The sequence below is a fragment of the Vibrio sp. Sgm 5 genome, assembly GCF_026241575.1.
Lineage (GTDB): Bacteria > Pseudomonadota > Gammaproteobacteria > Enterobacterales > Vibrionaceae > Vibrio > Vibrio jasicida.
In genome coordinates, this window is the sequence record NZ_JAPHPY010000017.1 from 1 (window position 1) to 57,671 (window position 57,671).

Annotated in this window: 53 protein-coding genes, 1 tRNA gene, 1 rRNA gene and 1 pseudogene (1 of these 56 running past the window's edge); 27 read left to right on the forward strand and 29 right to left on the reverse strand. The window is 45.5% G+C overall.

The features are described from left to right. The 8 genes from OQJ86_RS11370 to OQJ86_RS11405 form a co-directional block, all read right to left on the reverse strand. Positions 1 to 75 (reverse strand): 16S ribosomal RNA (locus OQJ86_RS11370); the annotation flags it as partial. Between the two features lie 550 nt (positions 76 to 625). Beyond that, on the reverse strand, positions 626 to 1,876 hold the full coding sequence (locus OQJ86_RS11375) for an HD-GYP domain-containing protein (RefSeq protein WP_265987796.1): 1,251 nt from the start codon (positions 1,874 to 1,876) through the stop codon (positions 626 to 628). A 153-nt stretch (positions 1,877 to 2,029) separates the two neighbouring features. After that, entirely contained in the window at positions 2,030 to 3,028 is a 999-nt protein-coding gene (locus OQJ86_RS11380) for a LacI family DNA-binding transcriptional regulator (RefSeq protein ID WP_265987797.1), read from the reverse strand. A 106-nt stretch (positions 3,029 to 3,134) separates the two neighbouring features. Then, complete coding sequence (gene chbG / locus OQJ86_RS11385; RefSeq protein ID WP_038879658.1) at positions 3,135 to 3,890, reverse strand: chitin disaccharide deacetylase; 756 nt, start codon at positions 3,888 to 3,890, stop codon at positions 3,135 to 3,137. Positions 3,891 to 3,905: 15 nt separating this feature from the next. Then, positions 3,906 to 5,228 carry a 6-phospho-beta-glucosidase gene (locus OQJ86_RS11390; protein ID WP_038864460.1) on the reverse strand — a complete coding sequence of 441 codons (1,323 nt, stop codon included), beginning with the start codon at positions 5,226 to 5,228 and terminating at the stop codon, positions 3,906 to 3,908. A 10-nt stretch (positions 5,229 to 5,238) separates the two neighbouring features. Beyond that, positions 5,239 to 5,550, reverse strand: coding sequence for a PTS lactose/cellobiose transporter subunit IIA (locus tag OQJ86_RS11395; protein WP_038864462.1), 312 nt, complete (start codon positions 5,548 to 5,550; stop codon positions 5,239 to 5,241). Positions 5,551 to 5,597: 47 nt separating this feature from the next. Further along, positions 5,598 to 6,932, reverse strand: a complete 1,335-nt coding sequence (locus tag OQJ86_RS11400) for a PTS sugar transporter subunit IIC (protein WP_038864463.1) — start codon at positions 6,930 to 6,932, stop codon at positions 5,598 to 5,600. Positions 6,933 to 7,017: 85 nt separating this feature from the next. Continuing rightward, positions 7,018 to 7,323, reverse strand: a complete 306-nt coding sequence (locus OQJ86_RS11405) for a PTS sugar transporter subunit IIB (protein ID WP_081634993.1) — start codon at positions 7,321 to 7,323, stop codon at positions 7,018 to 7,020. 247 nt (positions 7,324 to 7,570) lie between these two features. On the opposite strand from OQJ86_RS11405, the gene cod reads away from it, so the two are divergent. After that, complete coding sequence (gene cod / locus OQJ86_RS11410; protein WP_042601060.1) at positions 7,571 to 8,854, forward strand: chitin oligosaccharide deacetylase; 1,284 nt, start codon at positions 7,571 to 7,573, stop codon at positions 8,852 to 8,854. Positions 8,855 to 8,972: 118 nt separating this feature from the next. Here cod and OQJ86_RS11415 read toward each other — a convergent pair. Next, a tRNA-Leu gene (locus OQJ86_RS11415) sits at positions 8,973 to 9,057 on the reverse strand. A gap of 177 nt (positions 9,058 to 9,234) precedes the next feature. Then, a pseudogene (locus OQJ86_RS11420) lies at positions 9,235 to 9,932 on the reverse strand (SDR family NAD(P)-dependent oxidoreductase). 245 nt (positions 9,933 to 10,177) lie between these two features. Between OQJ86_RS11420 and OQJ86_RS11425 the strand changes: the two are divergent. Beyond that, complete coding sequence (locus OQJ86_RS11425; protein ID WP_039975711.1) at positions 10,178 to 10,657, forward strand: RDD family protein; 480 nt, start codon at positions 10,178 to 10,180, stop codon at positions 10,655 to 10,657. 73 nt (positions 10,658 to 10,730) lie between these two features. On the opposite strand, the gene lptG is transcribed toward OQJ86_RS11425, so the two are convergent. Next, positions 10,731 to 11,801, reverse strand: a complete 1,071-nt coding sequence (lptG, locus tag OQJ86_RS11430) for an LPS export ABC transporter permease LptG (RefSeq protein ID WP_038879670.1) — start codon at positions 11,799 to 11,801, stop codon at positions 10,731 to 10,733. A 3-nt stretch (positions 11,802 to 11,804) separates the two neighbouring features. After that, a complete protein-coding gene (lptF, locus tag OQJ86_RS11435) occupies positions 11,805 to 12,905 on the reverse strand; it encodes an LPS export ABC transporter permease LptF (protein WP_265987798.1) in 1,101 nt (366 codons plus the stop codon). 200 nt (positions 12,906 to 13,105) lie between these two features. Between lptF and pepA the strand changes: the two genes are divergently transcribed. The 5 genes from pepA (at position 13,106) to OQJ86_RS11460 (ending at position 19,781) form a co-directional block, all read left to right on the forward strand. Continuing rightward, on the forward strand, positions 13,106 to 14,614 hold the full coding sequence (gene pepA, locus OQJ86_RS11440; RefSeq protein ID WP_010450385.1) for a leucyl aminopeptidase: 1,509 nt from the start codon (positions 13,106 to 13,108) through the stop codon (positions 14,612 to 14,614). 116 nt (positions 14,615 to 14,730) lie between these two features. After that, on the forward strand, positions 14,731 to 15,180 hold the full coding sequence (locus OQJ86_RS11445; RefSeq protein WP_038864600.1) for a DNA polymerase III subunit chi: 450 nt from the start codon (positions 14,731 to 14,733) through the stop codon (positions 15,178 to 15,180). Between the two features lie 96 nt (positions 15,181 to 15,276). Further along, positions 15,277 to 18,135: a valine--tRNA ligase gene (locus tag OQJ86_RS11450; RefSeq protein WP_265987799.1), complete on the forward strand. Its 2,859-nt coding sequence runs from the start codon at positions 15,277 to 15,279 to the stop codon at positions 18,133 to 18,135. Positions 18,136 to 18,361: 226 nt separating this feature from the next. Continuing rightward, positions 18,362 to 18,760 (forward strand): DUF2061 domain-containing protein, encoded by a 399-nt coding sequence (locus tag OQJ86_RS11455; protein ID WP_042601054.1) that lies wholly within the window; start codon positions 18,362 to 18,364, stop codon positions 18,758 to 18,760. A 115-nt stretch (positions 18,761 to 18,875) separates the two neighbouring features. Further along, a complete protein-coding gene (locus tag OQJ86_RS11460) occupies positions 18,876 to 19,781 on the forward strand; it encodes a bifunctional helix-turn-helix transcriptional regulator/GNAT family N-acetyltransferase (RefSeq protein ID WP_080869679.1) in 906 nt (301 codons plus the stop codon). 16 nt (positions 19,782 to 19,797) lie between these two features. Here OQJ86_RS11460 and OQJ86_RS11465 read toward each other — a convergent pair whose 3' ends face one another. Both OQJ86_RS11465 and rraB read right to left on the reverse strand, forming a co-directional pair. Then, positions 19,798 to 20,598, reverse strand: a complete 801-nt coding sequence (locus OQJ86_RS11465; RefSeq protein WP_038864479.1) for a glycosyl hydrolase 2 galactose-binding domain-containing protein — start codon at positions 20,596 to 20,598, stop codon at positions 19,798 to 19,800. A 172-nt stretch (positions 20,599 to 20,770) separates the two neighbouring features. Beyond that, positions 20,771 to 21,187, reverse strand: a complete 417-nt coding sequence (gene rraB / locus OQJ86_RS11470; protein ID WP_038864481.1) for a ribonuclease E inhibitor RraB — start codon at positions 21,185 to 21,187, stop codon at positions 20,771 to 20,773. A gap of 583 nt (positions 21,188 to 21,770) precedes the next feature. Here rraB and arcA point away from each other — a divergent pair. From arcA to OQJ86_RS11495, 6 genes are all read left to right on the forward strand, one after another. Next, positions 21,771 to 22,991, forward strand: coding sequence for an arginine deiminase (gene arcA / locus OQJ86_RS11475; RefSeq protein WP_038864483.1), 1,221 nt, complete (start codon positions 21,771 to 21,773; stop codon positions 22,989 to 22,991). Between the two features lie 157 nt (positions 22,992 to 23,148). Continuing rightward, positions 23,149 to 24,153 carry an ornithine carbamoyltransferase gene (argF, locus tag OQJ86_RS11480; protein WP_265987800.1) on the forward strand — a complete coding sequence of 335 codons (1,005 nt, stop codon included), beginning with the start codon at positions 23,149 to 23,151 and terminating at the stop codon, positions 24,151 to 24,153. A 69-nt stretch (positions 24,154 to 24,222) separates the two neighbouring features. Further along, complete coding sequence (locus OQJ86_RS26610; RefSeq protein ID WP_082037739.1) at positions 24,223 to 24,348, forward strand: aspartate carbamoyltransferase; 126 nt, start codon at positions 24,223 to 24,225, stop codon at positions 24,346 to 24,348. 89 nt (positions 24,349 to 24,437) lie between these two features. After that, positions 24,438 to 25,367, forward strand: coding sequence for an aspartate carbamoyltransferase (gene pyrB / locus OQJ86_RS11485; RefSeq protein WP_265987801.1), 930 nt, complete (start codon positions 24,438 to 24,440; stop codon positions 25,365 to 25,367). Between the two features lie 17 nt (positions 25,368 to 25,384). Further along, positions 25,385 to 25,846, forward strand: coding sequence for an aspartate carbamoyltransferase regulatory subunit (pyrI, locus tag OQJ86_RS11490; RefSeq protein ID WP_038864489.1), 462 nt, complete (start codon positions 25,385 to 25,387; stop codon positions 25,844 to 25,846). Between the two features lie 165 nt (positions 25,847 to 26,011). After that, positions 26,012 to 26,401 carry a RidA family protein gene (locus OQJ86_RS11495; RefSeq protein ID WP_005432832.1) on the forward strand — a complete coding sequence of 130 codons (390 nt, stop codon included), beginning with the start codon at positions 26,012 to 26,014 and terminating at the stop codon, positions 26,399 to 26,401. Between the two features lie 85 nt (positions 26,402 to 26,486). On the opposite strand, the gene OQJ86_RS11500 is transcribed toward OQJ86_RS11495, so the two are convergent. From OQJ86_RS11500 to mlaF, 8 genes are all read right to left on the reverse strand, one after another. Then, on the reverse strand, positions 26,487 to 27,212 hold the full coding sequence (locus tag OQJ86_RS11500) for a 1-acylglycerol-3-phosphate O-acyltransferase (RefSeq protein WP_038864490.1): 726 nt from the start codon (positions 27,210 to 27,212) through the stop codon (positions 26,487 to 26,489). 147 nt (positions 27,213 to 27,359) lie between these two features. After that, positions 27,360 to 28,625, reverse strand: a complete 1,266-nt coding sequence (gene murA / locus OQJ86_RS11505; protein ID WP_038864493.1) for a UDP-N-acetylglucosamine 1-carboxyvinyltransferase — start codon at positions 28,623 to 28,625, stop codon at positions 27,360 to 27,362. 9 nt (positions 28,626 to 28,634) lie between these two features. Then, a complete protein-coding gene (gene ibaG, locus OQJ86_RS11510; RefSeq protein WP_005432865.1) occupies positions 28,635 to 28,889 on the reverse strand; it encodes a BolA family iron metabolism protein IbaG in 255 nt (84 codons plus the stop codon). A 3-nt stretch (positions 28,890 to 28,892) separates the two neighbouring features. Continuing rightward, positions 28,893 to 29,213, reverse strand: coding sequence for an STAS domain-containing protein (locus OQJ86_RS11515; RefSeq protein ID WP_038864494.1), 321 nt, complete (start codon positions 29,211 to 29,213; stop codon positions 28,893 to 28,895). After that, positions 29,213 to 29,851 (reverse strand): phospholipid-binding protein MlaC, encoded by a 639-nt coding sequence (gene mlaC / locus OQJ86_RS11520; protein WP_038864496.1) that lies wholly within the window; start codon positions 29,849 to 29,851, stop codon positions 29,213 to 29,215. Before mlaC ends, OQJ86_RS11515 begins: the two co-directional genes overlap by 1 nt. A gap of 3 nt (positions 29,852 to 29,854) precedes the next feature. Then, positions 29,855 to 30,352 carry an outer membrane lipid asymmetry maintenance protein MlaD gene (gene mlaD, locus OQJ86_RS11525; protein WP_038879692.1) on the reverse strand — a complete coding sequence of 166 codons (498 nt, stop codon included), beginning with the start codon at positions 30,350 to 30,352 and terminating at the stop codon, positions 29,855 to 29,857. A 2-nt stretch (positions 30,353 to 30,354) separates the two neighbouring features. Then, entirely contained in the window at positions 30,355 to 31,146 is a 792-nt protein-coding gene (gene mlaE, locus OQJ86_RS11530) for a lipid asymmetry maintenance ABC transporter permease subunit MlaE (RefSeq protein ID WP_038879694.1), read from the reverse strand. Then, entirely contained in the window at positions 31,136 to 31,939 is an 804-nt protein-coding gene (gene mlaF / locus OQJ86_RS11535; RefSeq protein ID WP_038879697.1) for a phospholipid ABC transporter ATP-binding protein MlaF, read from the reverse strand. The genes mlaE and mlaF overlap by 11 nt, the downstream gene beginning before the upstream one ends. Before the next feature lie 400 nt (positions 31,940 to 32,339). Between mlaF and OQJ86_RS11540 the strand changes: the two genes are divergently transcribed. From OQJ86_RS11540 to mgtE, 11 genes are all read left to right on the forward strand, one after another. Continuing rightward, on the forward strand, positions 32,340 to 33,305 hold the full coding sequence (locus OQJ86_RS11540; RefSeq protein WP_038864502.1) for a calcium/sodium antiporter: 966 nt from the start codon (positions 32,340 to 32,342) through the stop codon (positions 33,303 to 33,305). A gap of 35 nt (positions 33,306 to 33,340) precedes the next feature. After that, the gene (gene kdsD, locus OQJ86_RS11545; RefSeq protein WP_039975700.1) at positions 33,341 to 34,312 is read left to right on the forward strand and encodes an arabinose-5-phosphate isomerase KdsD; all 972 of its coding nucleotides are present in this window, start codon (positions 33,341 to 33,343) and stop codon (positions 34,310 to 34,312) included. 90 nt (positions 34,313 to 34,402) lie between these two features. After that, complete coding sequence (lptC, locus tag OQJ86_RS11550; protein WP_038864505.1) at positions 34,403 to 34,966, forward strand: LPS export ABC transporter periplasmic protein LptC; 564 nt, start codon at positions 34,403 to 34,405, stop codon at positions 34,964 to 34,966. Continuing rightward, positions 34,947 to 35,441 carry a lipopolysaccharide transport periplasmic protein LptA gene (lptA, locus tag OQJ86_RS11555; protein ID WP_038864506.1) on the forward strand — a complete coding sequence of 165 codons (495 nt, stop codon included), beginning with the start codon at positions 34,947 to 34,949 and terminating at the stop codon, positions 35,439 to 35,441. Before lptC ends, lptA begins: the two co-directional genes overlap by 20 nt. A gap of 1 nt (position 35,442) precedes the next feature. After that, positions 35,443 to 36,168 carry an LPS export ABC transporter ATP-binding protein gene (lptB, locus tag OQJ86_RS11560; RefSeq protein WP_038864508.1) on the forward strand — a complete coding sequence of 242 codons (726 nt, stop codon included), beginning with the start codon at positions 35,443 to 35,445 and terminating at the stop codon, positions 36,166 to 36,168. A 50-nt stretch (positions 36,169 to 36,218) separates the two neighbouring features. Continuing rightward, a complete protein-coding gene (locus OQJ86_RS11565; RefSeq protein ID WP_265987802.1) occupies positions 36,219 to 37,685 on the forward strand; it encodes an RNA polymerase factor sigma-54 in 1,467 nt (488 codons plus the stop codon). Positions 37,686 to 37,709: 24 nt separating this feature from the next. After that, on the forward strand, positions 37,710 to 37,997 hold the full coding sequence (gene hpf / locus OQJ86_RS11570; RefSeq protein WP_038864512.1) for a ribosome hibernation promoting factor: 288 nt from the start codon (positions 37,710 to 37,712) through the stop codon (positions 37,995 to 37,997). A gap of 2 nt (positions 37,998 to 37,999) precedes the next feature. Continuing rightward, on the forward strand, positions 38,000 to 38,446 hold the full coding sequence (gene ptsN / locus OQJ86_RS11575; protein WP_038864515.1) for a PTS IIA-like nitrogen regulatory protein PtsN: 447 nt from the start codon (positions 38,000 to 38,002) through the stop codon (positions 38,444 to 38,446). A 14-nt stretch (positions 38,447 to 38,460) separates the two neighbouring features. Beyond that, positions 38,461 to 39,324 (forward strand): RNase adapter RapZ, encoded by an 864-nt coding sequence (rapZ, locus tag OQJ86_RS11580; protein ID WP_038864517.1) that lies wholly within the window; start codon positions 38,461 to 38,463, stop codon positions 39,322 to 39,324. 2 nt (positions 39,325 to 39,326) lie between these two features. Continuing rightward, the gene (locus tag OQJ86_RS11585) at positions 39,327 to 39,602 is read left to right on the forward strand and encodes an HPr family phosphocarrier protein (protein WP_038879700.1); all 276 of its coding nucleotides are present in this window, start codon (positions 39,327 to 39,329) and stop codon (positions 39,600 to 39,602) included. Between the two features lie 166 nt (positions 39,603 to 39,768). Then, positions 39,769 to 41,124 carry a magnesium transporter gene (gene mgtE / locus OQJ86_RS11590; RefSeq protein ID WP_038864521.1) on the forward strand — a complete coding sequence of 452 codons (1,356 nt, stop codon included), beginning with the start codon at positions 39,769 to 39,771 and terminating at the stop codon, positions 41,122 to 41,124. An 89-nt stretch (positions 41,125 to 41,213) separates the two neighbouring features. Here mgtE and pmbA read toward each other — a convergent pair whose 3' ends face one another. Beyond that, entirely contained in the window at positions 41,214 to 42,557 is a 1,344-nt protein-coding gene (pmbA, locus tag OQJ86_RS11595) for a metalloprotease PmbA (protein WP_038864524.1), read from the reverse strand. Between the two features lie 110 nt (positions 42,558 to 42,667). Between pmbA and yjgA the strand changes: the two genes are divergently transcribed. Then, positions 42,668 to 43,195, forward strand: coding sequence for a ribosome biogenesis factor YjgA (gene yjgA / locus OQJ86_RS11600; RefSeq protein ID WP_038864526.1), 528 nt, complete (start codon positions 42,668 to 42,670; stop codon positions 43,193 to 43,195). A 65-nt stretch (positions 43,196 to 43,260) separates the two neighbouring features. On the opposite strand, the gene OQJ86_RS11605 is transcribed toward yjgA, so the two are convergent. Continuing rightward, positions 43,261 to 44,223, reverse strand: coding sequence for a D-2-hydroxyacid dehydrogenase (locus OQJ86_RS11605; RefSeq protein ID WP_265987803.1), 963 nt, complete (start codon positions 44,221 to 44,223; stop codon positions 43,261 to 43,263). 32 nt (positions 44,224 to 44,255) lie between these two features. Next, positions 44,256 to 45,008: a bifunctional tRNA pseudouridine(32) synthase/23S rRNA pseudouridine(746) synthase RluA gene (rluA, locus tag OQJ86_RS11610; RefSeq protein WP_038879703.1), complete on the reverse strand. Its 753-nt coding sequence runs from the start codon at positions 45,006 to 45,008 to the stop codon at positions 44,256 to 44,258. A 241-nt stretch (positions 45,009 to 45,249) separates the two neighbouring features. Between rluA and OQJ86_RS11615 the strand changes: the two genes are divergently transcribed. Further along, a complete protein-coding gene (locus tag OQJ86_RS11615) occupies positions 45,250 to 46,515 on the forward strand; it encodes an NRAMP family divalent metal transporter (RefSeq protein WP_038864533.1) in 1,266 nt (421 codons plus the stop codon). A gap of 97 nt (positions 46,516 to 46,612) precedes the next feature. On the opposite strand, the gene rapA is transcribed toward OQJ86_RS11615, so the two are convergent. Then, entirely contained in the window at positions 46,613 to 49,522 is a 2,910-nt protein-coding gene (rapA, locus tag OQJ86_RS11620; protein WP_104046289.1) for an RNA polymerase-associated protein RapA, read from the reverse strand. 536 nt (positions 49,523 to 50,058) lie between these two features. Between rapA and OQJ86_RS11625 the strand changes: the two genes are divergently transcribed. Then, entirely contained in the window at positions 50,059 to 51,435 is a 1,377-nt protein-coding gene (locus tag OQJ86_RS11625; RefSeq protein WP_038879704.1) for a PhoH family protein, read from the forward strand. A gap of 70 nt (positions 51,436 to 51,505) precedes the next feature. On the opposite strand, the gene tldD is transcribed toward OQJ86_RS11625, so the two are convergent. The 3 genes in view from tldD to OQJ86_RS11640 are tightly spaced (at most 39 nt apart) and all read right to left on the reverse strand, a layout consistent with a single transcriptional unit that may run on beyond the window. Then, positions 51,506 to 52,951: a metalloprotease TldD gene (gene tldD, locus OQJ86_RS11630; RefSeq protein ID WP_005438159.1), complete on the reverse strand. Its 1,446-nt coding sequence runs from the start codon at positions 52,949 to 52,951 to the stop codon at positions 51,506 to 51,508. Between the two features lie 11 nt (positions 52,952 to 52,962). Next, complete coding sequence (locus tag OQJ86_RS11635; protein WP_265987805.1) at positions 52,963 to 53,784, reverse strand: carbon-nitrogen hydrolase family protein; 822 nt, start codon at positions 53,782 to 53,784, stop codon at positions 52,963 to 52,965. A 39-nt stretch (positions 53,785 to 53,823) separates the two neighbouring features. Next, positions 53,824 to 57,671, reverse strand: the 3' portion of a protein-coding gene (locus OQJ86_RS11640) for a YhdP family protein (protein ID WP_265987806.1). Its footprint extends 31 nt past the window's final position; 3,848 of the gene's 3,879 nt are visible here — the last part of the coding sequence; the start codon falls outside the window, past its right edge; the stop codon is at positions 53,824 to 53,826.

Here is a 57,671-nt window from a genome sequence, read left to right on the forward strand (position 1 = left end):
TCGTTTCCGCTCGACTTGCATGTGTTAGGCCTGCCGCCAGCGTTCAATCTGAGCCATGATCAAACTCTTCAATTTAAGATTTTGTTCGGCTCAACGAATACTGACTTCAAAACTCATCCTTACTCGAAAGTAAGAAGTAATTTTAAAGCTATTATCATTCCAACAGAATGATAATGAATTGACTGTGCCAAGTCCGAAGACTTGATTGGTCACTCAGTTCATTGAAACCTAATTTGAAACCGCTCTTTATTAAGAGAAATTTCTAATTGGATTATCATCAACGAGTGCCCACACAGATTGATAGGTCTATATTGTTAAAGAGCTTGCTTTGCGAGAAGTTTTTCTCTCAAAGCGGAGGTGAATTCTAGCGAGATAATTGAGAGTGTCAAACACTTTTTTCAATTTATTTCCTCAGAAGTTTTTTACCTCCTCGACTCTGCTGAAGCCTTGTGGCGTCTGCCGTGTCGATGGATGCGCATTATAGGGAGAAGATTTTCTTTGGCAAGACTAAAAATGCATTTTTTCTAAAAAAACATACCAAGTGGATACTTTCCATCCAACCAGAAAAATACCCATAAATAACACCCAAGATTTCTACAGATTACCCACAAAAACCTGTGGATAACTACTCATCACTGTCAAAGAAATAGGAAATCCGAGATCTTGGATTTAGGTACTCCCTAATTTTTTCGGGCAGTTTGGATGGATGAATCGCGTTTACGATTTTTAAGTCTTTTGATGCAAGCTCAATAATCGGCGCTTGTGTACGCGGAACTGAAGGGTCATAAACTAAGACATTAGGAAACAACAAGTGTGACGCATTTACTGAGATCACCAACCCCACCATATTATTGGAAAGTTGTACTACCGTTCCCGGTGGAAAAACGCCCATAAACTTGATCAAGATATTAAGGTTTTCTTCTTTATATAGATGTTTGCAATTCTTATATAAATGAGAGAGCGCGGTATAAGGTATCTTTTGTTCGGAAGGGACTGGCGTATGGCACAAATTATCAAAAGCATTCGCCACAATGATCACTTGAGCCAACTCATCGATACCATCCCCTTTTAACCCTTTAGGATAACCCGAGCCATCTCTCATCTCATGATGTTGGGCTATGACTCTTTTCGCGCTTTCAGGAAAGTCATCAATTTGATTCGCCATATCCAAGCCGTACTTGGTGTGCAACTTAAGATAGTTACTTTCTGGTTCAGTGAGCGGCACCTGTTTACGTAAAATAGCCGTTGGGATTTTAATTTTGCCCATATCATGAAAGAGCGCTGCAAAAGAGAGCGCTTTAAGCTGCTCTGCGGAGTATCCTTTTGCACGTCCAATCATCATAGCAATGACAGCAACGTTCAACGAATGGAAGTAGATATCTTCAAATTCATTTTTGCCATTCATTAAATGTAATGTGACATTATCATCGCACATCAACCTCTCAACGATATCGTCAATCAATTGTTTGGCTTCATCAACAGCAGCGGCGGGACGATTACGTATTTTCGTCATCACAGAGCGCATACGGGCGAGGGAACGCTCGAACTCTTTCTCACATTGAATGACTCGACGGCGATAAGCGCTAAGCTTTTCGATGCGCTTTTGCTTCTCTTGCCATAGCTTCTGAGCTTCCAGCTCTAAAGTGTCGTCCTTCTTTACTTCTACTTGCGGCTGATTCGCTGGTAGAGGCGATACTTCGCTCTGTTCTGAGTTAAAATAAACAAACTTAACTCCAAGGTGTCGGATCATCTCAACTTGTTCTTGGTCTTTGATTTTGAAGCTATTTAATAGGAAGGGGTGCTCGTTCCACTTGAGTGGGAGACGGATATGTAAGCCGGGCTGAATACGATCCACTGTAAGTTTAATTGTTGCCACTTTTCCACTACTGACTTAGTTCTTCTTGATAAGCCTTTAATAGTAGTGGATTTTGTAAATGAATTCATCAATAAGGCCGATGTATAAAGCGTCGATGTGCTCACCATCAATAGACAATAACGAGTAGGTTATAGGCCACTCAACCTTTAGCACTTACCATAAAGACCTATCGGCCTTACGTATTTTCAGTTGAGCTTCAAAGATAGGCTTGCTTTCTATTTGTTGATCTTTGACTAGCCCTATAAGAGTTTGCACTGCCACTCTCGCCATGTCACTAATTGGGAAATGAACCGCAGATACCGTAGGGTAGAGACTTTCACATAGGTCGACACTATCAAAGCTTACTAACGAAATTTGTTCTGGGACAGATATCTTATGTTCATGCAGAAATTGCATTGCCCCAACCGTCATCTCCTCACTACAAGAAAAAAGCGCGGTTATTTCAGGATGCCGTCTATATATAGAAGCCATTGCATCATAACCACTTTGACGGCCGTAGTTACCTTCTTCACACCAGCTTTCATCAATTTCGATGCCCGCACTCTTCATTGCATCTACATAACCTAACTTTCTAAGTAAGCTATTATGACGCTGTGAAGGGCCGCTAATACAAGCAATGTGCCTGTGCCCCCCCGAGATAAGGTGCTCTACCGCTATTCGACTCGCATCATGATGATTGAACGTGACACACCGCTCTTCAATACCTTCTACATAACGATCAAGTAATACAAACGGCGTTGGTAACTTTGCTAGTTCACGCAACTCATCATCAGACAAATAACGGCTGTGAAGCACATAACCATCGCAGCGAAGATCATTAAAACGCTCAATAGCCTCTCGCTCTCCTTCTGCGGAATGGTGACCTTGTGCGGTAATCAAAAACTTCTTATGGATGTCTAGTTCCGTTTGAACTTGCTCCATCATCTCCCCGAAAAATCCACCGGTGTAGTACGTCACCAATAAACCAACCATGTTACTTGATGAAGTCGCTAGGGAGCGGGCAATCGCACTTGGGCGATAATTTAATTGCGCCATGGCCGCTTCGACTTTTTTTCTTGTCTCTTCACGGAACTTGCCTTCACCATTAATAATGCGAGAAACGGTGGAACGGTTTACTCCAGCGAGTTCTGCGACATCTTTTATCCTTGCCATATTGCTATTTAATCCAACTGCATGTTTTATTCGAAGAGATAACCTAGATAAAGCGGCCACCAGCAAGTCGTAAGGTGATAATAGGGTTCGACGCCGGCGGCCTAAATCATACACTGGCAACTTTGTGAGAAGAAATAAGCTCAGAGTAATCCGTGACTGCGATACCATGTTGAACAAGTTCTTGCTTAAGTATCGGGGAGGTCAGAACCTGCAGCTCTAATTCTCGTTGCAGCGCGTAACCGCTGCTAAGTATTAGAGGTTGATCGGCCTCTGCGGGATGACACATCACTTCGACAATATCGTACTGAAACTTTAATCTGAGCAAGCCCCTTAGCAACCCATCGAGACTTACACCTTGATCATAAAATTCATCAGTAAAGAAATATCGAACAGGATTCCTGACATGGCATAACCCACTTCCGCGTAAAGGTACACGATATTTTGTAGCAAGTTCTCTTATAACAGGGAGCAATTGAGGGTGAGTGTGCGCATGGTGATGGCTATCTAGATGACTCAATGATAAGCCTAAAGCAAGAAAGTGCTCTATTTGGCTTTGCGCTTCTTCATACACAGCCTTTAAATCGAAATCTTGTTTTTTCCATAACTCGGCATAACTAACAAAGTGCTCCTTACCATTGGTAAGATTAGGGTGCCCCGTAATTGGAGCACCAGCGGTAAAACGAAGGTGTATACCAATTTTCAAGTTAGAATTTTGTTTCGCCAATTCGACGGCATGCTTCTCGGCCCCCATTCCTACCATCATGGTGGTCGACCGAACCACACCTTGCTGGTGTGCTTTGATGATTCCGTTATTCACTCCGGGCGTTAAGCCAAAGTCATCAGCGTTAAAAATCACTTTCATTGGTGATATCCCTTTTTACAGCATTGTCAGTTTAAATTGAGGAAGGTAAGGTGCATTCACTTTCAATATGTCGTCCAAAATGGATTTCGCTCGCCCAATATCAGGCACTAACGGATTATTGGTCAACGCCATAAGTGCTTTGTCATAACTCCCTTCAACCGCAGCTTCAATCGCTAATTGTTCGTAAGCCTTAACTTGGTAAAGTAGTCCTTTTATGTTGGTCGAGAGCTCCCCTACTGCGAGCGGTTTTGCCCCCCAACTACCAATAACTGCACTACATTCAATCACAGCATTGTCAGGTAAACCGTTAATTGCGCCATTGTTTAGTACGTTCACCACATGAATACTATTGCGATTGTTATAAATCGAGTCCACTAGGTTCAATGATGCATCGGAATAGTAAGCTCCTCCCCGCTCTTCTAACTCTTTTGGTTTATGAGCCAAGTTAGGATCTTGATACAGCTTAAATAGTGCCGATTCGGTCTCCATAACTTGTTCAGCACGCGTGCCTTGTTCACCCGCGCTCTGTTTTTCTTCCGCTAGCATGGCATCTGTTTGATAGAAATAACGATGATAAGGACAAGGGATCGCCCCTAACGCTTTAAGAAATGCAGGATCCCACGGTTCCTCCCAAATATTCTTCATACTGAAGTTGGCACCATCTCCAACCTTCTCTAGTACCGTTTGAGTAATATCCTCTCCTCTAAGCCATGCTTTATGTACCCACACCAAGTGATTCAAACCTGCGAACTCAAGTTGCAGCTCTTTTGGTTCACAATCCATCATCTCGGCAATCATCATTTCCATCGAAACAGGCACATTACAAAGTCCAATACTCTTCACTTTGGTATATTTACTCACCGCTTCAGAGACTAAACCTGCTGGGTTAGTAAAATTCAACATCCAAGCATTTGGGGCTAATTCTTCAATATCTTTGCAAATATCGAGGATTACAGGAATGGTTCTCAATGCTTTGGCGAAACCACCCGGTCCTGTAGTTTCCTGACCGATAACATCATATTTAATAGGAATACGCTCGTCGTTCGCTCGCGCAGCTAAACCACCAACACGGAATTGCGTCATAACAAAGTCCGCACCTTTGATTGCTTCACGACGATCAAAACCCGCTTTAATTTCAATGTCAGCACCAGCTTTATCGACCATACGTTGCGCTAAACCTGTGATGATCTCTAACTTCTCCGCCCCAGACTCAATATCAACAAAGTGCATCTGTTTAACAGGTAAGAACTCCAAACGTTTAATAACACCCTCAACAAGTTCCGGAGTGTAACTACTGCCGCCACCTATAATGGCGAGCTTGATTGCATTTCTCGGCATCGTGGCTTCCTTACCTTTCAGAAATTTGCTTGTTCAATGCGACGATTTCTACCGCCATTTCCTGCGCTAAGATGGTCGTCATTAAATGATCTTGAGCATGCACCATAACCAAGGTCATTGGCACTTTGCCCTCTCCTTGGTCCTCTTCAATCAATTGCGTTTGAATCAGGTGCGCTTTGTTAATGCACTCTTTCGCTTGAAAAAGCTTTTCTTCCGCTGCTGCAAAGTTTCTCTCTCTCGATAGGCGCAATGCCTCATAACTCAAACTTCTGGCTTCACCCGCGTTGCAGATAATTTCCATCACGACTAATTCTTGTTCCATGTCTTCTCTCCGAAAGGGAGGGCTATCGAATGACAGCCCAATCATCTTTATGCTGTTACGCCTTCACCGGATGGTTGTTCCGCGTCTTTTGTTTCTTTGCTTGTTGGAAGCTCTTGCTCTAATACTTGCTTTTCAAACATCTTGAAGAACGGCAAGTAGATAAACAGGTCAAGAATCAGTAGCCCTATCACGAGCAACACAGGTGAGAATGTCCAACCGCTACCCCATGATGCACCGATAATAGCTGGTGTAGTCCAAGGTGTTGTTGCTACCCCCATGCCAACAAAACCAAGGTGCACAGCAAAATACGCAATGGTGGCATTCAAGATAGGTGCGAATACGAATGGAATAAATAGAATAGGGTTCATCACCACAGGGCTACCAAAAATAACCGGTTCGTTAATTTGGAAGAAACCAGGCACTGCACTCATACGTCCAATACTTTTGAGGTGAGCTGAACGACTGAAGGACATAAGCATTACCAGCGCTAATGTTGCACCCGAACCACCAATAAAGATGTAGAAGTCCCAGAATGGCTGAGTGAATACATTTGGAATAGGTTGGCCAGCAACAAACGCGTCGATGTTAGCACTGATATTAGTAAGGAAGATGGGAGACAGAAGACCAACGACAATCGCCGCTCCATGGATGCCCGCAAACCACAATAACTGACAAACAAGCAAGGCGCCAATGATCGCTGGTAACGTATTTGAAGCACTGATCAATGGTTTGAACATTGCCATCACCGCATCAGGAATCAACATATCGTATTGCATTTGAACAAAAATACTCAGAGGGTAAAGCGTAACGAAAATCGCTAAGACGGGTAGCAATACCTCAAAGGATCGTGCAATAGCCGGAGGCACCTGCTCTGGCATGCGAATCGTAATGTTATGCTTTTTCATAAAGCGGTACAGCTCGACAGAAAAGAAAGCACTCATTACCGCAGTAAAAATCCCCGTTCCTCCCATATGATTCATTGCCAAAGCGCCGTCTTTAGCAGGAGCTGCAATTAATAAGAAACTCATAAGCGACAAAACAGCACTGGTTATCCCATCCATTTTGTACGCTTTCGCCAAGCTATAGGCGACCCCTAGCGAGACGAATATCGTCATGATTCCCATCGACATATTGAACGGCATCATAATGGTATCGAAATGCGTCGTCGCAAAGTCCAACCATATTTGACCTAGAGTAAACGAAGTCCCTTCTTCAAATGGTGGAAAAGCAAATATTAAGATAAAGCTACCTACAATAATAAACGGCATTGCCACGATAAATCCGTCTCTCATTGCTCTAACATGAGGTTGATTACCCACTTTTGCTGCAATTGGGGCTATATGCTTTTCGACTATTCCTATAATCGCATCATAAAGCTTCATAGAGTCCATCCTTATTTTTAGACAAAAGAACCCCACATCAAATATCAATATTTGATGATTGTTCTTTTTATTTTAAACTATTGAATTAGTTAATAAGTTCTAATGCTTGCTTTAATACTTCTTCCCCTTTCATCATTCCATAAGCCTGTGGGGAAATTGCTTCTATATTTTTACCGTGCTCTTGAGCTGTTTTTCGCAACTCTTCTAATTGGAATCGAACTTGAGGTCCAAGCAAGCAAACATCGTACTCTTTGATTGCTTCATCAAACGCGTTCACAGACAACGCATCAATCTTACATGCAATACCTTGCTTTTCAGCAGCTTGCTCCATCTTTCTAACCAACATACTGGTCGACATCCCAGCGCTACAGCATAAAAGGATCTTTTTCATAGCCTTACTCCCGTTGTGTAATTTTCAACCTACAAAAACTGTAGCAAAAATAACCAACGCAAAAAAGCGCAACCGGTTGCATTGTTCGTGAACTAAATCTCACTTTAGAAAATACGCTCTATTTTTTATTAATTATTTAGGTCTAGGATAAAAGCCAACAGAATAATAAAACACAAAATTTATATTTATAACTATCAATATATTACTACTGACAACGTCATAATTAACTTCTTAAAAGGAATAAAGAATGAAATTAAATAAACTGGCTATGGTTACACTCTTAGGCACTGCTCTATCTCAATATTCGTTTGCCCAAGCAGACCCAAAAGGCACGATATATTTAACTTTTGATGACGGCCCTATTAATGCGTCAATCGATGTGATTAATGTGCTTAATGAACAAGGGGTTAAAGGCACTTTTTACTTTAATGCTTGGCACCTAGATGGGATTGGTGATGAAAATGAGGACCGCGCTTTAGAAGCTTTGAAACTGGCTCTCGATACAGGGCATATCGTAGCGAACCACAGTTATGCCCATATGATCCATAACTGCGTGGAAGAATTTGGCCCTAACAGTGGTGCAGAATGTAATGCGACGGGCGATCATCAAATTAACTCTTACCAAGATCCTGTCTACGACGCTCTAACATTTGACGAAAACTTAGCAGTACTCGAGCGATACCTACCAAATATTTCCAGTTACCCAAACTATCGCGGTGAAGAGTTTGCTCGATTGCCATATACCAACGGCTGGCGTGTAACAAAAAACTTTAAAGCAGATGGCTTATGTGCAACCTCTGATGACTTAAAACCTTGGGAACCTGGCTACGTCTGTGACACTAACAACCCGTCAAACAGCGTTAAGGCCTCGATTGAAGTTCAAAATATCTTAGCGAATAAGGGATATCAAACCCATGGTTGGGATCTCGACTGGGCACCGGAGAACTGGGGCATTGCAATGCCAGCAAATAGTTTGACGGAAGCAGAACCGTTTCTAGGTTATGTTGATGCGGCCCTAAACAGTTGTGCGCCAACGACGATCAACCCTATCAACTCCAAAACACAAGAATTCCCTTGTGGTACTCCGCTACACGCAGACAAAGTTATCGTGTTAACACATGAGTTCTTATTCGAAGATGGCAAACGCGGCATGGGAGCAACCAAAAACTTACCTAAGCTGGCTAAGTTTATCCAAATCGCAAAAGAAGCAGGATACGTTTTCGATAGCATGGATAACTACACACCAGTTTGGCAAGTTGGTCAGGCATACGTTGCTGGTGATTACGTAACACATTCAGGTACTGTTTATAAAGCGGTTACAACGCACGTCGCACAACAGGATTGGGCACCGTCTTCAACGTCTAGCCTTTGGACAAATGCCGATCCTGCAACTAACTGGACACTAAACGTTGCTTATGAAGCAGATGATGTCGTGACTTACCAAGGTCTTCGCTACCTCGTAAACATTCCGCATGTATCACAGTCGGATTGGACTCCTAATACACAGAACACCTTGTTCACAGCTCTATAGGCTGTTCCTACTATCACCATGTAGTAGTTTGCGCGAGGCATACCCCTCGCGCTTTTTTTATTTTGGATAACCAGAAACAACAAAGCCCCGACTTTCGTCGAGGCTCTGTCTTGGAATATGGTACCGGTGGGCGGACTTGAACCGCCACGCCCGAAGGCAACGGATTTTGAATCCGTCGTGTATACCAATTTCACCACACCGGCATCTCGGGGCTATTGCCCTTTGATGGTTGGCATTATACGTAAGCTTTTGACCTGCGCAAGCAGAAAAACCTTAAATAACTATCGTTTGCTGATAATTTCGCCACAAAGTGTGACAAAGAAGATCTCATCACAGTTCAGTCTGCCATATCACCTGATAACAAGACCTCCCTCTCAGCCCTATAAACGGTTAACTGTAATATCCGAAACGTAACCATTACCAATATTAGAAAGCGCACCATGAATCATCCGCGCTGCATCACCTGCACTCATAAAGCTACTGGTGTCTAAAGTCTTACCGCTCGTCTCCCAAAATTCCGTCGCCATACCTCCGGGATACACAGCGATAATTTTCATTGGTTTGCCTTTTAACTCCATACGAACGGATTCAATCAAACCTTTGACAGCCCACTTCACCGCACAATAGGTCCTTTGACAGCCCACTTCACCGCACAATAGGTCGATTCTTGTGCCTTAGCTTGCAGTGCTGCTGTCGACATCACCATCACAACATTTACTGGCTGCTCTTGATAACGTTTGACCAACTCTCGAAGAATATTAATCGCCGAAGTGAGGTTATTTTCAATCAGCTTTTGAATCTCTTGCGGGTCTTGCTCAGCTAATAAACCAAAATACCCACTTCCAGCACAGTGAATCAGAGTAGAAGGCGCTTTAGGCAGCTCATTAAACAAATTCTCGACTTGGGATGTATCCACCAAATCACAACTACGCACTTGAGCTTTATTAGATAGGTGTTGAGAAAGAGTCGCTAACTTCTCTTCACTGCGTCCAGTTAACAGTGTTTCTTCGCCTTGAGCATCATACAACTTAGCTAGTTGCGCACCTAGTCCACTGCTCGCGCCGGTAATCACGATCATCTTGTACCTCTATCACGTCATTCGTAATCTCATGTTCTAAGCAAGGTACCGTATGTTTGACGATTTCACAGGTTAGGTGACGCGAAGTTTGAACTGGATAGCTTTGTTAAGTTAGACGATGGATATAAAGTGTCTTCTGCTATGGTGATTTCTTCGTAATTAGAGACTCTGTGCGTTAGCTCTCTTTTCACCGACAAGCGGAATCTATATCCTGACGCACAATTTTAAAGGTAAGTGATGGAACTATGACGACTTCTACAACTCTTCCACCAGCGGGCTTATTTCGCCGATTAGCGGCGTTGTTCTACGATATGCTGATTATCTTAGCAATTGAAATGATGGCCGCCGGCGTAGTGATGGCAATCGTCTTTGCGTTAAATGCAGCAGGATTATTGAGCTATGGAGAATATGCAGATGCAGCGGATATGCTAGGAAAGCACCCTGTATTAAGCCCGCTATTTACCCTTTACTTGGCGACAGTCTGGGTATATTTCTTTGTCTTCTTCTGGACACGAGCAGGTCAAACACTAGGCATGCGAGCTTGGAAAATGCAGATCCGAAACAGTAAAGATGGCTCAGCTATTTCTGTAACTCAGGCATTGATTCGCCTAGCAACCTCTGGTTTCGGCTTAGCTAACCTCACTGTACCCATTGACCCACAGAAACGTGGTTTCCATGATATTTGGGCAAAAACTGAAGTCGTGGTATTACCGAAAGCTAAATAGTTAAATGGCAGAAGCAAAATAGAAAAAGGAAGGCATGGCGCCTTCCTTTTTTATGTTTACTGTCTTTGGGAATCTATAGCTTTCTTCTGAGCAGAGATACCGCAATAGCTAAGAATACGAGACTTGGAGCCAGTGCACCGAATACTGGCGGGATGCCATATACCAAGGTTAGAGGACCAAAGAATTCACTGGATATGTAGAAAGTAAAGCCAGCAACCACCCCCGAAAGCACCCTTGCCCCCATGGTCACACTACGTAATGGACCGAATACAAATGACAGTGCCATCAACATCATTACCGCGATAGAAAGCGGTTGAGATAGCTTGCGCCAAAATGCCAGTTCATAACGTGAAGCATCTTGCTCTGATGCTTTCAGGTATGTCACATAGTCATACAAGCCACTTAGTGACAGCTCTTCTGGTTTTACCGTCACGACTGCCAGTTTGTCTGGTGCTAATGAGGTGTGCCACTCCATTTGTTCCAAATCACGCTTGGTAATGACGTTTTCATTCTCCATGTCAGTAACTTGCACGTAGCGCATCAGCCAATTGTTGTCTTGTTGGTAATCAACCTCTTCAGCAAAAATGACTTTCTGTAGGTTTTTATCATCATCAAAACGCCACATGTTCAAACCATAGAGTTTGTCGTCTTCAACTTTGCCGATAAAGATAAAATCATTGGCATCACGAGCCCAAACACCAGCCCGAACAGAAACGATACTACCGCCAGACAAAGCAAACGCTCGTAGATCACGTGCCATTTTTTGTGCTTCAGGTGCGCCCCATTGGCCAAGCGTCATGACGATTAGCATTAATGGAACCGCGGTTTTAAGCACTGATAAACCGATATCCAACTTAGAAAAGCCGGCTGCTTGCATTACTACGAGCTCGGAGCTGGAAGCCAACATACCAAGGCCAATTAATGCCCCCAACAACGCAGCCATCGGGAAAAACATTTCTACATCGCGAGGGATACTTAGTAACACAAAGTAGAGGGCATGCATTAAGTCGTATGCACCACGGCCGACTTTACGCAGCTGCTCTACGTATTTGATGATGCCAGACAAACCAACAAAGGTCGCTAACACCAAAGCCGTGGTAGAGATTATCGTTCTACCGATGTAAAGGTCTAAGAGTTTGAACACAGCTTACGCGAGCCTCTTCTTACAGAATTTTTCTTTCATTCGACGAGCAGGAACACTGTCCATCATGTTCGCCAGGATAGCGACTAAAAGCAGCATCGCATTAATAGGCCACATGCCAATAGCAGCAGGTATAGCACCATCCTCTAACGCAGATTTCGTTGCACTAATTGCAAGGAAGTACGCCAAGTAAATCAAGATGGCAGGGCCCATTTTAGCGAAACGTCCCTGACGTGGGTTGACCGCGGAAAGCGGAATAACCAACATCGTCAACAGCGGAATACACACAAACAATGAAATTCGCCATTGCAGTTCTGCTTGCGCTTCTGGATCGGGATGACCGATCAAATCTGCGGTTGGGTAAGCTTCCCAATCACGACCTTTTTGCTTCACTTCGCGCTGGCCAATCAAGCCTTCATATTCGTCAAACTTGGTGATCATGTATTCCACGCGAGTCGGCACACCTTCATAGCGCGTGCCCTCATGCATCGTAATGATCTGACGGCCATCCGACAGTTCTTTTACATCGCCTGAAGAAGAGAACATCACGCTTGGTAGAATGGAATCGCGAGGGCGCATCTGTGCAACAAACACGTTGCTTAACGTGCTGTTTTTGATGTCGTCAATAAACACGACTGACGAACCATCTGGCGTTCCTTGGAATTGGCCTTTCTTTAGCAGGTCAACGCTGTTTTCTGCCGCGACTTGCTCGTACAGCTGCTCGACACGGTCCTGAGACCAAGGCGATAACCACAACGCATTAAACGCAGCAACACCTGATGTAATCAGAGCTAAGTACAATGCCGCCTGTACCAAGAATTTATTCCCGATACCGGTGGCATTCATTACCACGATCTCACTTTCCGCATACAAGCGACCAAAGGTGATCAATATGCCGATGTACAAACTTAATGGCAGCATCAATAAACCCATGGCTGGCATGTTTAAACCAACCACTGAGAAAATTAATCCAGCAGGAATATCCCCGTCCGAAGCATCAGCAAGAACACTGATAAACTTCTGGCTCACAAACACCAAAAAAAGTACGAAGAAAATCGCAAATTGGCTCTTGAGTGTTTCGCGGATCAAATATCTAACAATAATCACGCTGAAATTACCTATACAAAACTTGTTTTTTTGGTCGAATCACTATAGTTTCCCGTTGAACCATTTATTTTTTTAAAAATTATAAACTAGATGTTAGCGCTTAAATCAGCTCTGTTGGTAAGACCTGAGCTTAAATTCAACAAGTAAGCGATCATTATCTAACATTTAGAGCAATTTGTCTTCAGGATGTAGGAGTACGCATGGAGTTCAGTGTTAAAAGTGGCAGTCCAGAGAAACAACGTAGCGCATGTATCGTTGTTGGTGTGTTTGAACCACGTCGCCTTTCTCCAGTAGCCGAACAACTTGATAAAATCAGTGACGGTTACATCAGTTCACTACTTCGCCGTGGTGATCTAGAGGGTAAACCTGGTCAGATGCTACTACTGCATCAAGTACCAGGTGTTTTGTCAGAGCGCGTTCTACTTGTAGGTTGTGGTAAAGAACGTGAACTCGGCGAGCGCCAGTACAAGGAAATCATTCAAAAGACGATCAGCACACTTAACGAAACCGGTTCAATGGAAGCAGTATGTTTTCTAACTGAACTACACGTTAAAGGTCGCGATACGTACTGGAAAGTACGTCAAGCGGTTGAAGCGACTAAAGATGGTCTTTACACATTTAACCAGTTCAAGAGCGTTAAGCCAGAAACTCGTCGTCCACTGCGTAAGCTAGTGTTCAACGTACCAACGCGTCGTGAACTGAACCTAGGTGAAAAAGCAATCACCCATGGTCTAGCTATTTCTTCTGGTGTGAAAGCATCAAAAGATCTTGGCAACATGCCACCAAACGTAGCAAACCCAGCTTACTTAGCCTCTCAAGCTCGTCGCCTTGCTGACGATTACGAAACCGTAACCACCAAGATCATTGGTGAGCAAGAGATGGAAAAACTGGGCATGACATCTTACCTAGCAGTAGGTCGTGGTTCGAAGAACGAATCTATGATGTCGATTATCGAATACAAGGGTAACCCAGAGTCAGAAGCAAAACCTATCGTTCTCGTCGGTAAAGGTCTGACGTTCGATTCAGGCGGTATCTCTCTAAAACCTGGTGAAGGTATGGATGAGATGAAGTACGACATGTGTGGTGCTGCGTCTGTATTCGGAACAATGAAAGCGCTAGCGAAGCTAAACCTACCAATCAACGTTATTGGTGTTCTAGCAGGCTGTGAAAACATGCCAGGCAGCAACGCTTACCGTCCAGGAGACATCCTAACAACCATGTCTGGTCAAACTGTAGAAGTTCTGAACACTGATGCGGAAGGTCGTCTTGTTCTTTGTGACGCACTGACTTACGTAGAGCGTTTCGAACCAGACTGCGTAGTAGACGTTGCAACGCTAACGGGAGCTTGTGTTATCGCACTAGGCCACCACATCAGCGGCGTAATCTCTAACCACAACCCACTTTCTCATGAGCTAGTAAACGCTTCTGAGCAAGCAAGTGACCGTGCATGGCGTCTGCCAATGGCAGACGAGTACCATGAGCAGCTGAAGAGTCCATTTGCTGATATGGCAAACATTGGTGGTCGTCCTGCTGGCACTATCACTGCAGGTTGCTTCCTGTCTAAGTTTGCTAAGAAGTACAACTGGGCACACGTCGATATCGCGGGTACAGCTTGGAAGTCAGGCGCAGCGAAAGGCTCAACGGGCCGTCCTGTCTCAATGCTTGTCCAATTCCTTTTGAACCGCAGCGGCCAAGAGACAGAAGAGTAATTTCTGAACACTATCTAAAAGGGCCGCAAGGCCCTTTTTTATTACCCCGATTTTCTTGAGAGAGAATAGGAATGTAAAATGGTCTAAGGATGAGACCAATGGCAAGTGAGAGAATGATGCAAACTGCAACCTTCTACATCATTAAAGAAGAGAGCCCTCAAGCTACAAAGACGGGCTTTGAACAATACATCGTATTCTTGGCTCAGCACTTTGCTCGCCAAGGAGCTAAAGTGTATTTGAACTGCCAAGACAAGTCGCACGCCGAACAACTGGCCGAGGCTTTTTGGCAAATTGATGCAGATAAGTTCATGGCTCATAATCTCGTAGGTGAAGGACCGAAATACGCCACCAATATTGAGATCGGCCATGAAGGCGTAAAACCTAATTGGAATCGTCAATTGGTAATTAATTTGGCGGAAAATGAGACAACCTTTGCGAACAAGTTTGCTCAAGTGGTAGACTTCGTGCCTTGCGAAGAAAAAGCTAAACAGGTCGCAAGAGAAAGGTATAAAATTTACCGTCAAGCAGGTTATCAACTGCAAACGATCGAAATTCAATATCCTTAACGGTCAATCCTTATAGTTAAGGCGATCTTGTTAAGATCCCTCACTTATAAAGATTGACTTAGATTCAACCATCAACGTATCCATTAAAAGAGCGCTATGGAAAAGACATACAACCCAACTTCAATCGAACAAGCTCTGTATCAGACTTGGGAAGAGAAAGGCTACTTTAAGCCACACGGTGACACTACTAAAGAATCATACAGCATCATGATCCCGCCACCGAACGTCACTGGTAGCCTACACATGGGCCACGCGTTCCAAGATACGATCATGGATACGCTTATCCGTTGTGAGCGCATGAAGGGTAAAAACACTCTTTGGCAAGTAGGTACGGACCACGCAGGTATCGCAACTCAGATGGTTGTTGAGCGTAAGATCGCTGCAGAAGAAGGCAAAACAAAACACGATTACGGTCGTGAAGCTTTCATCGACAAAATCTGGGAATGGAAAGGCGAATCTGGCGGTACTATCACTAAGCAGCTTCGTCGCCTTGGCGCATCTGTAGACTGGGACCGAGAGCGTTTTACGATGGACGATGGTCTATCTAACGCCGTTCAAGAAGTGTTCGTACGTCTATACGAAGACGATCTAATCTACCGCGGTAAGCGTCTAGTTAACTGGGATCCAAAGCTACACACAGCGATTTCAGATCTAGAAGTAGAGAACAAAGACACTAAAGGCAACATGTGGCACTTCCGCTACCCACTAGCAGATGGCGTTAAAACAGCGGATGGCAAAGACTACATCGTTGTGGCTACGACTCGTCCAGAGACCATGCTAGGCGATACTGGTGTTGCGGTTAACCCAGAAGATCCACGTTACAAAGATCTTATCGGTAAAGACATCATCCTTCCTATCGTTGAACGTCGCATTCCAATCGTGGGCGATGAGCACGCAGATATGGAAAAAGGTACTGGCTGTGTGAAAATCACACCTGCGCACGACTTCAACGACTACGAAGTTGGTAAGCGCCACCAGCTACCAATGATCAACATTCTGACTTTCGACGCGAACATCCGTGACGCTTCTGAAGTATTCAACACCAACGGCGAAGCAAGCGACGCTTACAGCACTGAGCTACCAGCTAAGTACCAAGGTATGGAGCGTTTTGCAGCTCGTAAAGCTATCGTTGCTGAATTCGACGAGCTAGGTCTACTTGAAGAAGTGAAAGATCACGATCTACAAGTTCCTTACGGCGACCGTGGTGGTGTGGTTATCGAACCAATGCTAACTGACCAGTGGTACGTACGTACTGCACCTCTAGCGAAAACAGCGGTTGAAGCAGTTGAAAACGGCGACATCCAATTCGTTCCTAAGCAATACGAAAACATGTACTTCTCTTGGATGCGTGACGTTCAAGACTGGTGTATCTCTCGTCAGCTATGGTGGGGTCACCGCATCCCAGCTTGGTACGACAACCAAGGTAATGTTTACGTAGGTCGTGACGAAGAAGAAGTTCGTAAGAACAACAACCTAGAGTCAGTTATTGAACTGCACCAAGACGAAGACGTACTGGATACATGGTTCTCTTCTGCACTATGGACGTTCGGTACTCAAGGTTGGCCAGAGCAAACTGACGATCTGAAAGTATTCCACCCTTCAGACGTACTAGTAACTGGTTTCGACATCATCTTCTTCTGGGTTGCGCGCATGATCATGATGACCATGCACTTCGTGAAAGACGAAAACGGCAAACCACAAGTACCGTTTAAAACAGTTTACGTTACTGGTCTAATCCGTGACGAAAACGGCGACAAGATGTCTAAGTCGAAAGGTAACGTACTTGACCCAATCGACATGATCGATGGTATCGACCTAGAGTCTCTAGTAGAGAAGCGTTGTGGCAACATGATGCAGCCTCAACTAGCGAAGAAAATCGAGAAGAACACTCGTAAGACGTTTGAAAACGGTATCGAAGCATACGGCACAGACGCACTACGTTTCACTCTTGCAGCAATGGCATCAACAGGTCGCGATATCAACTGGGATATGAAGCGTCTTGAGGGTTACCGTAACTTCTGTAACAAACTATGGAACGCAAGCCGTTACGTAATGATGAACACAGAAGAGCAAGATTGTGGCTTCAACGGTGGTGAGATTGAATACTCACTAGCGGACAAGTGGATCGAGTCTCAGTTTGAACTTGCAGCGAAAGCGTTCAACAACCATATCGACAACTTCCGTCTAGATATGGCGTCTAACACGCTTTACGAATTCATCTGGAACCAATTCTGTGACTGGTACCTTGAGCTTACTAAGCCAGTTCTATGGAAAGGTACTGAAGCGCAACAACGTGGTACTCGCCGTACACTAATCACGGTTCTTGAGAAGACTCTACGTCTAGCTCACCCAGTGATTCCTTACATCACTGAAACTATCTGGCAAAGCATCAAGCCACTAGTTGAAGGTGTAGAAGGTGAGACAATCATGCTGCAAGCACTGCCTCAATTCGACGAAGCAAACTTCAACCAAGAAGCGCTAGACGATATTGAATGGGTGAAAGCGTTCATTACCAGCATCCGTAACCTACGTGCTGAATACGACATCAACCCAGGTAAGCCGCTTGACGTTATGTTGAAAGCAGCAAACGCAGAAGACGCAGCGCGTCTAGAAGCAAACAAACAAGTTCTGATGTCTCTAGCGAAACTAGAATCTGTACGCGTACTTGCTGCTGACGAAGAAACGCCAGCGTGTGCAACAGCACTGGTTGCTAAGTCTGAGCTTATGATCCCAATGGCGGGTCTGATCGACAAAGACGCTGAGCTTGCTCGTCTAGATGGCGAAATCAAGAAAACTCACGGCGAAATCAAGCGTATCGAAGGCAAACTAGGTAACGAAGGCTTCGTAGCGAAAGCTCCTGAAGCGGTTGTTGCTAAAGAGCGTGAGAAGCTTGAAGGTTACAAAGAGACACTAGCTAAGCTAGAAGAGCAGAAGACAACGATCGCTGCACTTTAATCGCTAAAAGCTAGAATAAAAGAATCAAAGGGTTGGTGTGAAAGCATCAACCCTTTTTGCATTTTATTGCTCGGAAAGCTTTCAAAGATATTCACTACTCTCTCCTACTCTGCCTCATATTTAATAGTTTTTACCTATCAAACTAATCTTAACTGCCCATTAGATTTAATGATAATAATTCTCAATAATAGACCTATCGAAACAACACAACAATTGAGTAATTATCATGAAAAAGACACTAACCTTTGCAGCACTCCATTTTACTATCGCGTTTAGTGTCGCTTACGTGCTTACTGGCGACATTCTAATTGGTAGTTTAATTGCCATGATTGAGCCTTCAGTGAACACCGTCGCTTTCTACTTTCATGAAAAAGCATGGGCAAAAGTCCCTGCGCTTAAAGCTCGTCAGTGGATGACCAAAATAAAAACCGCAAGCTTTGCCACTATCCACTTCAGTGTTGCCTTTACCGTAGTTTACTTACTAACAGGTGATGCGTTTGTCGGCGGTATCATGGCAATGCTAGAGCCAAGCTTGAATACAGTAGCGTACTACTTCCACGAGAAAGTATGGATGCGTAGATCAGATAACCAAGCACCACAGTTCTGTCTGCACCAACACGCTTAAACATGGAGGCTCAATACGCCTCCTAACGAGCAAAATGACATTTACCATTGACAAAGTTGCGCACCGCAATTAATTTAATTGCGGTGCGCAACTTTATTTTTAGAGGTAAGTGATAATGAATGCTCGTCAACTCCGACACTATTCCCGTCAAGCCGTCCGATTACTTGGTATGCTCGATAAGCAATGTGGCGACGTCGCTCTCACTCCAGTGCAAGCGCACGCGTTAGGTGAGATCAAACTGCAGCCGTTGACCATCAATCAACTAGCACAACAGCTCAATGTCGACAAGTCCAATGCAAGCCGCACCGTTACCGGTTTGATTAAATTAGGTTTAGTTGAGAGTATCGAAAACCCGAAAGACAAACGCAGTCAACTTGTGGCGCTTACAGAGCAAGGTCAACAGGCGTTATCGCAACTAGACCAACAGCAAAACAGCTTCTTTGAACAACTGCTTACCCAACTGGATGACAGCGAGCAAGAGCAAATCAAACTTGGTTTAGAGACTTACCTAAAAGGGCTAACAAAAGTGTGTCAGGCAGAGGAATACGTTCTTCGACCTCTTACCAAAGCAGATAACTCGCAAGTTGCAAACGTGATTCGCGCAGTCTCCGCAGAATACGGTTTAACCGCAGACAAAGGTTATGGTGTGGCCGATCCAACGCTTGATGACATGTACTCGGTTTACGACCAACAAGGCGCAGCCTACTGGGTAGTCGAATACCAAGGCGAGATTGTGGGTGGCGGCGGCTTTGCACCTTTAGCTGGTGAGCCAAATGTGTGTGAGCTGCAAAAGATGTACTTCTTACCTCAAACACGAGGGCACGGCTTAGCTAAACGCATCGTCGCATTGAGCTTACAGCTAGCGAAACAGTTTGGGTATCAGCAGTGCTATTTAGAAACGACAGAATGTCTAAGAGAAGCGGTAGGCTTGTATGAAAAGCTAGGCTTTGAGCATCTCGATGCCCCGCTAGGACAAACAGGGCATGATGCATGTGAAGTCGTGATGCTTAAGACGTTATAGCGTTTTATCCCCAAACTTAAAGTACAAGATGGGTAACACAGAGCTCTTGGCTAAGTGCCACTGTAAATGCTTGGCGCTGCCCATCCAACTCCACTACGAGTTCGTAGAGATCTTTTGGATCGGGATCGTTAAGATCGGCATACTTTGGCGCTTCGATCTGGAATAAAGCACTCGCATGATCCGCTCGGACATCAATAGGAATATGGTAAGTCATGCCATTAAACTTAACCGATGCCGATACTAGACCCGGCGCAAAAGTTTGATAGTACAAGTCGACTTTAAACTCACAACCACCACCGTGGTGCCAAATCTGCTCGGTAGCCACGCGGTCTAAACGAACATTGCGAATGAACTGTAGATACGGTTCTTGCCATACCCCCAAGCGCTCATCACTCTTTTGGTATTCATGATCCGCAAGTGAGCACAACTCCGGTTTATCCTCATCCAGCAGAAGATCTTCTTCTTCCTCGAGGAACAGGATCTCAAAACGGTTGCGCCCCATCTGCATAAATGGACGAATGTCTTTTTTGTATATGCTTTGCGAACCGTCACAGTCGAACAATGCGACTCCGTTCAAACGCACTTCTGCATGGTAATCCACACCACCCAACACCATTTCTACCGCTGGGAATGCCATCATGGATTCGTCCACTTCGATGTCGTGCATCAGGTGCCACTCTTGCTGACGGATCGCTTCTTCAGTCAGTTCAGCAGGCAATACCTGACTCAAAGGAGCAGGGAAAGTAATGTCATCCTGTGGGATAGAAAGGTCCGTCAGTGGAGAGACTTGCCATAAACCGGCGAGTGAGAGTTGCATATACACCTTGAGCTAGATCAATTTTCATGCATTATATACTCAAGTGGCTTAGGGTTATAGGCAGTAAGCCTACAAACTCAATGAGAATTATTTATGCTCACCCTCGGTTATCATTTTTAAGGCACAAAAAAAACCAGCGATAAACGCTGGCTTCTTAGAATGAATGAGTCGATTACTCTTCGTCTTCATCATCTTCGTCTGGGTAAAGCGCATCTTCGCCTTCGTAGTAAGTACCCCAACCGTCGTAAATGATGTCGTATTTTTCTGCAAGGTGAATCAACTTCTCAACCTGTGCATCAATCGCTTCTGCGTTTAGTGCAGATTCCATTGTTGCATCACAGCAAAGCAGTTTGTTACCGTCTTCATCTTCTGTTTCTTCAGCTTCAAGCACTTCAAAGCCCATTTTGAATGCTTCCACAACCGCTTTCTCTAGCGTGTCGAAGTCTTCAGCAAATAGGTGGTGCTCGATTTCGTATAGTGAATCTGGATCGCTGCCGTCTTCTAGCAATGCTGCAATGATATCGCGAGTCTCTTCCTTTTGAATCTCAATTAATTCTTCTACTGATAGATATTCATCTTCGTGAGACATGTTTTGGCTCCAGATTAGTTACTTGATGAAAACACTATACTCAAGACTGAGTATGTTAATGCGGTGAAATATGGCACGGATTGCGATGAAAAGCCACAAACAAACACCAAACGGCTTGGATTCTTAACGAATATTCTTTCTCAAAAATCGAAACCTCGCTCACAGAAACAAAAAATTAACAAAAACAAGAAATCTTTAATATTCAGAAGATCCTAATCAAGTAAATTCGTCGAGATAGGAGAGTGCATTGCGTGTTTATGGCCATGAAGTGAATACACCAACAAGGCAATTAAAAATGCAAGCGAATAAAGAAAGCTTTAAAAATGCATATTTTAGAATAGTTATGCGCGTTTTATGCACTAACAATGTGAGTCTATTGAAAGCGAGTAAAAAGAATAAAAACGCACTTTTTAAATACTATGAACAAAGTTCTAAATATAGAATTTAAAAATGCAAAGCATTAATTTACAAAATATATCGCTAATAAAAGGCAAGATATCGACATATAGAGTAAGTTCTAGGACTTGCATCTTTGCGGCAAGCTTGTCATAACTAATGGCTGGAAAATTTGTAAGGATACAAAATGAGCAAGCTGTACGTTGGATCAGAAGTTGGTCAACTTAGACGAGTGTTATTGAATCGCCCAGAGCGTGCCCTCACCCACCTCACCCCATCAAACTGTCACGAACTATTATTTGACGACGTGCTCGCGGTAGAAGCTGCAGGGGAAGAGCACGATGCATTTGCCCGTACACTACGAGAGCAAGATGTCGAGGTGCTACTGCTACACGATTTGCTCGTAGAGACACTTGCCGTTCCTGAAGCAAAACAATGGTTGTTGAATACTCAAATCTCCGATTTCCGTTACGGCCCAACATTTGCTCGTGATTTGCGTCAATACTTTGCAGAAATGGATGACGAACATCTTGCGACTATCTTTCTTGGTGGTTTGGCCTACTCTGAACTACCAATCAAATCCTCTTCGATGCTACCGAAAATGAAGCGTCCATTGGATTTCGTTATCGAACCTCTTCCGAATCACCTCTTTACCCGTGACACGTCATGCTGGGTATACGGCGGCGTTTCTCTTAATCCAATGATGATGCCTGCGCGACAACGTGAGACCAACCATCTGCGCGCCATTTACCGTTGGCACCCAACTTTCGCAGGTCAAGATTTCATTAATTACTTCGGTGATGAAGACCTTCACTATGACAACGCAAACGTAGAAGGCGGTGATGTACTGGTTATCGGTAAAGGTGCCGTTTTGATTGGTATGTCTGAGCGTACAACCCCACAAGGTGTAGAAAACTTAGCGGCGAGTTTATTTAAATCTGGTCAGGCGAAAGAAGTGATTGCTATCGACCTACCAAAACACCGCTCGTGCATGCACCTTGATACGGTCATGACGCACATGGATGTGGACACTTTCTCGGTATACCCAGAAATCATGCGTAAAGATTTAGACACCTGGCGCCTAACACCTAAAGGCAACGGTGAAATGCATGTCGAAGCATCACACAACTATCTGCATGCCATCGAATCGGCACTTGGCTTAGATCAATTGAAGATCATCACAACGGGTGGTGACAGCTACGAAGCTGAACGAGAGCAATGGAACGATGCCAACAACGTACTGACGGTGAAACCTGGTGTTGTGATTGGTTACGAACGTAACGTCTACACTAACGAGAAGTACGACAAAGCTGGCATTGAAGTCCTGACTATTCCGGGTAACGAGCTTGGTCGCGGTCGTGGTGGTGCACGCTGTATGAGCTGCCCAATCGAACGTGATGATATTTGAGAAACCTCTCCCACCAAATAAAACCAATTGAGACTAAGGTTGATGTGAATGCATCAACCTTTTTTTGCTTTTAATTAAAATAATTATTCACAATAAAAGCATTTATATGTTTTAATGCTTTTATTCTTTATCAACCACACGACCTAAGGGACGAGCTATGGCTTTCAATTTACGTAATCGCAACTTTTTGAAGCTATTGGATTTCTCAACTAAAGAGATCCAGTTCTTGCTCGAACTGTCCGCAGAGCTGAAAAAAACTAAATATGCAGGAACAGAGCAGAAGAAACTTCAAGGTAAAAACATCGCGCTAATCTTTGAGAAATCTTCTACTCGTACCCGATGTGCGTTTGAAGTTGCTGCCTTTGACCAAGGCGCTCAGGTCTCTTACATCGGCCCTTCTGGTTCGCAGATTGGTCATAAGGAATCCATGAAAGACACCGCACGCGTTCTTGGTCGTATGTACGACGGCATCGAGTATCGTGGCTTTGGTCAATCCATTGTTGAAGAGCTCGGTACTTACGCAGGCGTCCCTGTTTGGAATGGTTTGACTGATGAGTTCCACCCTACCCAAATTCTTGCTGACTTCCTGACCATGCAAGAGCACGGGCGCGGCAAACAACTGCATGAGATGACGTTTGCCTACCTTGGTGATGCTCGTAATAACATGGGTAACTCACTCATGGTTGGCGCAGCCAAAATGGGCATGGACATTCGCCTTGTAGCGCCAAAAGCCTTCTGGCCAGAAAAAGCATTAGTCGCAACTTGCCAAGAGATAGCCCAACAAACTGGCGCGAAGATCACGCTGACTGAAAACGTTGAAGAAGGCGTTAAAGGCTGTGACTTCTTATACACCGACGTTTGGGTCTCCATGGGCGAATCTGCTGAAGCTTGGGATGAGCGTGTTGCACTGATGACACCTTACCAAATCAATATGGATGTGATTAAGCAAACGGGTAACCATCATGTGAAGTTCATGCACTGCCTGCCAGCCTTCCACAACGATGAAACGACTGTGGGTAAAGAGGTGGCAGAGAAATACGGCATGAAAGGACTAGAGGTAACGGAAGACGTGTTTGAATCAGAGTACTCCATCGTATTCGACGAAGCCGAAAACCGCATGCACACAATCAAAGCCGTGATGGTAGCAACGTTAGGCAGCTAAACCAAAGCATTAAAAATGGTAACAAAAACCACGATGTAATCGCTTGCGCTCACGAAAGTTAAGCGTATAATGCTCGGCAATTTGTCTGAGGATTATGAAATGACCAAGCCGATTGCTGACGTAAAAACGCGATTTGCTCTAGCTAAGCGACTACGCTTACGCGCTGTTATTTTCGTTAATTCTATTGAATTTTAAAACCTCCCCATTTGGGGAGGTTTTTTTATGTCCGAAATTCCACCAGGGTAATTTTGGGGATAGTCACCACTGTTATAGGGAAGAAGATCATGGCGAACTCGCTTTACCAGAAGCACATCATCTCTATTCCAGAGCTTTCACGTGAAGAACTGGAACTGATTGTAGAAACTGCAGGTCAGCTAAAAAAAGAACCTCGTCCAGAACTGATTAAAAACAAGGTTGTAGCGAGCTGTTTCTTTGAGCCATCCACACGTACTCGTCTGTCATTCGAAACAGCGATTCAACGTATTGGTGGCGATGTTATTGGTTTTGATAACGGTGGTAACACCTCTCTGGCGAAAAAAGGCGAGACACTGTCTGACTCAGTTCAAGTGATCTCTTCTTACGTCGATGCCTTCGTTATGCGCCACCCTCAAGAAGGTGCAGCGCGCTTGGCATCCGAGTTCTCTAACAGCGTTCCTGTGATTAACGCTGGTGACGGTGCCAACCAACACCCAACACAAACGCTACTCGACCTATACACGATTGCAGAAACACAAGGTCGTCTAGACAACCTGAACGTTGCGTTCGTTGGTGACCTAAAATACGGTCGCACCGTGCATTCTTTAACTCAAGCATTGGCGAAGTTCAATAACATTCGCTTCTTCTTTGTGGCACCTGAAGCGCTCGCGATGCCTGATTACCTATGTGAAGAACTCGATGAAGCAGGTATTCAATACAGCCTGCATACAGACATGGAAAGCGTGATTCCTGAACTAGACATTCTGTACATGACACGCGTACAAAAAGAGCGTTTCGATGAATCTGAATACGCGCACATCAAGTCAGCTTACATCCTAACAGCAGCGCTACTAGAAGGTGCACGTGAGAACTTGAAAGTGCTACACCCACTGCCACGCGTGGATGAAATCACCACAGACGTCGACGTAACACCGCACGCTTACTACTTCCAACAAGCAGAAAATGGCGTGTACGCGCGCCAAGCATTGTTGGCATTGGTTCTAAACGAAACACTGTAATCGAGGGAGAAAAAGACATGACTAAAGAAACTCAATTGCAGGTAGAAGCAATCAAAAATGGCACAGTAATCGACCATATTCCAGCCCAAATTGGTATCAAAGTGTTGAAATTGTTCGATATGCACAACTCTTCTCAACGCGTGACGATTGGCCTTAATCTGCCATCATCCGCATTAGGTCATAAAGACTTGTTGAAGATCGAGAACGTGTTCATCAACGAAGAGCAAGCAAGCAAATTGGCACTATACGCACCACACGCTACGGTTAACCAAATCGAAAATTACGAAGTGGTAAAAAAGCTGGCACTAGAGCTTCCTGAACGTATCAACAACGTATTTGAGTGCCCAAACACGAACTGCATTACGCATAACGAACCAGTTGCGAGCAGCTTCCAAGTATTCGAGAAGAAGGAAGAAATCCGTCTGAAGTGTAAATACTGTGAGAAAGTCTTCGCTCGTGAGATCGTCACTGAACGTTAATTTCCCGCTTCGATTCTTGCTAACGATAAATTGACTGATACCCCGCCCGTGCGGGGTATTTTGCTCTTTACGTGCTTCATGTTTAAAGGCACACTGATTCTTCTTAAGAACGCTCAAATTGTTTGAGTACACTCTTTATTCCCCTAAACAGATGGAACAATTCAAATGACGAAAGTACTTCACACTGAGTCTGCACCAGCAGCAATCGGTCCTTACGTTCAAGGCGTAGATCTAGGTAACATGGTTCTAACTTCTGGCCAAATCCCAGTAAACCCAGCAACAGGTGAAGTGTCTGCGGACATCGCAGAGCAAGCACGTCAATCTCTAGAAAACGTGAAAGCAGTGGTTGAAGCTTCAGGCCTTAAAGTCACTGACATCGTAAAAATGACGGTATTCGTTAAAGACCTAAACGACTTCGGTACTGTGAACGAAGTTTACGGCAAGTTCTTCGATGAGCACGAAGTAGCAAACTACCCAGCACGTTCTTGTGTCGAAGTAGCTCGCCTACCAAAAGATGTTGGCATCGAGATTGAAGCAATCGCCGTTCGTAAATAATTGCGCTTGCTAAGAAACATAAAAAAACGGGTAGCTTAGGCTACCCGTTTTTTATTGTCTTTTTGTTGCAGTGTTCTATTTCAATTTAAGCGGCATTACGCTGTTTTACTTCTTCATCCAGCGCTTCTAGCTTCGCTTTCATTTGATCGCGACAGGTGTTTGCAAGTTCACGAACGCCTTCTTTGCCATAGCCTTCAGAGCTGATTGGTGGCAGCATTTCAATGATCACATGACCGTTATTCCAACGGTTCAATTTAATGTGATCAGTTGAACTACACACGATCGGAATGATTGGCACCTCTGCGCCGATAGCAGCATGGAATGCGCCGGTTTTAAATGGCAGTAAGCCACGGCCACGTGAGCGCGTCCCTTCTGGGAACATCCATACTGAAACGTCACTCTGCTTAATGCTATCAACTACTTGATCAATAGTGCCCTTAGCTTTAGAACGGTTACCACGGTCAATTAAAATGTTACCCGTTAGCCAGTAAAGCTGACCAAATAGTGGCATCCACGCTAAGCTTTTTTTACCTACCGTCACGACTTTTGGTGTCACTGCTGAAGATACAGTAAACAAATCCCAGTTGTTTTGGTGGTTCGCGATGTAAACATGCTGACCACGAGAGTAAGCATCTTCAGGAATTCGTAATTCTAATTTGATTCCGAACACACGAGACATCTTGCCGAACAAGCGGCCAAAAGTGAAAACGTGCTTAGGATTTCGAGGACTTAATAGGCAGTAACCACAACCACCAATAAACATCACAATTGCGAAAATTGCGACAGCAAATACACGTAATAGTGCAATCATTGTTGTTCTCCAGGAACCGGCTTTACGCCAGATACAGCTATTGTTGGTTCTTTGGACATAGTCATCAGCTATGAAAGAGAGCGCGACATAAAAAAGCCGAAACCTGAGTTTCGGCTCTCTTTATATCGAAGTCAACTGCGATGCAGTTTAACCCGCCTCACTCACGCGCTCAATATTTGCGCCAAGAGCAGACAGTTTATTTTCGATTTTGTCGTAACCACGATCGATGTGGTAAATACGATCAACGATGGTTTCGCCTTTCGCGATACAACCTGCAATCACCAAACTTGCCGAAGCTCGTAGGTCAGTGGCCATTACTTGCGCACCACTTAGAGAATCTACGTCACCACAGATGACTGTGTTGCCTTCGATTTCCGCTTTTGCGCCCATGCGCATCAGTTCAGGTACGTGCATGAAACGGTTTTCAAAGATCGTTTCAGTAATTACGCCGCCGCCTTTCGCCATCATGTTTAATAGCGTGAATTGTGCTTGCATGTCAGTCGGGAAACCTGGGTGTGGGGCAGTACGAATGCTTACCGCTTTCAGTTCACGGTCCGTCATATCTACAGAAATCCAGTCTTCACCAGTCTCTACTAATGCGCCCGCTTCTTCTAGCTTCGCAAGTACCGCTTCTAACAAGTGACCGTTGGTGTTACGACACACAACTTTGCCGCCAGAAACAGCCGCAGCAACAAGGAACGTACCCGTTTCGATACGGTCAGCCACAACGTTGTGCTTACCGCCACCTAAACGCTCAACACCTTCAATAGTGATGGTGTCTGTGCCCGCGCCTGAAATTTTTGCGCCAAGCTTGTTTAGGAAGTCTGCTGTATCAACGATTTCAGGTTCACGCGCTGCATTATCTAGCGTTGTGGTACCTTCCGCTAACGCTGCCGCACACATGATAGTAATCGTTGCACCAACACTCACTTTGTCCATCACAATGTGAGCGCCTTTTAGACGACCGTCCACTTCTGCTTTTACGTAACCATCTTCTAGTGTAATCGTTGCGCCAAGCTGCTCTAGACCTGTGATATGTAAATCAACAGGACGAGCGCCAATCGCACAGCCACCAGGTAGAGAAACTTGACCTTTACCAAAACGAGCCACCAGCGGACCAAGTGCCCAGATTGATGCACGCATGGTTTTCACCAAGTCGTAAGGTGCGCAGTATTCGTTGATGCTGCTTGGATCGACATGAACAGAACCATTACGGCTTACTTTTGCGCCCAAACGCTTAAGCAGTTCCATAGTAGTATCGATATCACGAAGGTGTGGCACATTCGCCACCTCTACTGGCTCTTCAGCCAAGATAGACGCAAATAAAATCGGCAGTGCTGCGTTTTTTGCACCTGAAATGGTCACTTCACCAACCAGTGGTTTATCTGACCCAATAACTCGAAACTTTTCCATCAATAAACCTTAAAGCGACATTAGCTTTTTATCACGAGCCCACTCTTCTGGAGTGAACGCTTTAATCGATAGCGCGTGAATGTCGTTACGCTGGATGTAATCCATCAGAGGACCGTAAATTAACTGCTGCTTCTTAACGCGGCTCATTCCATCGAAACAAGCATCAACAGCAACCACCTCATAGTGGCTACCTTCACCTTTTACATGCACTTCTTGAAGGTTTAGTGCTTCTTCTAGTAACTGTTGTACTTTTGCGCTATCCACAATTTACCCCTGATAATTCTGTATATGTTTGGCCACTAAAGATTCAACGTTGCTCAGCTGAAACAAAGTGCGCAATTGCGCCGGCACGAAACTGAGCATTATATGACAGTTTTGTTTTTTTGCATGCTCTAATAAGTGGATTAACATCACCATTCCCGCAGAGTCGACGCGCTCAATCTCTTCTAACGAGCATTCTAGCTCGGTTTGAGATGGCTGCCATCGCTGCGCAACGGCCCACAAAGAAGGCACTGTATCTCGATCCAACGCCCCTGTAAGCTTAAGAATATCTGATTGTAAATGCCACTGAGAATGAGACTGCGCCATTACTTTGCTGCCTCGAAACGAATTGGCTGTGCCGCCAATTTTTCAAGATCTTTTGCTACCGCAAGGATACCGTCTTGACGAATCTTTGTATTCCACTCCGATTGCTTGCTTGAAAGTAAGCTAATACCTTCTGCAACCATGTCGAATGCTAACCATTCACCGGTTTTCTTATCTTTACGCAATTTAAACTCAAGTTTGATGTTCGGACGCGGAGCGTCGATGATATCTACTTTAATGCTTGTAATGCGCTTAGATGGGTCTAACTTAGGTTCAGGGCCAAACTCGATTTGCTGGTCTGTGTATTGTGTTAAGACTTGTGCGTAAGACGTCACCAAGTAAGAACGAAATGCCTTAATAAACTCACCAACGTCTTCACGCTTCGCGCCTTTTAAGTTCGGACCAAGCAGTTTTAATGCCGCATAGCGATCGTTGACGTAAGGCATCAGCTCTTCTTCAACGATAGTCTTAAGCAAATTTGGATCTTGCTTAATTTGTGGCTGTTCAGCTTTCAAACGATCAAATGTCACTTCCGCAACTTGTCTCATCATTTGATAAGGCTGAGTTTTATCTACTTCTGCCGCCACTGCACCAAAAGCAGTAAATGCCGCTACGAAAGAAAGTAATAATCTAGAGAACATGGGTTATTCCTTACTTGTGTTGCCAGAATCGCCGGAGCCACCGATGCTGTATAGCACCTGTCCAATTAAGTCTTCTAAAACTAAGGCAGACTTGGTGTCTTCGATGGTATCACCATCAACTAACATTTCTTCATCATCAAAGATGAAACCCGGAACTAAGCCAATGTACTGCTCGCCAATCAATCCAGAAGTCAAAATTTGTAAACTAGAAGTTTCTGGGAATTGATTGTATTGACTGTTAATCGACAAGCTCACAATTGGAAGTAGGCTTTCAGGGTTAAGTGTAATATCACTCACACGACCAACCACAACGCCGCCAACTTTCACTGGTGAACGAACTTTTAAACTACCAATATTATCGAACTCAGCTTTCAGGGTATAAGTATTGCCAGAGCCAATGCTTTTTACGTCAGCAACCTGAAAAATCATCACAAGAATCGCGCAAATTCCTGCCAATACAAAGCTGCCAACCCATAATTCAGTTTTACGTGTTTGTTGCATGATTAATTCCCAAACATCAATGCGGTCAGTACAAAGTCTAGTCCCAGTACTGCTAAAGAAGAATGCACTACCGTGCGCGTCGTTGCTCGGCTGATCCCTTCCGAAGTCGGAATCGCGTCATAGCCATTAAAAAGAGCGATCCAAGTAACGGTAATCGCAAACACGATACATTTGATCATGCTGTTACCAATATCTTGGCCTAATTCTACTGACGACTGCATTGCCGCCCAAAAACTACCGTGGTCAACGCCTTTCCAATCAACGCCAACAATTTGAGCGCCCCAGATACCAATAGCCATGAAGATCATCGCCAACAGTGGCATGGAAATCACACCTGCCCAAAAACGAGGAGCGATAACGCGTTTAAGCGGGTCTACCGCCATCATTTCCATACTCGAAAGCTGCTCAGTGGCTTTCATCAAGCCGATTTCTGCGGTTAATGCAGACCCAGCTCGCCCAGCGAATAACAAGGCGGTTACCACAGGCCCTAGCTCACGCAATAGCGATAGAGAGACCATTTGCCCGAGACTGCCTTCCGCACCGTAGTCCACCAGCACGACATAGCCTTGTAAACTCAACACCATGCCGATAAACAAACCCGATACGACAATGATAGCCAGAGACTGCACACCAACGGAGTAAAGCTGCTTCACTAATAACGGGAAGTTTTTGACCGGTTGTGGTCGGGTTACCAAAGCACCAACCAACATTAGTGTCGCACGGCCAAAGGCTTCACAGATGGCCAACGTGCGTCTTCCTAATGAAGCGACAAATTGAATAAAACTATCGACCATCAAATAAATCCTTTTCGATACTTTGAGCGGGAAATCGGAACGGTACCGGACCATCCGCATCACCCAACAAGAATTGCTGCACGCGTGGATCTGGATTGTCTCTCAGATCTTGTGGCGTGCCAAAAGCAATGATTTTGCCATCGGCCATCAAATAAACCCAATCCGCAATACTCATCACTTCTGGTACATCGTGTGAAACGACAATCGAAGTCAGACCTAGCGCTCGATTCAAATTACTGATCAACTCAACTAATACGCCCATGGTGATCGGATCCTGACCAACAAACGGTTCATCATACATGATAAGGTCGGGATCGAGCGCAATCGCGCGTGCTAAAGCAGCTCGCCTAGCCATACCGCCAGAAAGTTCACTTGGCATCAACTTTGCGGCACCACGTAGACCTACGGCTTCAAGCTTAAGCAGCACCATAGTACGGATAAATTCTTCAGAGAGTTCTGTATGTTCACGTAAAGGAAAGGCAACATTATCGAAAACGTTCAAATCCGTGAACAGAGCGCCTGATTGGAACAACATGCTCATCTTCTTTCGAGCATGGTAAAGCTTCTTACGTGAGAGTGCTGGAATGTTATCGCCATCAAACCAGATCTCACCTTGTTCGGGGTACAACTGACCGCCAATTAAGCGTAACAGTGTCGTTTTACCGATCCCCGATGGCCCCATAATGGCCGTCACTTTCCCTTCTGGCACGTGTAAATCAACGCCATCAAAGATCTTACGTTCGCCTCGTGAAAAAGTGAGATTGTTAACGGTAACTAAATCGTTGTTCGACATACTATCTCTTCTACTGTTTGTGAGTTTGACTCACAGAGTCATCAGCCAACTCAACCCCGATTGTTTTCAAGATATTACGTCGAGAATATCCTAAAGTGACTTCGGTACACTTATTAGGCTGCAATCATAAGCACATTGAACTTGAATTAAAAGCACTGTTCAATTAAATAAAGCCGACCAAATTCAAGCAATTCTTCATAAAATATGACGAAATCAAAGGAAGGTGTTTAAATTCAACTCCAGATAAGCGGTATCAAATACAACACGCGATCGAGCAACAATTAAACACAATTTCGTTACTAACCTTTAATTTATTTGTTGTTTATCTTCCATTTTTGGCTGTGAAAGGTCAAAATTAGCGGTTACTCATTTCACTTATTTTTATTACTTAGGAATCATCATGCTCGAAGCCGTAGCGTTGCTTATCGTCGGTCTTGTTATACTTGTATGGAGTGCAGATAAACTTGTTTTTGGCTCTGCAGCTCTGGCCCGCAACGTCGGTATTTCACCTTTAGTGATCGGCATGACCATTTTGGCGATGGGTTCTTCTGCGCCAGAAATGATGGTTTCTGCAACCGCAGCATGGGACGGTAAAACCGACACAGCTGTCGGTAACGTTCTTGGCTCGAACATCGCCAACATCGCTTTAATTCTTGGTATCACCGCCATCATCAAACCACTTTCCATCAGCTCTGCTGTGGTTCGTCGAGAATTGCCATTGATGATAGCAGTAACCGTGCTGGCTGGTATTTTACTTTGGGATAACCACCTAGGTTTCTACGAAGGCGTATTGCTGTTTGTACTCTTTGCTGCGTTCCTATTTGCCATGTTGCAAATCAGCCGCAAAGAACAAAAAGCGGGTGATGCTTTTGTCGATGAACAAGAATCAGAAGTCCCTGAAGGTGTAAGTAATCCAAAAGCCGTTATGTGGGTTGTGATCGGTCTGATACTTCTACCTTTGGCAGCAAGCATGTTAGTCGACAACGCCGTCATCATTGCAAAACACTTTGGTATGAGTGATCTCGTTATCGGCCTTACTATCATTGCTATCGGCACTAGCCTACCGGAGCTTGCTGCATCTCTAGCAGGCGTTCTAAAGGGCGAAGACGATATGGCTGTGGGTAACATCATCGGTTCAAACGTTTTCAACATTTTGGCGGTAATGGGCCTACCGGGCATCATCAATCCTTCAATGCTAAGTGAATTTGCGATGGGTCGTGACTTTTGGGTTATGCTCGGCGTATCGCTACTGCTTGTGGCAATGTGTCTTGGTAAATCTCGCAGTATCAACCGTTTAGAAGGTTCAATCCTGTTTGTGTGTTTCTTAGGCTACCAAGTGTACCTATTCGCAAACATGGCCGCTTAATAACATAATAAGTAAAGACAAATTGGAGCTCTGATATGTCCACTCAATTTGATTTTCGTGCTGCTGCTAAACAAGTTCTTGATATTGAAGTGACCGCACTTCAACAACTGGACCAGTATTTTGATGCGCAGTTTGAACAAGCTTGCGAATTGATTCTTTCCAATAATGGCAAAGTCGTTGTTATGGGGATGGGCAAATCAGGTCACATTGGCAACAAGATTGCTGCTACCCTTGCAAGTACAGGCACCTCCGCGTTTTTTGTTCACCCTGGTGAAGCTGCGCATGGTGACCTAGGAATGATCAGTGAAGGCGATATCGTCATTGCGATTTCTAACTCTGGTGAGTCTCACGAGATTTTATCTCTATTCCCAGTATTGAAACGTCTGAACATCAAAATTATCAGCATGACAGGCAAGCCTGAGTCGAACATGGCCAAATTGTCGGATATGCATTTGCAAATCACCGTTCCGCAAGAAGCCTGCCCACTTGGTCTTGCACCAACGAGCAGCACAACAGCAACTTTGGTCATGGGCGATGCTCTTGCCGTTGCCCTGCTTCAAGCTCGTGGTTTTTCTGCAGAAGACTTCGCTCTATCACACCCTGGTGGTGCGTTGGGAAGAAAATTGCTGCTCAAGCTGTCTGATATTATGCACTTTGGTAATGCACTACCAAAAGTTGCGCCAGATGCATTGATTCGCGACGCACTTCTTGAGATTTCAGAGAAAGGCTTAGGGATGACCGCGATTGTCGATGAGCACGATGCTATGCTTGGTATATTCACTGATGGTGACTTGCGTCGTACTTTGGATAAACGTATTGATATTCACACCACAGCAATCGGTGAAGTGATGACTCAAAACCCAACAACGGCTCATCCAGAAATGTTAGCTGTCGAGGGTTTGAATCTTATGCAAGATAAAAACATCAATGCTCTGATCTTGTGCGACAACAACAAGATTGTTGGTGCGCTGAATATGCACGATTTGTTGAAAGCGGGTGTGATGTAATCCATCCATCAACAAATGTTTACACAATTTGATTAACAGATTAAGGCAATGGTCAGGGAAGTACTGAGCTAAGATAAAGGCCTTTATTTTATGAGTTTTACTCGCCTTATTTATTTGCTCCTGATCTTCGTTGTCGCATGGTGTGGTTATTATTTGCTGACACCAAAAGGCGATGAAGATATACAGGTTGCACCTAATTTAGAACTGCCTATGTTCAGTGGTACTGGACTAGAAAATATCACTTATGGTGAAAATGGTGTCCGCAGTTACATCATTCGCTCTAACAGCTTGGATCATTACGCCAAGAGTGGAGATACGATTTTTAATAGCCCAACACTGATGGTTTACCGTGAAGGTAGCGTTGTTGAGTGGAAGGTCACTGCAACAAGAGCAGTACTTGATGAAGACCAGATCCTGACGTTATACGACAAAGTTCTCATGCAAAACTTATTGCCTGACGCAAGCTTTGACACCATGGCAACAGACAAGCTGGTCATCAACTTAAGCAATCGTGATTTTAAAGCCGATCAACAAGTAATGTTGGTTGGACCACAATTTGAAACTACCGGAGGCGCAATGCAAGGCAACTTAAAAGCCCACACTGCGACTCTGACAGATGAAGTTCAAGGTCGATATGAAACCGTTACACCTTAGCCTATTGGCATTGGTATTAGCAGCGCCACAAGCGTTGGCACTTAAGTCGGATACGCAACAGCCGGTTTACATTAATTCAGACACCCAGCAGGTGGACATGAAGAGTAACCAGGTGACCTTTAAAGGTGATGTATCTCTTAAGCAAGGTAGCATCAATATCGATGCTGACAGAATTGTTGTAACTCGTGACCCGAAAACGGAAGCGATCAAACAAATTCAAGCATTTGGTAAACCTGCCACTTTCTCTCAATTAATGGACGATGGTAAAACACTCAGTGGTCAAGCTACTGAATTGGATTACCGTATCTCTACTGACGAATTGACCATGAAAGGCCAAGCACAGCTAGCCCAAGACGGTAACACCATCAAGGGCTCATCAATTCGCTACCAAATTGGTCAACAGAAGCTTGTTGCTGACAGCTCGAAGAATGAGCGCGTTACCACCATCCTGCAACCGAACCAAATCGAGAACTAATATGGCAGTACTGAGCGCAAAGAATCTTGCTAAAAGCTACAAGAAACGCAAGGTCGTTACGGACGTGAGCCTCGAAGTCGAGTCTGGTCAAATTGTGGGACTGTTGGGTCCAAACGGCGCAGGTAAAACCACATCGTTTTACATGATTGTCGGCTTGGTACCTCGTGATGAAGGCATCATCACTATCGACGATCAAGACATCAGTATCCTACCGATGCACAGTCGCTCGCGCCTAGGTATCGGCTACTTGCCACAAGAAGCTTCCATATTCCGTAAGTTATCGGTTGAAGACAACATCATGGCCGTCCTAGAAACTCGCCAAGAGTTAACTCGAGAAGAGCGCCAAGATAAGCTTGAAGATTTATTGGAAGAATTCCACATACAGCACATACGCACCAGTGCGGGTATGGCACTATCAGGTGGTGAACGCCGCCGTGTAGAAATCGCTCGTGCATTGGCAGCAAACCCTCAGTTCATTTTGTTGGATGAACCGTTCGCGGGTGTTGACCCAATTTCGGTTAACGACATCAAAAAAATCATTGAACACTTGCGCGATCGTGGTCTTGGTGTGTTAATCACTGACCATAACGTTCGTGAAACCTTGGACGTTTGTGAAAAAGCCTATATCGTAAGTCAAGGACACCTTATTGCTTCAGGAACTCCGGATGAGGTTCTCAATAACGAGCAGGTGAAACAAGTTTATCTCGGTGAACAATTCCGTCTATGATTACATTAGGAACGGTAAGATTCTGAGCATTACAAGGTAAGTAACACTGAATGAAACCTTCATTACAACTCAAGCTAGGTCAACAGTTAGCCATGACGCCGCAGCTACAACAAGCGATTCGTTTGTTGCAATTGTCGACGCTCGACCTTCAACAGGAAATCCAAGAAGCCTTGGACTCCAACCCTTTATTGGAAGTTGAAGAAGGCCAAGAAGAACCTCAAGCAAATGGTGAAGACAAATCAGCACTCGATGCTGCAGACAACAGTGCCAATGAAACTGCCGAGATTGATGTTCCTGATAGCTCAGACGTGATTGAAAAATCTGAAATCAGCTCTGAGCTAGAAATCGACACCACTTGGGACGATGTGTACAGCGCGAACACTGGCAGTACAGGCTTAGCGCTTGATGACGATATGCCGGTCTATCAAGGTGAAACCACTGAATCGCTGCACGATTACCTAATGTGGCAGTTAGACTTAACGCCATTTAGCGAAACCGACCGCACCATCGCGTTAGCCATCATTGATGCGGTTGACGACTACGGTTACCTCACGCTCTCTCCAGAAGAAATTCATGAAAGCTTCGACAACGAAGATGTTGAACTTGATGAAATCGAAGCCGTTCGCAAACGCATTCAGCAATTTGACCCCCTTGGCGTTGCCTCTCGCAACCTTCAAGAATGTCTATTACTGCAATTAGCGACCTTCCCAGAAGATACACCGTGGCTCGCTGAAGCGAAAATGGTGCTGAGCGATCATATCGATAATCTTGGTAATCGCGATTACAAGCTCGTCATCAAAGAGACCAAACTGAAAGAAGCAGACCTACGTGAAGTGTTAAAGCTGATTCAGCAATTGGACCCTCGACCTGGCAGCCGTATTACTCCAGATGATACCGAATACGTTATTCCTGACGTTTCCGTTTTTAAAGATCATGGCAAATGGACGGTTTCTATTAATCCTGACAGCATCCCAAAACTAAAAGTAAATCAACAATATGCGCAACTGGGCAAAGGCAACAGTGCCGATAGCCAGTATATTCGCAGCAATTTGCAAGAGGCAAAATGGCTGATTAAGAGCCTAGAAAGCAGAAACGAGACGCTTCTCAAAGTTGCAAGATGTATTGTTGAACATCAACAAGATTTCTTCGAGTATGGTGAAGAAGCCATGAAACCAATGGTACTTAACGATGTAGCATTGGCAGTGGACATGCATGAATCCACGATTTCTCGTGTAACTACCCAGAAGTTTATGCACACACCACGTGGCATTTTTGAATTGAAGTACTTCTTCTCTAGTCATGTCAGTACAGACAATGGCGGAGAATGTTCGTCCACAGCAATTCGCGCGCTCATCAAAAAGTTGGTCGCAGCGGAAAATACCGCTAAACCATTGAGTGACAGCAAGATTGCTGCTCTTCTGGCTGACCAAGGGATTCAAGTCGCAAGACGTACGATCGCGAAGTATCGTGAATCCTTGGGTATCGCCCCTTCAAGTCAGCGTAAACGCCTACTTTAAGGCACCAACTGAAAAGGAAAGTCTATGCAAATCAATATTCAAGGCCATCACGTTGATCTTACCGATTCAATGCAAGACTATGTTCAATCAAAGTTTCAGAAGCTCGATAGATTCTTCGACCATATAAACCAAATACAAGTTGTACTAAAAGTTGAAAAACTTAACCAAATCGCGGAAGCTACGCTTCACATAAATCAGGGCGAAATCCACGCGTCATCGAATGACGAAAGTATGTATGCAGCAATTGATTCGCTGGTGGATAAATTAGTTCGTCAACTTAACAAGCACAAAGAAAAACTAAACAGTCATTAATCATGCAATTGAGCGAGATACTGTCACTGGACTGCACCAAAAGTGCAGTCCATTGTACAAGTAAGAAACGAGCCCTAGAGATGATCAGCCAAATTGTTGCTGAAAACACGGGCCAAGATTCAACCGAACTGTTTGAGTGTATGCTCAGCAGAGAAAAGATGGGTAGTACGGGTATCGGCAACGGTATTGCTATCCCTCACGCAAGAATGTCATCCAGCGATAAAGCCATTGCCGTATTACTTCAATGTGATGAAGCGATTGAGTTTGATGCGATCGACAACCGACCTGTAGACCTTCTCTTTGCGCTTCTGGTTCCAGAAGAACAGTGCAAAGAACACCTCAAAACACTATCCTCTATGGCTGAACGCTTGAGCGACAAGCAAGTGTTAAAAATGCTGCGCAAAGCTCAGAGCGATGAAGAACTCTACGACATTATGATTCATCAGTAATCGAGGCGATCACCATGCGATTAATTGTTGTTAGCGGGCACTCCGGTGCCGGGAAGAGTGTTGCCCTGCGCGTACTTGAGGACTTAGGGTATTACTGCGTAGACAACCTACCAGTTAACTTGCTTGATGCGTTTGTAAAGTCGGTATCCGACAGTAAACAGAACGTTGCCGTAAGTATCGATATTCGAAATATCCCAAAGAAACTCAAAGAGCTGAACACCACTCTCGAAAAACTCAAAACTGAGTTAGACGTAACGGTGCTGTTCTTAGATGCGAACAAAGAGACCTTACTCAAACGCTACAGCGAAACCAGACGGATCCATCCGCTGTCGCTTGGCGCTCAATCCTTATCTCTTGATCAAGCCATTGAGTTAGAACACGAGATACTGATGCCCTTAAAAGCACACGCGGACTTAGTGCTCAACAGCAGTGGTCAATCCCTGCATGACTTGAGCGAAACCGTACGTATGCGCGTTGAAGGGCGAGATCGAAAAGATCTGGTGATGGTATTCGAATCCTTCGGTTTCAAATATGGACTACCCTCTGATGCCGATTACGTGTTTGATGTGCGCTTCTTGCCAAACCCGCATTGGGAACCAGCATTGCGCCCTCTTACAGGTCTAGATGCCCCGATTGGAGCCTTCCTAGAGCAACATCAATCTGTACTCGATCTTAAGTATCAAATTGAAAGTTTTATCGAGACTTGGCTGCCTCTGCTAGAAAAAAACAATCGCAGTTACTTAACTGTCGCGATTGGTTGTACTGGTGGTAAACATCGCTCAGTGTATCTCACGCAAAAAATTGGTGAGTTCTTCGCTGACAAAGGCCATCAGGTACAAATTCGCCACACTTCATTGGAAAAAAACGTTAAGGAATAACGGTGGAATTAAGTCGTAAGGTATTGATCCAAAACCGCTTAGGGCTTCACGCTCGCGCTGCGGTAAAACTGGTCGAACTGGCACAAAGCTACGATGCGATCATTACGATCGACAACGAAGAAGATAAAACAGCCACCGCTGATAGCGTTATGGGGCTATTAATGCTTGAGTCCGCCCAAGGGCAATACGTGACGATCCACGCCACTGGCGATCAATCAGAGCAAGCCCTTGATGCGGTTTGTCATTTGATTGAAGATAAGTTTGATGAAGGCGAGTGATTCACTCGCTTTTTTATTTTTAACACCCAAATATTCCACATCGCTTCCCCTTCCTACTTAAATTCCGATAAATAATTTTGTCGACTTTCATAAGTTGTTATTAAAAGGTGCCTAGAATTAAGTTATTATTCAAAGCATTGTAAATATCAGGAATTAGGGGGAATGAATGGCAGAGCAAATAGAATTCGACCAAGCTCACCAAGCCCTCCAAGAAGTCACAGAAGCGCTGGAAAACGGCCGCTTTGTCCATGTTCGTCGCCAATTGCAGGACATGGAACCTGAGGATATCGCCCACCTTTTAGAAGCCTCTCCACGTAAAAGTCGTGAAGTACTCTGGCAACTGACTGACCCAGAAGACTACGGTGAGATTCTTGACGAGCTAAACGAAGACGTCAAAGACAGTCTCGTGTCCAAAATGGCCCCAGAAGCGCTTGCAGAAGCGACGGAAGGCATGGACACTGATGATGTGGCTTACGTACTGCGTAGCTTGCCTGACGACGTCTCACGTGAAGTTCTATCCCAGATGGACACCGCTGACCGTCAACGAGTCGAAACGGCGCTATCCTACCCTGAGGATACCGCTGGCGGATTGATGAACACCGACGTAATCACCATTCGTGGTGATGTGGATGTGGACGTTGTCCTGCGCTACTTACGCATGAAAGGCGAACTGCCTGAAGCAACCGATGCATTATACGTCATTGATGATGATAGTAAGCTGATTGGTGAACTGCCGATTACCACACTGATTACCACTCAACCTGATGTCAAAGTCAGTGCTGTGATGGAAGATGCCGACGATGCAATTACCGTAGATACCAGTGACTCTGATGTTGCTAGTCTATTTGAACGTCGTAACTGGGTATCTGCACCTGTAGTTGATGAAAACCAACATCTAGTTGGCCGTATCACCATCGATGACGTGGTCGATGTTATCCGTGAAGATGCCGAACACTCAATGATGAGTATGGCGGGTATGGATGACGATGAAGATACCTTCGCACCTGTCGTAAAATCCGCTCGTAAGCGCAGTATTTGGCTCGGTGCCAATGTACTTGCAGCGCTAGCGGCAGCCTCAGTATCCAACATGTTTGAAGCAACACTAGAGCAAATGGCGGCTATCGCCGTCTTGATGACCATTGTTCCATCGATGGGTGGCGTTGCGGGTAACCAAACGGTCGCTCTGGTGATCCGCGGTTTAGCGCTTGGTCATATTGGTGATTCAAACAAACGAGAACTATTGCTGAAAGAAGCCGCTATCGGCTTACTTAACGGCATCATGTGGGCACTGATCATCGGAGGTATCGTGGTTGCTTGGAAAGGAAACTGGATGCTTGGCGGTATCATCTCTGCGGCCATGTTGACCAACCTTTTTGTAGCAGGTGTTGCCGGCGTAACCATCCCTATTCTACTCAAGAAAATGAACATCGACCCAGCCTTGGCTGGCGGTATGGCACTGACCACGGTCACTGACGTGATTGGTTTGTCAGTCTTCTTAGGCCTCGCGACCCTGCTGATTTAATCTCATGTCATAAACTGCCATGAACAAGCAATAAAAAAGCCTGATGAGTACATCAGGCTTTTTTGCATCTAGCGGTTAGCGGGGTGATATTATTCGCCCGCCACCTTCATGGTATCAAGCAAGATAGAGCCGGTTTGGATTTGAGAACGCGTTTCCACATCGCTACCCACGGCAACAATTTGGTTGAACATGTCTTTTAGGTTACCCGCAATGGTAATTTCTGATACTGGGTATTGGATTTCACCATTTTCTACCCAGAAGCCAGCAGCACCACGAGAGTAATCACCTGTCACGACGTTCACGCCTTGGCCCATGGTTTCAGTTACTAGTAAACCTGTGCCAAGCTCTTTCAGCATTTGCTCGAAACTTTGTCCCGTCGACTTCACGTACCAGTTGTGGATACCACCAGCATGGCCAGTTGGGTCCATTTTCATTTTACGAGCCGCATAACTCGTTAGCAGGTAAGTCGCGAGTACACCATCGGTGATGATTTCACGATCTTGCGTGTACACACCTTCACTATCAAATGGACTAGAAGCTAGGCCACGTAAGACATGTGGACGCTCTGAAATATTGAACCATTCTGGAAGTACTTGCTTGCCGAGGTGATCAAGTAAGAAAGAGGATTTACGGTACAGGTTACCACCGCTGATTGCCATCACTAGGTGGCCAATCAAACCTGTCGCTACATCCGCAGCAAACATGACTGGGTACTTACCCGTTTTCAGCTTTTGAGCGTCTAAGCGACTGATGGTTTTTTCTGCGGCACTGCGGCCAACCACTTCAGGAGCCCAAAGGTCGTCACGATGGCGAGCAACGGTGTAGCTGTAGTCACGCTCCATCTCACCATTTTTGCCTACACCAATCACACAACAGCTGGTGCTGTGGCGACTTGACGCGTAGCTTGCCAACAAGCCATGGCTGTTACCGTACACTTTGACGCCGTAATGACTGTCATAGCTCGCACCATCGCTTTGCTTAATCGCATCGCTGTAGTTAAGTGCTTCTTTTTCAGCGGCAATCGCAACTTGTGCTGCGTAATCTGGATCGGGTGCGTCTGGGTGGAAAAGGTCTAAATCAGGCACCTCTTTCACCATATATTCTTTCGGAGCTGGGCCCGCGAATGGATCTTCTGATGTGTATTGAGCGATGTCTAATGCTGCTAACACCGTTTGCTCGATAGCCGCTTCGCTCAAATCGGATGTGGAAGCACTGCCTTTACGTTGGCCACGGTAAACGGTAATACCCAGTGCGCCGTCGCTGTTGAATTCAACGTTTTCCACGTCACCCATGCGAGTGGAAACACTCAAACCCGTGCTCTTGGTAATTGCGACTTCAGCGGCATCAGACTTCGCCGCAGCGATTTCTAGTGCACGTGAAACGGCTTGTTCTAGCTCGGTACGTTGCTCAGCAACCTGCTGTTTAATATCCATTGTCTTTCACATCATGTATTCGATGTACAATAGAATAACAAGAATTTCGCTTTCTCCCCACGATTCTTGTTAAAATAGTCATAATATTAATCAAAACACAGGCAACTGAAATGGCACGTAAGAATCAAAAAGCGCCATGGGAACCAGAAGAAGAGATCATCTGGGTAAGTAAATCCGAGATGAAGCGCGACATGGAAGAGCTGCAAAAGCTTGGCGAAGAGCTTGTCGGCCTTAAGCCAGCAGCTCTCGAAAAGTTTCCATTGAGCGAAGACCTACGCGAAGCAATTGCTGATGCGCAGCGCTTTAAAAACGAAGCACGCCGTCGTCAACTGCAACGTATTGGTAAGTTAATGCGTTACGAAGATCCAGAGCCAATCCAAGCGGCACTAGACAAAGTTCGCAACAAACACTCGCAAGCAACAGCGGCACTACACAAGCTTGAAGCGCTGCGTGATCGTGTAGTCGAAGAGGGCGACAAAGCAATTGATGACGTTATGGAGCTCTATCCAGAAGCAGACCGTCAACGTCTACGCCAACTTGCTCGCCAAGCAGCGAAAGAGAAGAAGGCCGGTAAACCAGCAAAATCTTACCGTGAAATTTTCCAAATTCTAAAAGCCTTGAACGAAGAAGAAATCTAATTCAATACTTAAGAACGCAAAAAGCAGACCTTTGTGTCTGCTTTTTTTATGTCTATTTTCTAGTATTACGCTAGACGATTGAGGTTCTCACCACGATCAAACGCGTTAATATTCTCAATTAAAATCTCAGCTAAACGCTGTATCGAAGAATCACTTCCCCACGCAACATGCGGCGTTAGTAGCAAGTTAGGCAAATGCATATTGGCAATCAACGGGTTGCTTTCATCAGCGGGTTCTTGGGTAAAGACATCAAACCCAGCCCCAGCAATCTCACCTTGCTTTAACCCATCGACCAAAGCTTGCTCATCCACCAAGCCGCCACGTCCGGTATTAATCAAAATAGACGTTGGCTTCATCTGCTTAAGTTCCGCTTCACCAATCAAATTATGTGTCTCATCATTCAATGGACAATGTAGCGTGATAGCGTCCGCTTGATCCAACATCTCGGTAAAAGAAACATAGCCTTCTCGGCACTCTGTTACACCTTTACGTTCTGCAAACAACACATTCATACCCAATGCTTTTGCCAATTGTGCCGTTGCTTGACCTAATGCGCCGCTGCCAAGCACACCTAAGGTGCTGCCTGCAACATCTCCAATCGGATGCGTAAAGAAACAGAACTGCTTGTTGCGCTGCCATTCGCCAGCAGCGATATCTTGGTGATAACCAAACAAGTTACGACGCAAAGCAAACAGCATCGCGATAACGTGTTCTGGCACAGAGCGGGTCGCATAGCCACGCACGTTGGTAACCGCGATGTTGTGCTCGGCGCAATAGTTTACATCGACGTTATTAAAGCCCGTTGCCGCGACGGCAATCATCTTGAGGTGAGGAAGTTGAATGAGAACACATTGGTCGAGCACCACTTTGTTGCTTATCACGATATCCGCATCAGCAAGACGCTCAACAACTTGCTCTGGAGAAGTCAGATCGTATTCCACCCAATCATGGGCAAAGCTTGGACGAGGTATTTGAATTTGGGCTGGGATGGTCGCTCGGTCGAGGAAGACCACTTTAGGCAGTGACATAACAACTCCTTGTTCACTGCCTAAAGATGAATTTATGGACGTGGCAGTGTTTTGTAATCTGGTAATTTACGCGCTGGGTTGAAATAGTCAAAGATCATCTCTTCCGCTTCTAGGTAAAAATCACAAGGAACAAAAATACTGCGCAACCAATCGGTTTTCGGGTGATAAAAGCTCAGCTCTGCGGCGTGCAACTCTAGACGTTCAGAGAAGGCTTTTGCTTCTTCTGTTGCGTAGAACTCATCACCCACAATTGGGTGACCTAACGCTTGCATATGAACACGCAATTGGTGTGAGCGGCCTGTAATCGGCAATAAACGCACAATCGTCGTCTTTGAACCATCAGGGTGTTCTTCTCGCTTCGCTACTTGGAAGATCGTCCTAGAGGGTTTGCCATCTTCAAAGCATACTTTCTGCAGAGGACGATTCGGCCAATCACAAATCAAAGGCAGATCGATCTCGCCCTCTTCTTGTTCAATATGGCCCCAAACACGTGCGTAGTAGATTTTATGCGTCAATCGGTATTGAAACTGTTTTTTTAACGCACTTTCTGCACGCTTGTTTTTAGCAAGAACCATTAAGCCAGAAGTGCACATATCTAAACGATGCACGACTTGAATGTCTGGATATTGCTCGGTTAAGCGACTCCACATGCTGTCATAGTGCTCAGCAAGACGCCCCGGCACAGAAAGCAAACCAGATGGCTTGTTTACCGCCAAAATTTGCTCATCTTCAAAAACGACATCAATCCAAGGGTCGGTTGGTGGATTGTACTCAAGCATTGCCATGGGCAGGATCTCTACAGAATAAAAACGCGCTGATTATACCCAAGAGATGCAAAGATGCATGCAGAAAAATCGCTTAAATCCTGCCTCTTTTTACCATCGATATAACTTTTAGAAATAACAAAAAACAACCAAGTCAATAAGAAAGAGAAAAATTAAAAAAATCACTTCGTAAATATAAATTGACAAGCTGAGCGGTAATGTTATTTATAAGCACTAGTTGACACAAAAAGGACAATAATAAATGGAATCCGCAGTATCCGATCAACCCCAATCCAAAGTCTCGCAATTCTTCCGCTCTCTTGGCCCTGGTATTCTCATGGCCTCTGCCGCCGTCGGTGGTTCTCACCTTGTTGCATCCACCAAAGCTGGGGCTATCTACGGCTGGCAACTTGCGGCGCTCATCCTGCTGGTAAACCTTTTTAAATACCCATTCTTCCGAGCAGGCGTGCAGTACACCATGGGCACTGGTAAAACGTTGGTTGAAGGCTATGCCAAACTTGGTCGCCCATACTTGTGGTTGTTCTTATTCCTCAGTTCCGTTTCTGCGGTCATCAACACAGCAGCACTGTTGATGTTCAGTGCGAGCTTGTTGGGCTATTTCATTCCATTTTCTTTGTCGATGGCATCACTCAGTGTCATTGTTTTGGTAACATGTTTAGTGATTTTATTCGCCGGCCACTACAAAGCACTGGATACACTTTCAAAAGTCATTATGACGGTCCTAACGATAGCGACGCTACTTGCGGTTGCGATAGCGTTTGGAAACCCTGTAGAGCCTGTTGCGAACTTTGAATCCCCTTCTCCGTGGTCAATTGCAGCAATCGGCTTTATCGTTGTGACCATGGGCTGGATGCCTGCTCCAATCGAGATCTCTTGTTTAACGTCTGCGTGGCTAAAGCGCCAAACTAGCCAACAAGAAGTTACGGCAAAATCTGCCCTGTTTGATTTCAACGTCGGCTACATTGGTACTGCGGTATTGGCTTTGGTGTTTGTATCACTAGGTGCGTTGATGCTGCACGGTTCAGGTATTGAGCTTAAGAGCTCCGGCGTAGGCTTCTCCCATCAGCTTGTTGGCTTGTACGCCTCAACCATTGGTGAATGGTCACGTTACCTGATTGCTGTGATTGCGTTCTTTTGTATCTTCGGCAGCACCATTACGGTAATTGACGGCTACTCGCGTGTGATTTCAGACTCTCAACGGTTGCTGCGTTCACAACCAGAAACCGATCCAAAAGCGACGTCGGCCATCATGCTTATTGTTTCTCTATGTGCTTTAGGTATCGTTGTTTTCTGGGCTTCAGCACTATTACCGATGTTGAACTTTGCCATGGTATTGGCGTTTATGACGACGCCATTCTTCGCGCTTTTAAACTATATTCTAGTGAGTAAAACCGACTTGCCTAAACCATTGGCGCTGGGTCGTAAATTGAAGTGGTTGTCGATTGCTGGTTTGATTTACTTATTCGGCTTCTTAGCGCTATTCATTTGGTGGAAGTGGTTGATGTAATCAGCTGCGAGCAATCAACTGAGCTTATGAGATAAAAAGCTCAGATAAAGAAAAAGGTCTTCAATTGAAGACCTTTTTTCGTTTGTATGGACGCTGATTAGTTGTGGCTGACGACAATTAAACGTAGCGAATCTAGCTGAACCTGAGCTTGGTTGATATAGCCAGTTAGCTCTTTGATTTGTTCTTCAATCACTTCAATTTCTTCGTCACGGATGTTCGGGTTAACCGCTTTCAGTGCTTGTAGGCGCTCAAGCTCTGCATTCAAGCTTTGTTGCATGTCTTGCTGTGCTTGCTTGCGAATCTCTTCCACTTTCTGCTCAACCAATGCGTCACCCGCTTCGATGAGGCTGTGGATGTCTTTCTGTACTGATGTCACTAGCTTGCTGCCTAGGTGACGGTTTACTGGGCTAAGCTGACGGTTGAAACCTTCAAACTCAACCTGAGAAGACAGATCATTACCACGACCGTCCATCATCATGCGGATTGGCGTCTTCGGTAGGAAACGCGTAATACCGCTGCGTTTTGGTGCTTGCGCATCCACCGCGTAAACCAACTCAAGCAAGATAGTGCCCACTGGTAGCGCTTTGTTCTTCAGCAAAGAAACCGCTGACGTACCCACACCTTCGCTCATCAGCAGATCGATACCGCCTTGAATCATTGGGTGTTCCCAACTGATGAAGTGCATGTCTTCGCGAGACAGCGCGGTATCGCGGTCAAACGTGATTGTCGCGCCTTCGTATGGCAAACCTGGGTAGCTTGGCACCATCATGTGCTCAGATGGAGTTACAATCAGAGCGTTTTCACCCTTGTCGTCTTGGTTCAGACCGATGGTATCGAACAGAGACAACGCGAATGTCACTAGGTTTGTATCGCCATCCGTCGATGCGATTTTCTCAACGATTTGCTGCGCTTTATCGCCGCCGTTTGAGTGCATTTCTAGCAGGCGGTCACGACCTTGCTCAAGTTGTGATTTCAGCTCTTTGTTCATCTTCGCTGATTCTTCAATCACTTCATCAAGGCTTGAAACATCACCAGATGCCAGCATTTCAATCAGTGCATCAGAGTACTTATCGTAAACCGCGCGACCTGTTGGACACGTTTCAGCAAACGCGTTCAGACCTTCATCGAACCAACGCGCAAGGATCGCTTGTGAAGTACCTTTTAGGTAAGGTACGTGGATGTCGATATCACGCTTCTGACCGATACGGTCCAGACGGCCAATACGTTGCTCTAACAAGTCTGGGTTGAATGGCAAATCGAACATCACAAGCTGGTTAGCAAACTGGAAGTTACGACCTTCTGAGCCGATTTCGCTACAGATAAGAACCTGCGCACCACCCTCTTCTTGTGCGAAGTAAGCCGCTGCTTTATCACGCTCAAGAATCGACATGCCTTCGTGGAATACGGTTGCACGAATACCTTCACGCTCACGCAATGCTTGCTCAAGTTGCAACGCAGTGCTTGCACGAGAAGCAATAACCAATACTTTATCGCTGCGCTTCTCTTTTACTTTTTCAAGTAACCAGTTCACACGTGAGTCGAACTGCCACCAGCTTGAATCTTCGCCTTCAAATTCTTGGAAGATTTCTTCTGGGTAAAGGTTCTTCACCGCGCGCGCTTCTGGTGTCATCTTGCCACCGATCATGCCTGATACACGCATTGATGTGGTGTACTGCTGCGGAATATCCATTGGCATGAGATGCACGTTACGCTTCGGGAAACCTTTGATTGCAGCACGTGTGTTACGGAACAGCACTCGACCTGTACCGTGACGGTCCATCAGGTTGTCGATCAGTTCTTGGCGTGCTGACGCTTTCGCTTCTTCATCACTGTCGCTTTCGATAATACGGAATAGCGGCTCAACGTCCTGCTCAGAAAGCAGTTCTGTAATTTGGTTTTTCGCTTCGTCTGGCAGTTTCTCACCAGAGAATAGCGACGTGATAGCATCCGCAACAGGTGCGTATTGCTCTTCTTCTTCAACAAACGCTTCATAATCGTAGAAACGATCTGGATCTAGAAGACGTAGACGAGCGAAGTGGCTCTCACGACCTAGCTGCTCTGGCGTTGCGGTAAGCAGTAACACACCCGCTGTGCGTTCTGCCAAGCCTTCTACCACTTGGTATTCGCGGCTTGGTTTGTCTTGGCTCCACTCTAGATGGTGCGCTTCATCGACAACCAATAGATCCCACTCGCCTTCGAGCGCTTGTTCAAAACGCTTACGGCTCTTACGTAGGAAATCCAGTGAACACAGTACGTATTGCTGCGTATCAAATGGGTTTTCTGCTTCTGCAAAAGCTTCAATACAACGTTCTTCATCGAAGATAGAGAAGTGCAGGTTGAAACGACGCATCATCTCAACGAGCCACTGGTGTTGCAGTGTCTCTGGTACCACGATAAGAATACGCTCGGCACGACCCGCCAGTACTTGTTGGTGGATGATCATGCCCGCTTCGATGGTTTTACCAAGACCCACTTCATCCGCTAGCAATACGCGAGGCGCGTGACGGCGACCGACTTCGTGTGCAATGTACAGCTGGTGAGGAATCAAACCTGCACGCATGCCACACAGACCACGCATTGGGCTCTTGTGTTGTTCAAATTGGTTTTGTAGCGCACGGTAGCGAAGTACAAAGTTGTCCATGCGGTCGATTTGACCTGCGTACAACTTGTCTTGCGGTTTGTTAAAACGAATGTGGTTGCTTAGGAAGATTTCACGCAACACGATCGCCGTTTCTTGCGTGTCTTCACGAGTACCGAAATAGGTGTATAAACCTTCATCTTCCAGTACTTCTTCAACTTTTAATGACCAACCTTCTTGGCAATCGATGACATCACCGACGTTGAACGTTACTCGGGTAACTGGTGCATCGTTACGTGCGTAAACTCGGTTTTCCTCTGATGCTGCAAACATCAATGTCACAGTACGAGCATCCATTGCCACTACGGTACCTAAACCTAAATCGCTTTCCGTATCGCTAATCCAGCGCTGCCCCAAAGCAAATGTCATGAATTGACTACCTCGTTGTTGTTTCTTGTTGGTCTCTACCCATCCCGATGGGCATGGATATTAGTTTAGATCTGATTCTGGCTTCTGCTATGCCAATCGTGCTTGTCATGCCACTTTGTGCTGTGCATTTTTAAGCCAGCTGAACATGATAAATCGGACGTAGCCTATACGCAGAAAAAGGTCGCTAATCTTACTTGAAGCTGTGATTTAGGTCACGTCGAAACCGCCCAGAGGGCAAACTTTTTTTCCTGAATTAGGAATGCAATCAAATTGTAAAAAACTCATGACAATTATTAAGTTGTAAGAAGTAAATATTACGTATACTTCTATTGAGGGGCGCTTAGAGTCATCGTGCATGATTTGAGCGCATTAAGTACACGATTAGGATCAACACGGGTTTGCAGTAAGTTGTCTTGCTACTCGGTTGCGCACTAACCGACATTGCCCGACAACCTCTATTGCAAGCAATCAGAGTTAGGAAGTTTGTTCCTTCTTAACTACTAGCCAGCAAAGCCGCGCTGCGGCAAGGAGACGCTATGGGCGATACCGATCGGAAACTATTTGTACTCGATACCAACATTCTTCTTCATGAACCCTTCGCCATCTTCTCTTTCCAAGAACACGATGTCGTCATCCCTATGACTGTGTTGGAAGAACTCGATCGAATCAAAGACAGCAAACGTGATGTTGCTCGAGATGCACGCGTTGCGATTCGCGCTTTGGAGGATTTATTTAGAGAAGCCACGCCAGATGAAATCTCAGAAGGCATTCCCGTTTCTAAAGACAACCCAAGCCAAGGCACCATCTCTATTTTGGCGGACTTCGAATTGCAGGAAACCGTCAAAGCCTTCGCCGACAAAGCCGGTGACAACCGCATACTCAATGCGGTGCTTTATCTGCAAAACAAACGCGCACCACGCGAAGTTGTGCTCGTAACCAAAGACATCAACATGCGTTTGCGAGCCAAAGGCGCTGGCGTACGTTTCGTTGAAGACTATCGTACGGATCAGCTGATTGATGATATCCAATACCTCACCAAAGGCTTTCAACAACGTGAAGGCGAATTTTGGAGTGGTGTGGATGAGGTGGAAAGCTACGCGCTGGGTGGAAAAACGTTCCATAAACTCAGCCGCGAACCGTTCGACCCGACCTTTATTAATCAATACGTGATTGATGAAGAGAGTGATTTTGTAGGTCGAGTAGAAACCATCAATGAGGATAAGCTCACCTTACTCGACCTCAGCCGTGAGCGCATGATGCATCGTCGCGCTTGGGACATTACACCGAAAAATATCTATCAAGGCATGGCGATGGATGCCCTGCTCGATCCAGATATTGACTTGGTGATTCTGACCGGTGCCGCCGGTAGTGGTAAGACACTGCTCGCAATGGCAGCGGCATTGGAACAAACCATTGAAAAAGGCATGTTCGATAAGATTATCGTAACGCGGAACACGCCAGACATTGGTGAGTCGATTGGTTTCTTACCGGGTTCGGAAGAAGAGAAAATGATGCCTTGGTTAGCAGCGGTGACCGATACCTTGGAAGCGCTGCACAAGAACGACCATTGCACCGAAGGTTCGATGAAGTACATCTGTGATAAAGCCAACATTCAGTTTAAGTCGATTAACTTTATGCGTGGCCGCTCGATCCAGAATGCGTTCGTCTTGCTCGATGAGTGTCAGAACTTAACCGCTTCACAAATCAAAACCATCATCACTCGTTGTGGTGAAGGCACTAAGATTGTGTGTTCGGGTAACTTGGCACAGATTGACTCCCATTACCTAACCCCAGTGACGTCTGGTTTGACGTATATGGTTGAACGCTTCAAGAACTTTGAAGGCAGCGCCAATATTCACCTAAATGGTGTGGTGCGCAGCCGCTTGGCTGAATTTGCGGAAGAGAACCTATAGCGAATCCTCTCCCCCTAAAAACAAAAGAGCGCTCAATGAGCGCTCTTTTTAATTCTGCTTCAGATGAAGTTTATTCAGTACCACCAACGGTGATGGAATCGAGCTTCAATGTAGGCTGACCAACGCCAACCGGTACGCTTTGACCCGCCTTACCACACACGCCAACGCCTCTATCGATGCTTAGGTCGTTACCCACCATAGAAACTTGCTGCATTGCCTCGATGCCTGAGCCAATTAGCGTTGCGCCTTTCACTGGACGAGTGATTTTGCCATCTTCAATCAAGTACGCTTCTGACGCTGAGAACACGAACTTGCCTGATGTGATGTCCACCTGACCACCACCGAAGTTTGGTGCGTACAGACCTTTCTTCACCGTAGAGATGATCTCTTCTGGTGTGTGCTCACCCGGTAGCATGTAAGTGTTAGTCATACGTGGCATTGGTAGATGCGCGTAAGACTCACGGCGACCGTTACCTGTAGGGTTTACACCCATTAGACGTGCGTTTAGCTTGTCTTGCATGTAGCCTTTTAGAACGCCATTTTCGATAAGCGTGTTGTACTGACCGTTCACACCTTCATCATCGACGTTCAATGAGCCGCGTAGGTCTTTCAACGTGCCATCATCCACGATAGTACAAAGTGGAGACGTCACTTGCTCACCCATCTTGCCAGAGAACACTGACGACTCTTTACGGTTGAAGTCTCCCTCTAAACCGTGGCCTACCGCTTCGTGCAGCAATACGCCCGGCCAGCCAGAACCAAGTACCACAGGCATCATGCCTGCAGGTGCCGCTTCGGCTTCTAGATTCACTAGCGCCATGCGAATCGCTTCATCAGCGAATTGGAAGGCTTGTTTCACACCGTTTGTTTCAGATAGGAAGAAGTCGTAACCAAAACGACCACCACCACCAGCGCTGCCGCGTTCACGACGATCGCCTTTTTCAGCAAGAACACTGATTGAAAGACGAACAAGCGGGCGAATGTCACCAGCGTAAGTGCCGTCAGTTGCAGCAACCAACATTTGCTCATGGACACCACTGATGCTGATCGACACTTCTTTGATCATTGGCTCTTTGGTACGAATGTACGCATCTAGAGACAACAACAGTTCGGTTTTTTGTTGCTTTTCCCAGCTTGCTAATGGGTTTACCGCATCGTAGTAAGCTTGGTTATCAGAACGTTTGAATGCGTGCACTTTGCCATTTTGGCCTTGCTGCGCAATACCACGCGCGGCAATCGCACTTTGCTTCAAACCGTCTAGTTGAATTTGGTCTGAATAGGCGAAACCGGTTTTCTCGCCTGTGACTGCTCGTACACCGACACCACAGTCAATATTGAAAGAGCCATCTTTAATGATGCTGTCTTCTAGAACCAGAGACTCGTGCCAGCTGGACTGAAAGTAAATGTCCGCATAATCGATCTGGCGCGTCGCAATGCTCGCTAGTGTGTCAGCGATGTCTTGCTCTGTCAGACCGTTTGGGGCAAGGAGTGCCTGTTCTATTTGGTTTATGCTCATAGTTAGCTCTTTTATTTCCGTTTCAATTCATTTTGAAAGCGACTGTGTTGAGTCAGCGGCATATTCTGCCTTACTTGCTGGTTGTGTGACAAATCTATCTCCGCCACCAGCAATCCTACTTGGTCATTCAATTGTTGGTGAACGCCTCCCCAAGGGTCAATCACCATAGAATGCCCCCAAGTTTGGCGACCACATGGATGTGTCCCCGTTTGTCCGCAGGCTAGAATCCAACATTGGGTTTCAATCGCACGCGCTCTTAGCAGTACTTCCCAATGCGCTTGCCCCGTCACCGCGGTAAATGCAGCGGGCACAACAATAACTTGTGCTCCTGCTAAGCGTAGCGCTTTAAACAATTCAGGAAAGCGTACGTCGTAGCAAATACTTAAGCCTACCGTACCAATATTGGTCTCTGCCGTCACGATACGATTACCTGCACTAAAGGTATCCGACTCACGATAGCTGCCATGCCCATCGGCGACATCCACGTCAAACATATGCAGCTTATCGTAATGAGCAATGCACTCGCCTTGCGGTGAGAAAACCAATGTCGTGGTAGTCACACCTTGTTCAGTGCGAATCGGCATACTGCCGACTATTAGAGTTAATTGATTGCGTTGTGCGATCTCAGATAAACACCGCTGAATAGGACCGTCACCCAAAGTTTCTGCATTCTGGTGATACGCCTCTCGACTGGCAAACTGCGTAGCGTTTTCTGGTGTCACAACCAGCTTCACACCTTGCTCAGCTGCCAATGCACATTGCTTGGCAATGAAGTCCAGATTCTCCTCGATATCTGGACCCGATGTCATTTGAATGATGCCAACACGTTCCATGTATTCAATTCCTTGTTCGTCAGAAGACTGACCGCGCAATTACTTCGCTTGCTCACGCAGTTTTTCTGGCAACTTATATTCACCTTTGCTTCGTGAAATCTCTTTTACGGTAGGTGAATCCAGAGGACCTTTCACTTCGTAGTTTACCTGTGTGAAGACTTCCACCACAGGAGAGATAACGGTCGAAATCGCCAGTACGTACAACGCCGTTTGAGGTGCTACTGCAAAGGCGGTCAGCATTGGAATACCCGAAGTGATGTCTGGTGTGAAGTTCACTTCCGCATCTACCAAGCGTGTGTTCATGTCAGCAATACCGCGAATCTTCATCTCTCCAGCTAATGCATCCATCACGATATCGTTGGTGATAAACACGCCATCTTGGATCTTGCCTGTACCCGTGATTGAGTTAAATGCCATCCCCTTATCGAATACGTCAGTAAAGTCGAGCTGCATCTTACGAATGATAGAGTCGAGACTAAAAAGCCCCAGCAATCGCGCTGCACCACTGACTTCAGTGATCACACCTTTACCAAACTCAGTAGACACATCACCTTGCAAGCTTTGTGTCTTCATCGACCAAGGTGCGCCATCCCAATCTAGGTTGGCATTAATTTCAAACGGCGCTTGTTGGATACCGGAAGTAATCCCAAATCGCTCCATCAAGTCACTGTTGTTTTCACCCTTCACTTTCATGGTCAGGTTTGAATGACTTCGCTCTTTCGTCAGTTCCCACCATCCGCTTATGTCGACACGGTTTTGACCACTACTGAAGTTAACATTTTTCCATTCGAGGCGGTTGTTAGCGCGCTCGACGTCCACATTTACCTTACCGACCTTGTAACCTTGCAACCAAAAATCATCAATGCTCAAGGTTAAGTTTGGCATCTCTGTATGGAACTTGCGGTCAAAGTTTGAGATGAGCGGCGCGGCTTGGTCTTCACTGGCAAACAGAGAACTGCGTTCTTTGGTCATCTCATCAAAGCCAGGAATATACAAATGCAAATGATCTAAAGAGACAGATAAGTCAGAAGGTTTGAGGTAATTTGCTTTGCCCTTCACCTCTTGGCTGTCTACTTCTAATTGCCAACTCGAGTTCTTTTTACGTGCATTCAAATCCACATCATGGAACTCAATTCCACCAAGCTCTAAGTTCTGCACATCCATGTTAATGCGCGTCGGCAGTGAAATGGTTGGCGTCTTCATGCTCGATAGTACAGATTGGGTTTTGCTTTGCGGCACATGCATGAGATCAGCCCAACGATCTAAGCTCAGGTCATCCAAACGAATCGAAGCATTGTGCCCAACGACTGGGCTAATTTTAAAACCACCATTACCTAAAACCAGGTGCGTTGCCGTCAATTCCGGCACATCTCCTGAAATATCAATTTCAGTTTGGTATTTCGCATTTGGTATTTCTAAACGAGCAGAGATACTCTCTTGGTTGCCCGATGCTTGTAGTTTAGCTTGTCCTTTTTCGCCCCGCTTTTTCGCTAACGGGTAAGGGTAATCACTCACAAGCTGACTAAGCTGCGCCAAAACGTCTACCTGATACGTAAAGCCTACGTCATTGAGTTGCAAGTCGATGTCCATTTGCCAAGGCGCATGACCAGAAACGAGGCTCAACCAGCGCTCACCAAGATAAGGCTTAAGTGGGCCGACTTCCCAATCACCTAGGGAGTTGATGGTCACGTTGTAGCCTTGTTCGGCATTCTCACCACGAAAATCAAGTGAAATAGGCTGTTTCAACAGTTCGGCCGACAAGCCAGAAGTGGTCACAACGTCGTTATCAAACTTGATACGGCCCGTCGCGTTTTCTAACGTCATCGGCGGCGCATCAATATCAACACGGTTGTTTTTAAGATCGGCGTAACCCCAAGCACGCGCGTCTTTCTCGGAGTCAAATGGGATATTGAGTTGGAACTCTGAATAAACAGGACCACTCACTTGCAATGCCGTCAAAGCCGCACCAACTGAATCGACGAGAGGGGTTGCCATCATGTAATCACGAACTTCATTGCCCGGCGCACTAGCCTTGGCTTCGATTTCGATGTGACCGCCTTCAGCAAGCTCAGGAATACGTCCTGTAATTCGCTTAGCTTTGACACCATTTAACGTCGCAGACTTCGAGTCCAAATACATGGCATCGTTTTCGAACAGCAAATCTAACTGTAGATTGGTGATGGTTGGCCACGCCGTGTCAAAACTGAATTTCGCATTCTTCAATCCAACCCAAGCTTGGAACATACCGTTGTGTTCTTTGTATGGGAAATCACCAAGCTCACCATACCAAAGCAGTTTTGCAGTATTGACCTTACCACCTTGAATTGCGGTAGATAGGTAGTCGGTCAGGTCTTGCCCAAGCGCAAGAGTTGGCAGATAACGCCAAGTTTCACCCGCGTTGTAGAGGTCAGCTTCGGCATAAAACGATAGGAATGGGCTTTGATCTTTCGGGAAATCAAGACGGAACGCGCCAAGTACCTGTAAGTCAGGTGTCGCTGCAGTCACTTTATCTGACCACAAACGCCAACCGCTCTCGTCTTGCTGCCAAATAATGTCCACCTGACCTTGTTTGATATTCAATGGCGCTTGGAAAACATCACCGTATGGGAAAACATCATCAATCACGGTAACTTTGGCTTTCGCCTGATTTAAGTCACCAGCTACAGTACCTTGCACGTGGTTAAAGCCCGGCAATAACTCCCATTGGGTTAAGCCTAATTGGTCTAGCTCGGCAGAGTAGCGCAGGGTATCAAGCCCACCGCTCATTGAAAGACGAATGTCTTCCACTCGTCCTTTGGGAGCGAGTTTGTTAAGCAATTCACTCGTGGATTCCGACTCTGGCGCTAACTTGATTAATGGCGTCAATGCTTCAATATCAAGTTGAGACAGATTAAGTAACCAACCATCCGGCTGCCAATCAAACGCGACGTCTAACTCTGGCCAAGGTCGGTCATCAGTGCGGATTTGCAGTGAGTGACCATTTACTTTCCAACCATCTTTGTCTGGGGAAAGCTTAAAAATGCCTGATTCAAGCAATAAGTCATGACGACCATTTTCATTCCAAACCAGCTCAGATGGCTGCAATTCAACATAGGCATAATTCGGCTGGCTGTGTTTTAGAGTGAGCCATGTATTCAGGCTCACCTTGCCCGATTCCACACCTGACTCATCACGCATGTAAGTGGTTAACCAAGGTGTGACAGAGAGGTCTTGCGCACTCACATAGAATTCGCCTGAAACATCGCGCAGCGAACCATGATCTTTGAAGTTGGCACGCACTAACAAAGCATTCAAACTCGCATCCGCAATGCTTACGGTTCCCTCTGCTAAATGGTGCTTGCCATCGTTACTCCAACGAAGCTGCTCTATGTCTAAGCGGCGCGTTTCGCCAGAGACCGATTTGTACCAAATGCGCGAGTCCGTAATGGTAAAATCTTCAAATTGACGTAACAGCAATGAATCGAGTTGGTCGATTAATTTGCTTTCATTTTTACTGGCATTCGCTTGCGGTTCTTTGCCTTCTGATTTGGACAGAAGATCGACGGTACGAATATCTAAAGCCAAGTCGTCGATTGTCAAATCTGCGACCACAGGTCGAAACTTGAAAATCGATTGGATCAAATCAAATTCGATATGAATTTCATCAACGGCAAAACGTGCGTCTTGGTTATTCGGCAAATTCGCCTCTAAACCTTGCAACGAAATCGAGGGGTGGCTATTACGCCAAGAACCAGCAACGCTGGTGATAGAAAAGTCAAAACCTGTGCCTTGCTTGACCCAGGTTTTGATCTCATCTTGGAAGTGGTTAAGTTGTGGCAATGCTACGCGTAGGGTAGTTACTAGTATGGCTAAAAGAACCAACAGAGTAACCAAGCTCCACGCGCAGA

Excerpts from the sequence above, each read along its gene's own strand:
- OQJ86_RS11380 (WP_265987797.1), bottom strand. The coding sequence starts at position 3,028 with ATGGCAAGGATAAAAGATGTCGCAGAACTCGCTGGAGTAAACCGTTCC.
- chbG (WP_038879658.1), bottom strand. The coding sequence starts at position 3,890 with ATGAAAGTGATTTTTAACGCTGATGACTTTGGCTTAACGCCCGGAGTG.
- OQJ86_RS11390 (WP_038864460.1), bottom strand. The coding sequence starts at position 5,228 with ATGCCGAGAAATGCAATCAAGCTCGCCATTATAGGTGGCGGCAGTAGT.
- OQJ86_RS11395 (WP_038864462.1), bottom strand. The coding sequence starts at position 5,550 with ATGGAACAAGAATTAGTCGTGATGGAAATTATCTGCAACGCGGGTGAA.
- OQJ86_RS11400 (WP_038864463.1), bottom strand. The coding sequence starts at position 6,932 with ATGAAGCTTTATGATGCGATTATAGGAATAGTCGAAAAGCATATAGCC.
- OQJ86_RS11405 (WP_081634993.1), bottom strand. The coding sequence starts at position 7,323 with ATGAAAAAGATCCTTTTATGCTGTAGCGCTGGGATGTCGACCAGTATG.
- cod (WP_042601060.1), top strand. The coding sequence starts at position 7,571 with ATGAAATTAAATAAACTGGCTATGGTTACACTCTTAGGCACTGCTCTA.
- OQJ86_RS11425 (WP_039975711.1), top strand. The coding sequence starts at position 10,178 with ATGACGACTTCTACAACTCTTCCACCAGCGGGCTTATTTCGCCGATTA.
- pepA (WP_010450385.1), top strand. The coding sequence starts at position 13,106 with ATGGAGTTCAGTGTTAAAAGTGGCAGTCCAGAGAAACAACGTAGCGCA.
- OQJ86_RS11445 (WP_038864600.1), top strand. The coding sequence starts at position 14,731 with ATGCAAACTGCAACCTTCTACATCATTAAAGAAGAGAGCCCTCAAGCT.
- OQJ86_RS11450 (WP_265987799.1), top strand. The coding sequence starts at position 15,277 with ATGGAAAAGACATACAACCCAACTTCAATCGAACAAGCTCTGTATCAG.
- OQJ86_RS11455 (WP_042601054.1), top strand. The coding sequence starts at position 18,362 with ATGAAAAAGACACTAACCTTTGCAGCACTCCATTTTACTATCGCGTTT.
- OQJ86_RS11460 (WP_080869679.1), top strand. The coding sequence starts at position 18,876 with ATGAATGCTCGTCAACTCCGACACTATTCCCGTCAAGCCGTCCGATTA.
- OQJ86_RS11465 (WP_038864479.1), bottom strand. The coding sequence starts at position 20,598 with ATGCAACTCTCACTCGCCGGTTTATGGCAAGTCTCTCCACTGACGGAC.
- rraB (WP_038864481.1), bottom strand. The coding sequence starts at position 21,187 with ATGTCTCACGAAGATGAATATCTATCAGTAGAAGAATTAATTGAGATT.
- arcA (WP_038864483.1), top strand. The coding sequence starts at position 21,771 with ATGAGCAAGCTGTACGTTGGATCAGAAGTTGGTCAACTTAGACGAGTG.
- argF (WP_265987800.1), top strand. The coding sequence starts at position 23,149 with ATGGCTTTCAATTTACGTAATCGCAACTTTTTGAAGCTATTGGATTTC.
- OQJ86_RS26610 (WP_082037739.1), top strand. The coding sequence starts at position 24,223 with ATGCTCGGCAATTTGTCTGAGGATTATGAAATGACCAAGCCGATTGCT.
- pyrB (WP_265987801.1), top strand. The coding sequence starts at position 24,438 with ATGGCGAACTCGCTTTACCAGAAGCACATCATCTCTATTCCAGAGCTT.
- pyrI (WP_038864489.1), top strand. The coding sequence starts at position 25,385 with ATGACTAAAGAAACTCAATTGCAGGTAGAAGCAATCAAAAATGGCACA.
- OQJ86_RS11495 (WP_005432832.1), top strand. The coding sequence starts at position 26,012 with ATGACGAAAGTACTTCACACTGAGTCTGCACCAGCAGCAATCGGTCCT.
- OQJ86_RS11500 (WP_038864490.1), bottom strand. The coding sequence starts at position 27,212 with ATGATTGCACTATTACGTGTATTTGCTGTCGCAATTTTCGCAATTGTG.
- murA (WP_038864493.1), bottom strand. The coding sequence starts at position 28,625 with ATGGAAAAGTTTCGAGTTATTGGGTCAGATAAACCACTGGTTGGTGAA.
- OQJ86_RS11515 (WP_038864494.1), bottom strand. The coding sequence starts at position 29,213 with ATGGCGCAGTCTCATTCTCAGTGGCATTTACAATCAGATATTCTTAAG.
- mlaC (WP_038864496.1), bottom strand. The coding sequence starts at position 29,851 with ATGTTCTCTAGATTATTACTTTCTTTCGTAGCGGCATTTACTGCTTTT.
- mlaD (WP_038879692.1), bottom strand. The coding sequence starts at position 30,352 with ATGCAACAAACACGTAAAACTGAATTATGGGTTGGCAGCTTTGTATTG.
- mlaE (WP_038879694.1), bottom strand. The coding sequence starts at position 31,146 with ATGGTCGATAGTTTTATTCAATTTGTCGCTTCATTAGGAAGACGCACG.
- mlaF (WP_038879697.1), bottom strand. The coding sequence starts at position 31,939 with ATGTCGAACAACGATTTAGTTACCGTTAACAATCTCACTTTTTCACGA.
- OQJ86_RS11540 (WP_038864502.1), top strand. The coding sequence starts at position 32,340 with ATGCTCGAAGCCGTAGCGTTGCTTATCGTCGGTCTTGTTATACTTGTA.
- kdsD (WP_039975700.1), top strand. The coding sequence starts at position 33,341 with ATGTCCACTCAATTTGATTTTCGTGCTGCTGCTAAACAAGTTCTTGAT.
- lptC (WP_038864505.1), top strand. The coding sequence starts at position 34,403 with ATGAGTTTTACTCGCCTTATTTATTTGCTCCTGATCTTCGTTGTCGCA.
- lptA (WP_038864506.1), top strand. The coding sequence starts at position 34,947 with ATGAAACCGTTACACCTTAGCCTATTGGCATTGGTATTAGCAGCGCCA.
- lptB (WP_038864508.1), top strand. The coding sequence starts at position 35,443 with ATGGCAGTACTGAGCGCAAAGAATCTTGCTAAAAGCTACAAGAAACGC.
- OQJ86_RS11565 (WP_265987802.1), top strand. The coding sequence starts at position 36,219 with ATGAAACCTTCATTACAACTCAAGCTAGGTCAACAGTTAGCCATGACG.
- hpf (WP_038864512.1), top strand. The coding sequence starts at position 37,710 with ATGCAAATCAATATTCAAGGCCATCACGTTGATCTTACCGATTCAATG.
- ptsN (WP_038864515.1), top strand. The coding sequence starts at position 38,000 with ATGCAATTGAGCGAGATACTGTCACTGGACTGCACCAAAAGTGCAGTC.
- rapZ (WP_038864517.1), top strand. The coding sequence starts at position 38,461 with ATGCGATTAATTGTTGTTAGCGGGCACTCCGGTGCCGGGAAGAGTGTT.
- mgtE (WP_038864521.1), top strand. The coding sequence starts at position 39,769 with ATGGCAGAGCAAATAGAATTCGACCAAGCTCACCAAGCCCTCCAAGAA.
- pmbA (WP_038864524.1), bottom strand. The coding sequence starts at position 42,557 with ATGGATATTAAACAGCAGGTTGCTGAGCAACGTACCGAGCTAGAACAA.
- yjgA (WP_038864526.1), top strand. The coding sequence starts at position 42,668 with ATGGCACGTAAGAATCAAAAAGCGCCATGGGAACCAGAAGAAGAGATC.
- OQJ86_RS11605 (WP_265987803.1), bottom strand. The coding sequence starts at position 44,223 with ATGTCACTGCCTAAAGTGGTCTTCCTCGACCGAGCGACCATCCCAGCC.
- rluA (WP_038879703.1), bottom strand. The coding sequence starts at position 45,008 with ATGGCAATGCTTGAGTACAATCCACCAACCGACCCTTGGATTGATGTC.
- OQJ86_RS11615 (WP_038864533.1), top strand. The coding sequence starts at position 45,250 with ATGGAATCCGCAGTATCCGATCAACCCCAATCCAAAGTCTCGCAATTC.
- rapA (WP_104046289.1), bottom strand. The coding sequence starts at position 49,522 with ATGACATTTGCTTTGGGGCAGCGCTGGATTAGCGATACGGAAAGCGAT.
- OQJ86_RS11625 (WP_038879704.1), top strand. The coding sequence starts at position 50,059 with ATGGGCGATACCGATCGGAAACTATTTGTACTCGATACCAACATTCTT.
- tldD (WP_005438159.1), bottom strand. The coding sequence starts at position 52,951 with ATGAGCATAAACCAAATAGAACAGGCACTCCTTGCCCCAAACGGTCTG.
- OQJ86_RS11635 (WP_265987805.1), bottom strand. The coding sequence starts at position 53,784 with ATGGAACGTGTTGGCATCATTCAAATGACATCGGGTCCAGATATCGAG.